A 57,234-nucleotide genomic window follows, 5' to 3' on the forward strand; every position below is an offset into this window, starting at 1 on the left:
TCGAGATCGTGCCCGCGACCGGACGGGTCGAACTACGGGGAGGGCGGGTGCTGGTCGGGCTGCCTGGTCTCGGCTGGCGCGGCGACCTGCGCGCCGACGAACGCGTGGTGCAGAACAGCCGGACCTACGTGCCGGTCATTCCCGAGCAGGAGTGGTACCGCGCGGAGTCCGAGCAGATCGAAGTCTTTGCCCCGCTGGTGCCGGTCGAACGGGTGTGGGTGGAAACCCTGGGAAACCGGCCGAGCGTCCCGCCGGTCGGGGTCTCCAGCGTCAACCTGGTCTCCCTGGACGCGCCGACCCATCGGGCACCGACTCCCGTCTTCGAGGCCGGCGCCGTCACGGGACGCCGGGTCGTGCACGTAGCCGATTCCGGTGAGCAGCGGGACCTCCGCGCGGTGACCGAGACCTACTCGGGGGCCGAGGGGGACATCTGCGTTCGGGTCACGCCGGAACTGGAATGGTATCGCTGGGCCTGGCGAGGCCAGCCGCCCACCACCTTGGAGGTGCCGGTCCATCTCCTCTGGATCGAATGAGTCCTAACCGGCCTTGCGGGCATCACAAACCCGCCAGCCATCCGCTTCGTCGCTGACCTGAAAAGTCCAAGCTTCCCGACGGCTACTACGAGGTTGGCCGTTGGCTGAGCTTGAGATCGTCAGCGTCGTCTCGACCGATTCACCATCAGCCGTCCTCGTGCGGGTCAACGCTCCCCAACTAATCCGCACATCGACATCGAAGCGAGCTTCGCGTTGTTCGATCTCACTGCGGAGCCCTCTAACCATCTCGAGGGTGCTTTGCGAGCAGGTGAACTGGTCGGCCTTGATGTCGTTGCGGTCGACAAGGAACGCACGCAGATAGTTGTCGACCACCACGTCCGGGGCGCTGCGATCCGGTCTGGTCGCGCGGTCGTACAGCACGAAGGCGGTGATGCCGCCGCCGACGAGCAGCAACCCGAGCACCCCGGCCACCACCGTGATGATGGTCCGCACCCGCCCCGGCCGACGTGCCGGCGTCGGTGTCCCCGACGGGGGCACCAACTGCTCCGGCGGGGTCCGCTGCGCCGGTACGCGGGAGACCTGGGAACCGGCGGGGGGCTGCACTGATTCCACCCCTTGAGGCTATCGGCTGGACGCCTCGTACCCAATGCCCAGGATGCAGCGGATCGTGACAGGACGACCCCCAGCGGTGAGAATCCGACCGGTCACGGACATCTCCGGCGCACCCGCCGTGCCGCATCCCTGAGGACCGGCGGGACCTGGGATACCGTCACTGCTCGGGGAGGGGTTCCCAACCTCGGGACGAGGGGGTGGACGCGGTGTTCGGTCCGAGGACACGCACCAACCGCGCCGCTGCCCTGCACCGCAGGGCGGAGGCGACGGCCGCCGCGGCGGCCGCCATCCTCGACGAGATCCGGCCCGCGCCGGCCGACCAGCGCCGGCAGTACGAGTTGGCGGACCGGCTGCGGTCCACGGCGGCTCTGCTCGCACCGGGCTGGGCGGGGGCGTCACTGGAGACGCTCACCGTGGCGGCCCCTTCGGGCGAGGGTCCACCGCCGTTCGTCCGGGTGGGCATGGCGGCGCCGCTGGACGACGCACGCTTCCCCGCCCTCGTGCCGCTGCTCGGCACCGGCCATCTGACGATCGACAGCGACGCCCGGGATCCACGAGTGGCGGGGCTGCTCCGGGCCGTGCTGCTGCGCCTGCTGGCGGCGACGCCCGCCGGTTTCCTGCTGGTCCGCGTCGTCGACGGGACCGGCGCCGCAAGCATCAGCACCACTACCGTCGGCACCGCGACCGGCGCGCGAACGGACACTGTGCCCGGCGCAGGACCGAGCACCGCCACCGCCGCACGCATGGCCACGACCACGAACGCAGGCGCGAGCCCGGCCACGACCACCGACACCAGCTGCACCGGCACCGGACGGGCCGCACCACCGGATGGCACGTTCGCCCCGTTCGCCGGGCTCGCGGACGCCGGCCTGCTGCCCCCGCCGGCCACGGACGTCGCCGGGCTGCGGGCCGTACTCACCGAGGCGGAGCAGTGGGTGTCTCCGGGCAGTGGCCGGCCACGCCGGCACGACCGTACGCTGCTGCTGGTCGTGGCCGGGTGGCCGGAGGCGACGGATCCGGCCGATCTGGATCGGGTCGAGGCGCTGGCGGCGCGGGGTCGGGCTGCCGGCCTGCACCTGATCGTGGCCGGCTGGCCACCGGCCGGCCCGTACGCGACCCGGGCTCCCCTGTCGCAGGCCACCCCGCTGGCCATGCGCAACGCGTACGCGCTGCTGGGCGACCCGCCGGGTGGTTCCCTGGCGGGTCCGGGGGCGGAGCCACCCGGCGGGCTGAACTCCCCCGTCTTCGTCGACGACGATCCGCCGTCGGAGCTGGTCGACGCCGTGTGCCGACGGCTGGCCGCGGAGATCGAGGCCGGTTCCCGGCTCAGCCTGGCCGACCTGCTGCCCGACCCGACCGCGCCACTGTGGGCGGAGGGCTCCGCGGAGGGCGTCTCCACCACGGTCGGCGACGCGGGTGGCCGTCCGGTGACCGTGGGGTTCACCGAGCTGACCCCGCACTGGCTGGTCAGCGGGCGGTCCGGGGCGGATCGCGCCGCGTTCCTCAGCAACGTGCTGCTCGGCCTCTCCGCCCGGTACGGCCCGGACGAGTTGGTCCTGCACCTGGCCGACCTGGGTGACGGCGAGTCGTTCGCGGAGTTCCTGCAGACCGAGCGGGACCGGTCCTGGGTGCCGCAGGTGCGGTCGGCGGGGATGGCCGCCGACCGGGAGTACGTGCTGGACCTCCTCGACGAGCTGACGGCGGAGGCCCGTCGCCGGGAGGAGGCCGGCCAGCGCGCCGGTGGGCAGCGGTTCGCCGGCCTGCGTGAGCATCAGGCCCTGCCCCGGGTGGTCTGCGTGATCGACAATCTTCCGCTCCTGTTGGCCGAGCGGGACCGGCTGGCCACCGACGCGGTCGCCCGGCTGGACGCCCTGGCCCGCTCCGGTCGGGCGTACGGCGTGCACCTGGTCCTGGCCGGGGAGGGTGATCTCGGGATCGCCGGTGGGCGGACGACCCGCGACTCGATGCTCGGGCAGTTCCCGGTGCGGGTGGCGCTGGCCGGCGGCGGTCCAGTGTTGGAGCCGAGCAACGACGCCGCGGCCGGGCTGCCGGTGGGCAGTGCGGTGGTGAACACTGCGGGCGGCCTGGGTGGCCCCCGGGGTGCCACCCGGGGGCACGAGCGGATGGTCCGCTTCCCCGACCCGCACGAGGCTCCGGAGACGATCGGGGAGCTGCGGCGCAGGCTCTGGGCGGCCCGTCCGGAGCGGTCGGCTCCGCCGGTCGTCTTCGCCGGTTGGGCGCGCCCGTCGTTGCGTAACGATCCGCACTACCGGGCGGCCTTCGCGGGGCGGGCGCGTGGGCCTGTAGCCCTGCTGGGCCGGGCGGTGGATCTGTCCCGGTCGACGGTCATGGTGCCGCTGGGTTCGGGTGCCGGCCGCAATCTGGCCGTCCTCGGTCCGGGGGCGGCGGCGGTCGCCCTGTTGGCCACCGCGGCCCGTAGTGTCGCGGCGCACCACCCACCGGGCACGGGACGGTTCGTGGTGGCCGCACTCGCCGCCGAGGCGGCACCGGTGGCGGACGCCCTCGCGGCGGACCTCGCCGGCCAGCACCGGGTGGAGCGTGTCGACCTGCCGGGCCTGCTCGCCGCCGTCGCCGCCGAGGAACCCGGCTACCTGGTGGTCTTCGGGTTGGACAGGGTCGTCTCGCAGGAGCGACCGGCTGACGGGCCTGCCCCGCAGGGGCGGCCGACGGACCGGCGCGCCGCCAACGAGCGGCCGGCGAACGGGCCTGACCCGCGCGATCGGCCGGCCGACCCGGCCGCCGTTCACGAGATGCTGGCGGACCGGCTGCGGGTCCTGCTGCGGGACGGCCCGCCCGCCGGCCGGCATCTGCTCGGCTGGTGGCGCACGGTGCCGCCGTTCACGGCGGTGGCCCGGGCCGAGGACGATCTCGACAAGCTGGCCGCCGTGGTCGCGGTGGATGTGCCGGGAGCCCAGCTCGCGGCGCTGTTCGGGCATCCGGTGCAGTGGCGTCCCCGGCCGGGCCGGGCGATGCTCTGGGACGGCCCGGACGAGCGGGGCGTCCTGCTGGTGCCGTTCGCCGGTCCGGGCGGTGACGCTCCGGCGCCGACGGGCACCCCGACGGCAGCCGACACCACGCCGGGAGGCGGCATCGCGACGAGAACCGACACCGCGACGGGAGACGGCACCACGACGGAAGGCGGCATCGCGACGGGGGCCGCCGGTGCCACGGCAGGGACCGACGACGGGGAGGGCGAGTGAGCCGGGAGTCGATCAGCGTCATCGCCGCGCCGCCGGCTGCGGGGCCGGTCCGACAGCGGACCGGCGTCGACCCGGTGCCCGCCGTCGACGGCGCCGCGGCGTGGACGGAGTACGTCGCCGCCGCCCGCCAGCTCGACGGGGTACGCCGGGGCGCGGCGACCGCCGCGACAGAGCAGGCCCGGGCGGTTCAGGCCGCCCGCGAGGAGCTGACCGGGGTACGCGAGCGGCTGGCGCCGCAGCGGTCTCGGCTGCGCGAGTTGGGCGTACCCCCGATCGTGTTGGCGCCGTCGCCGCCGGAGTTGAGCGAGGCGGCCCGGGAGATGGTCGGCGGGCCGACGGCGGTGTCGACGGCCCTGCGCGCGGCGCGGGAGTGGGCGGACGGGGCGGACGGCCTGTTGGCCGGGCGCGGCCGGACCGGTGCGGGGACGTGGCCGCCACGGCTGCGCAACCTGCTGGTCTACGGGCCGCTCGCGCTGGTCGTTCCGCTGCTCCAGGTGCTGCTGTACGCGACGACGGGTCCCGGTCCGGCGAGCGTGGTGGCCCTGGTGTGCGGGCTCCCGATGCCTGCGGCCGCCTTCGTCGTGGGCTGGATCGGCGTGGGCCGCCTCTTCGGCGAGACCTCGGGGACGGCGGCGGCACACCACGCCGGGCGGAACGCCGGTGGGGCAGCGGCGCACGGTGCGGCCCCGGTGCGCCCGGCGGGCGGCCCGGTCGTGCCGGCCGGCGGTGGTGCCGTGCCCTCCGCGCCGGCCGGGCGGGCCGGTGCCCCGGCCGGCAGCCCGGTGGACCGGACGCCCCGGTGGGGGGTCCTGGTGTGTCTCGTCCCGGCTGTGCTGACCACCGCCGGGCTCGTGCTGGCGATGCTGGCCGGTTGATCAACAGGGCCGTGACCGGCCGCGCGGCCAGGGGCCGGGTACGACGACGCCGGGGCGACCGCGTGGTCGCCCCGGCGTCGGACTGCCCCGCGGTCAGCGGGGGATGATCAGGGCCATCGCCTCGGCGCGGGACTTGGCGTCGTGCTGGAGCACGCCGCGTACCGCGGAGGTGATGGTCTTCGCTCCGGACTTCTGGATGCCGCGCATGGCCATGCACATGTGCTCGCATTCGAGCACGACCACGACGCCGCGCGGGGCGAGGCTGCTCATCAGCAGGTCGGCGATCTGCGAGGTGAGCCGCTCCTGCACCTGGGGACGGCGGGCGAAGACCTCGACGAGCCGGGCGAGCTTGGACAGGCCGGTGATCCGGCCGTCCGGCCCGGGGATGTAGCCGATGTGCGCGCTGCCCCGGAACGGGAGCAGGTGGTGCTCGCAGAGGCTCATCACGTCGATGTCCCGGACGAGCACCAGCTCCTCGTGGTTGGCCTCGAAGGTGGTGCTGAGCACCTGCGCCGGGTCGACCCGCAGGCCGGCGAAGAGCTCGGCGTACGCGCGGGCGACCCGGGCCGGGGTCTTCACGAGACCGTCGCGGTCGGGATCCTCGCCGACGGCGATGAGGATCTCGCGTACGGCTTTCTCGATGCGGGCCAAGTCGACGGACTCCTCGACCGGGCGACCGGTCAACTTGCCGTTGACCAGCCGCGCGGCGAGGTAGTCCAGACCGTCGGTGTCGGGCTCGGTCGACGAGGCACTCGGGATCGGTGCCCCGTGACCGGGCGTCGGGTCGGTGCTCAGTGCGTACCGTCCGAGTTGTTGGAGCCCGGCAGGCCGCCGCCGACGGAGGCACCGTCGGCCTGGGCCTGCGCCTTGAGCGCCTCCTTCTCGGTCGGCGTGAGGACCGGGGGCTCGGTGGAGGGCTGACGCTTGCCGAAGCCGTTGTAGGGGGCCATCGGCGGACGCTTCACCACGCGGGAGCAGATCCGGGCCATGTCGGCGGTGGAGAGGGTCTCCTTCTCGATCAGCTCCAGGACGATGTTGTCCAGGACGTCCCGGTATTCCACCAGGATCTCCCATGCCTCGTCGTGGGCCAGCTCGATCAGCGCCCGCATCTCGTTGTCGATCTCGGCGGCCACCGCGTCGGAGTAGTCCCGCTCGTGGCCCATGTTGCGGCCGAGAAACGGCTCGTCACCGCTGGTGCCGTACTTGATCGCACCGAGCTTGGAGCTCATGCCGTACTGGGTGATCATCGCGCGGGCCAGCCCGGTGGCCTTCTCGATGTCGTTGCCGGCGCCGGTGGTCGGCTCGTGGAAGACCAGCTCCTCGGCGGCCCGGCCGCCCAGCGCGTACGCCAGGGTGTCGACCATCTCGGCGCGGGTCTGGGTGTACTTGTCTTCCGTCGGCAGGACCAGCGTGTGGCCCAGCGAGCGGCCGCGCGACAGGATCGTCACCTTGTGCACCGGTGCGGCGTGCGGCAGCGCCCAGGCGACCAGCGCGTGCCCACCCTCGTGGTACGCGGTGATCTTCTTCTCCTGGTCGCTCATCACCCGGGTGCGGCGCTGCGGGCCGGCGATGACCCGGTCGATCGACTCCTCAAGGGAGTCGTTGGTGATCGCCCGCTGGTCCTTGCGGGCGGTGAGCAGCGCGGCCTCGTTGATCACGTTGGCCAGGTCGGCGCCGCTGAAGCCCGGGGTGCGCCGGGCCACCGAGTCGAGGTCGACGTCGGGGGTGAACGGCTTGCCCTTGGCGTGCACCCGCAGGATGGCCTTGCGGCCCTCCATGTCGGGGGCGTCCACCGGGATCTGCCGGTCGAAGCGGCCGGGGCGCAGCAGCGCCGGGTCGAGGATGTCTGGCCGGTTGGTGGCGGCGATCAGGATGACCCCGCCCTTGGTGTCGAAGCCGTCCATCTCGACGAGGAGCTGGTTGAGGGTCTGCTCGCGTTCGTCGTGGCCGCCGCCCATGCCGGCGCCGCGGTGGCGGCCGACGGCGTCGATCTCGTCGACGAAGACGATCGCCGGGGCGTTGGACTTGGCCTGCTCGAACAGGTCGCGGACCCGGCTCGCGCCGACACCCACGAACATCTCGACGAAGTCGGAGCCGGAGATCGAGTAGAACGGCACCCCCGCCTCGCCGGCGACGGCGCGGGCGAGCAGCGTCTTACCGGTGCCGGGCGGGCCGAAGAGCAGCACGCCCTTCGGGATCTTGGCGCCCAGGGCCTGGTATTTCGCCGGGTTCTGCAGGAAGTCCTTGATCTCGTGCAGCTCCTCGACGGCCTCCTCGGCGCCCGCGACGTCCGCGAAGGTCGTCTTCGGGGTGTCCTTGGTGATCATCTTCGCCTTGGACTTGCCGAAGTTGAGCACCCGGGAGCCGCCGCCCTGCATCTGCGACATGAAGAACAGCAGCAGGAGCACGAGCAGCGCGATGGGGAGCAGGTTGACCAGCAGGCTCACCCAGACGCTGTCGGACGACACCTTGGTGTCGGCCGGGCCGGTGATCCGGTTCGCCGCCTTGGCCGCGAGGACCTCGTTCCAGACCTCGTCACCGACCTCGTACGGGAACTGGGCCTCGATCCGGTCGGTGGTGGTGTCACCGAACTTGGTCTTGCTCTCCAGGTCCAGCTGGAGCGTCTGCTCCTTGTCCTGGAAGACCGCCTTCTTGATCTTGGCGGTGTGCAGCTGGTCGAGCGCAACGGAAGTGTCCACGCGGTGGTAGCTGGGACCAGCGGTGAACAGCTGACTGAGCACAACGGCGCCGAGGATGACCAGGATGATCCAGACCACCGGTCGGCGGAAGAAACGCGTACGTTCCATGCTGTTGTCGAGCGCCGAGACGCCCGCATCCTCCTGATCGACGTCCTGACCGTCTGAATGGCTGTCGCCGCCGCGGCGGCGGCCGGAGCCGCCGTGCGGGCCGGCCTCGACCCCGGGACGCGTCACTGCCGCGTCACGGTCACTCGACGGTACACCGTGTGCGCGACATGTGGCCTTGCGAGGCCAGCAGTTACGCGTAAGGCGAACCGGGTTTCAGCCGGCGTGGCGTGGTTTCCCCGCCCGGCCACCCGACCGCCCGGTCACGCGGGTCGAGGGGTCGGACGTGGAGGGTGCGTCCACACCACCGGCCTCTACCGTAGTCCGATCAGCTGAGAGTGCGCTGAACGTCCGCTTGACGGGCACCGCGCCGCGCCCGCCGGTCAGGCGCGGGCGTAGACCTCGGGCTTGAGCACGCCCACGTAGGGCAGCTCGCGGTAGCGCTCGCCGAAGTCGAGGCCGTAGCCGACGACGAACTCGGTCGGGATGTCGAAACCGACGTACTTCACCGGCACCGGGACCTTGATCGCCTCCGGCTTGCGGAACAGGGCGACGACCTCGACGCTGGCCGCCGACCGCGACTCCAGGTAGCGCAGCAGCCAGGACAGGGTGAGGCCGGAGTCGACGATGTCCTCCACGACCACCACGTGCCGGCCGGCGATGTCCCGGTCCAGGTCCTTGAGGATGCGCACCACGCCGGAGGAGGTGGTGCCCTGGCCGTACGAGGAGATCGCCATGAAGTCCAGCTCGACCGGGGGGCCCTGCCGACCGAGCGCCCGCGCGAAGTCGGCCATGAACATGACCGCGCCCTTGAGCACGCAGACGAGCAGCAGCCCGTCGACGTCGGCGTGATCCGCCGACACCTGCTTGGCCAGCTCTGCGGTCTTCTCGCGGATCTGCGCCTCGGAAATGATCACGTGGTCGATGTCGGCGTCGTACCAGGAGCCGTCAGCCATGGCTCCTAGCCTGCCGTACGCCGGATGTCCGCCGTCGGCGGGGCCGCCTCTTTCGGGGCTGGCCCCGCCTGGCATTTCTCGCGCATACCGACAGCAATCAGGTCAGCAGGTGCGGGACCGCCACCGGCGGCCGCCGTCGGTGGGCTTCCAGTCCGCCGAGTCCCGGGTGTCGGCGGTGAGGCCGGCCGCCGAGGCGGCGGCCAGAAAGAGCAGGAAGAGCAGGAGCAACAGGGATTCCATGGCGGCGCTCGCTTTCGCAGGCTTTGGGATGCTTTCGCCGCCGGTGCGCACCGGACTTGACCCAAGTCTGCGCCCCCGCCGGGCGGCGGGACAGTGGCAGGAATGCCACTGCACCTCGATTTTCTGCCACCCGCGCGGTTACCCTCGTCACATGCTCCGTTCCGTCGCCGTCGTCATGATGGACCAGGTGGTCCCGTTCGAGCTGGGCGTGTTCGCCGAGGTGTTCGGCACCGACCGCACCGACGACGGCTTCCCCGGCTACCGGTTCGACGTCTGCGCCGCCGACGGCGCTCCGGTGCGTACCTCCTCCGGCTTTCTCGTCACCCCGAACGCGGACCTGACGCCGGTCGAGGACGCCGACCTCGTGGCGGTCCCCGGGCACGACGACACGGTCGCGCCGCCCGAGGTGCTGGCGGCGCTGCGCCGGGCGCAGGCGCGCGGCGCGTACGTGCTCAGCGTCTGTACCGGCGCGTTCGTGCTCGGCGCGGCGGGGCTGCTCGACGACCGGGAGTGCACCACGCACTGGCGGTACGTCGACGAACTGCAGCGCCGCCACCCCCGGGCCAGGGTCCGCTGCGACTCGCTCTACGTGGCCGACGGCCGCCTGCTCACCGGCGCCGGCACGGCCGCCGGCATCGACGCCTGCCTGCACCTGGTGCGCCACGAGCACGGCTCGGCCACAGCCACCCGGCTCGCCCGCCGGATGGTCGTCCCGCCGCACCGCGACGGCGGCCAGTCGCAGTACGTCGAGGCGCCCATCCCGAAGGCCCCCGAGGCGCCCACCCTGGAGCCGGTCCTGGCCTGGCTGGTGGGTCACCTCGACCGGCCGGTCACCGTCGACGAGCTCGCCGCCCGCGCCGGGATGACGCCGCGCACCTTCGCCCGCCGGTTCCGCGCCGAGACCGGCACCACCCCACACGACTGGCTGACCAACCAGCGGGTCCTGCTGGCCCGACGGCTGCTGGAGGAGACCCCGCTGAGCGTGGAGAGCGTGGCCGGCCGGTCCGGCTTCGGCGACGCCGCGGCGCTGCGGCACCACTTCGCCCGGCGGGTCGGCACCACCCCGCACGCCTACCGCACCACCTTCCGCGACCGCGTCGCCGCGTCCTGAGCCTGCAGCGTGCTCCGCTCCAGGCCGGCGACCTGGCGGGGTCACCGTGAGCCGGAAGCCCCCACGTCGCCGGCACGGAGTCGATCACCCGAGCCAGCCGGGGCGGCGGAGTGGGCGCAGCCGGCGCGACGTCGCGCCGGGCAGTGCACGAAGGTCAACCCGGCGGGTCAGCCGGCCGGGTCGGGCCCGGTCAACCGGCCCGCGCGGCGGGCCACCCGCAGGCCGCCGGGCAGATGGACCTCACCCTGGCCGTGCCAGGCGGTGACCAGGGCGTCGAGCGCCTCGACGTGCCGGTGCGACAACGCGGCCGGCGACGCGCCCAGCTCCCGGGCCCAGGCGTGCAGCACCCGGGTCCGCACGGCCGGGGCGAGCTCGGCCAGCGCCGCCACCACCAGCCCGCCGCAGGGGGCCCGCACGCCGGCCGGGCCGTCGGCGGCGGACGAGCTGCCGGCCGACGAGGTCACGGGCAGGGCGGCGGCGGCCAGCTCGTCGAGGGCCGCCGCGTCGGCGGCCGCCAGGCGGGCGGTCCGGGCGAGGTTGTCCACCACCCCGGGGCCGAGGGCGCGGACCAGCGCGGGCAGCGCGTCGGCCCGGACCCGGGCCCGGGCGTACGACGGGTCGGCGTTGTGCGGGTCCTCCCACGGGGTGAGGCCGAGCGCGGCGCACGCCTTGCGGGTCTGCTCGCGGCCCACGTCGAGCAGGGGCCGCAGCAGCGGCACCCCGGCCAGGTCCCGCCGGGGCGGCATCCCGGCGAGCCCGCGCGGGCCGGCGCCCCTTGCCAGCGCCAGCAGCACCGTCTCGGCCTGGTCGTCGCGGGTGTGCCCGGTGAGCAGGGCAGCGGCCCCGTGCCGCCGGGCCGCCTCGGCGAGCGCCTGGTAGCGCGCCTCGCGGGCCGCCGCCTCGGGGCCGCCGGGGCGGCCGGCGACGTCGACGCGTACCGCCTCGGCCGGCGCGAAGCCGGCCCCGGCGGCCCAGGCCGCGACGTCGCCGGCCCGCCGGTCGGACCCGGCCTGCAGCGCGTGGTCGACGGTGACGAGGCCGACCGGGCGGCCCAGCCGGGGAGCGACGAACGCGGCGGCGGCGGCCAGGGCCAGCGAGTCGGCCCCGCCCGAGCAGGCGACGAGCACCGGCCCGGCCCCGGGCAGCCCGGTCAGCGCGCGGCGGACCGCGAGCCGGACGGCGGCGACCGCCGGGGCGAGCGCGGGCATCGGCGTACGGTCAGCCGGCGGTCGGGGTGGCGGCCGGCCCGTGCACCCGGGCCACCCACGCGTCGGGGTCGCCCAGCTCGTCGAGCCGGGGCAGGGTCAGCGGGGAACCGAAGATCTTGTTGAAGCCGTCCATGCCGACGCGCTCGACGACGCCGTGGACGAACTTGCGGCCCTCGGCGTACTGGCGCATCTTGACCTCGACGCCGAGCAGCCGGCGGATCGCCTTCTCCAGCGGGTTGCCGGTCTCCCGACGCCGGTTGAACGCGGCCCGGATCGACTCGACGCTGGGGATGACCTGCGGGCCGACGCCGTCCATGACGAACTCGGCGTGCCCCTCCAGCAGGGTCATCAGGGCGGTGAGCCGGTCGAGCACGGCCCGCTGGGCGGGGGTCTGCACGATGTCCAGCACGCTGGCCCGGCTGTCCGGGTCCTTCACCGCGTCGGAGAGGGTGGCGACGCCCCGGCGCAGCCGCTCCAGCAGGTGCTCGCCGCCCTGCGAGGCGTCCACGAACGCCTGCACCTCGCCGAGGAAGTAGGCCCGCATCCAGGGCACGGCCGTGAACTGGGTGCGGTGGGTCACCTCGTGCAGGCAGACCCAGAGCCGGAAGTCGCGCGGGTCGGCCCCGAGCTTCCGCTCCACCTCGACGATGTTCGGCGCGACGAGCAGCAGCTGGCCGGGGTCGCCGGAGAAGACCTCGTACTGGCCGAGGACCCGGCCGGACAGGTACGCCAGCACGGTGCCGGCCTGCACGCCGGTGAGCCGGGAGCCGACCGCCTCGGTGAGCGGGCCCGGCCGCTTGTCGCCGGAGAGCCGGCTGACCAGTGGGGTGATCACCTCCCGCAGCCCGGCGATGTTGGTGGCCGCCCAGTCTCGGCGGTCCACCACCCGCACGGGCGGGTGGACCACCTGGGACCGCAGCCCCGTGTAGTCGGCCACGTGCCCGGCCGCCTCGTCGGTCAGCCGCCGCAGCTCGGAGACCACCTCGGTGGCCTCGGCGTACGACACCCGGGGCCCCGACTTGCCCAGGGCCCCCGCCGTCGCGGCGGCCAGATCCCAGTCCACGAACTGCGCCATGCACCCACCGTACCCGCGCCGGAACACCCCCACCTTTCGGTGATCGGAGGACATACCACCGCGGACCGGTCAGCGGCAGCCGCAGCGGGCCAGGGCGGACGTGACCCGGTCGAGGGCGCGGCGGGTGTCGTCGAGGCTGCCCGCCGGGGCCTTGTCGGCGAGCACGGCGAAGGTGAGCAGCCGCCCGTCGGCCGTGGTGACCAGCCCGGCGATGGCGTGTACCCCGGTCAGCGTGCCGGTCTTGGCGCGGACCACGCCGGCCCCGGCCGTCGTGCCGTCCGACCGGTACCGCCCGTCGAGGGTGCCCGACCAGCCGGCCACCGGCAGGCCGCCGAAGATGCTGCCCAGCTCCGGGTGGGAGCCGTCACCGGCGATGGCGATCAGGTCGGTCAGCAGGGAGGGGCTGATCCGGTCGCTGCGGGACAGCCCGCTGGCGTCGGAGAGGGTGATCTCGTCGGCGGGCAGGCCCAGCTCACCGAGGACGATGTCCATCGCCGCCGCGCCGCCGGCGAAGGACGCCGGCTGGTCCCGGGCCAGCGCCACCTGCCGGGCGAGCGCCTCGGCGATCACGTTGTCACTGTCGGTGATCATCATGTCGACCAGCCGGATCATCGGCGGGGACTCGACCTTGCCCAGCTCGGCGCCGGGGGCCGGGGCCGCACCGGTCGACTCGCCGCCGGAGGCCGGCGCGGTGCCCCGCTTGACCTCGGCGGCGGCGCCGGAGAGCCCCAGCAGCCGGGCGAAGGCGCGGCCGGCGGCGAGGTCCGGCTGAGGGCTGCGCTGCGCCCAGCCGTGACTCGCGTCGAAGTTCTTCTTCGCCGCCACCGGGTCCACCCGCGCGCCGTCGGTCATCAACGCGCTGATCGCCGCGCCGAACCCGCCGGTCGGGATGTCGGCGTCCCAGCCGGGCCCGTAGACCGGGCCGGGGAAGAGCGAGGAGTCGACGGTGACCCGGGTCGGCGCAGTGCCGCCGAGGGCATTCCTGACCTGCTCGGCCAGGTCGTCGAGGCGGGCCGCGCCGGGATAGAAGCCGTCGCCGTCGACCGCGAGGGTCGGGTCGCCGCCGCCGACGAGCACCACCTCGCCCGGTGCCGCGCCGGCCACCGCCCGGGTCGGCACGCGGTGGTCGGGGCCGCGGGCGGCCAGCACGGTCACCGCGGTCGCCAGCTTGGTCACCGAGGCGGGCACCGTGGCGTCGTCGCCGCCCCGCGAGTAGAGCGACCGGCCGGTCGTCACGTCGGACACGGAGACGTTCACCCGGTCGCCCAGCTCCGGGGCGGCCAGCAGCGGCTCGATCGCGGCCTTCACCCCGTCGGCGGTGGGCTCCGGGGCGTGCGCGTCCGGGCCGGCGAGGACCGGCGTCGGATCCGGCTCGACGACCTCGGCGTCGGCCCGGGAGATGTCCTTGCCGTCGCCGAGCCAGCCGGCGACCGGGCCGGGCCGGACCACCACCAGGCCGGCGCCGACCAGGGCGAACAGCAGCAGCACGGCGAGCACGGCCAGCGGGAGGCGGCGTCGGCGGGCGGGCGACGGGTCGTACCCCGGCGGGGGGCCGGCCGGCGGGTCACCGGGACCGCCGGGCGTGGGCGGGGCCGCCGCGGCGGCCGGCTCCGACCCGGCGGGGACGGCCGGCGCGGCGGCGGGGGTCGCGACGAGTTCCGGGGAGCGGTCGGCGTCCGGGGAGCGGTTGGTGTCCGGGGGCCGCCACACCGGCTCGCCGGACCCCACGATCGGGGCGGTGGCCTCCGGATCGAAGTCGTCCCCGGCCGGCTCCTGGGCGCGCGGGACGTGCGCCTCGGGCACCGGCACCCGGCCGGTCGCGCTCCCGGACCCCGGGCGCGGCTTCTTCCGCCCGTCAACCCCCTGCGGGCGGTAGTGTGAATCTTCCCTCCCCACGACCCCCTCCTCCCCGTGTGGAAAACAGCTTGGGTGACACTACTTCGGTCCGAACACTATGCGGCGGCCGGAGCGGGCAGGTGGGCATTCACCTGCTCGGGGGGCGCCGCCACTTGGTTCCGTCAGCCAGCGCGGGCAAACGAGGGAGCGTGGGAAATGGATTTCGACGTCACGGTTGAGATCCCCAAGGGTCACCGCAACAAGTACGAGGTGGACCACGCGACCGGCCGGATCAGGCTGGACCGCACCCTCTTCACGTCCACGCAGTATCCGGCGGACTACGGGTTCATAGAGGGCACCCTGGGCGAGGACGGCGACCCGCTGGACGCGCTGGTGCTGGTCCCCGAGCCGACGTTCCCGGGCTGCCTGATCCGCTGCCGCACCATCGGCATGTTCCGGATGACGGACGAGAAGGGCGGCGACGACAAGGTCCTCTGCGTGCCCTACGAGGACCCGCGTCAGGAGCACCTGCGCGACATCCACCACCTGGGCGAGTTCGACCGGCTGGAGATCCAGCACTTCTTCGAGGTGTACAAGGACCTGGAGCCCGGCAAGTCGGTCGAGGGCGCGACCTGGGTCGGTCGCGTCGAGGCGGAGGCCGAGATCCACGCGTCGTACCGGCGGGCCAAGGAGGCCGAGGAGCGCGGCGAGACCATCCACTGACCCCACCCACGCCGACGGGCCCGGGAGCCGCTCAACCGAGCAGCCCCCGGGCCCGCTCGTACAGGTCGAGCACCGCGCAGGCCACCGGCACCACGGACACCACCAGCGCCGTGTCGACCAGGTCGGCCGCCCGGCCCAGATACGGGGAGGCGGGCCGCCGCGCGTACGTGGTGCCGGCCGCCACGGCGAGCAGGGCGACGGCAAGCCCGCCGACGGCCAGCGCCAGCCGGCCCGCCGGCCCGGAGCCCACGGCGAGCACCCCGCCGAGCAGGACGGCCCCCGCCAGCCCGGCGACGACCGGCGGCACCCGGTGGCGGACCGCCACGAACAGCCGCGTGCGCAGCAGCAGCACCGCGCAGACCACGGCGACCAGCAGCCGCCCGGCCACGCCGCCCGCCGTCACCAGCACCACCGCCGCCCCGGCCACCAGCACGGCATGCCCGAGCAGCATCCCGGTGAGCATCTCCTCGGTGCGGGCCACCGCCGCGTGCACCCGGGCCCGGTCCGGCAGGTCCCGGGCGGCGTCCGCGCCGGGGCCGCCGTCGCCCGGCAGGGTGATCGGCGGCAGCGGCATCTTGCCCAGCCGGATGGCCAGCAGCGGCAGCGCGCCGAGCGCGAAGACCAGGGCGCAGAGCAGCACCGCCGCGGCGCCCCCGGCGGTCAGCGTCAGCCCGCCGACGGCGGCGAGCGCACCGCCCGCGCCGACGGTCGCGCCGGCCACGAAGACCCGCACCCGACTGGCCACCCCGAGCAGGCCGAGCACCGCCACCAGCAGCAGCGCCACCGCTCCGGCCAGCAGCTCGGGGGCGCCCAGCCAGGGCAGCGGCGCGACCGGGCCGACCGGGTCGCCGGAGCTGACCGCGAGGGCGCCGGCGGCGAACGCGTACGGCAGGGCGTAGCCGCCGAGGGTCGCGCCGGTGGCCCCGTCGCCGTACGCGCGGGAGGCGACCGCCCCGGCGAGGGTGAGCAGCAGCGCCACCGCGACCGCGACGGGCCAGCCGGCCCCGGGCCCTGGGCCGGCGGCGAGGGCGGCGAGCAGCCCCACGCCGAGCGGCACGGCCGCCCCGGCCAGGGCGGCGCACCGGGTGGCGGCCGGCGACCAGGCGGCACCCCGGCGGCGGGCCCCGTCGACGATCGCCTCGACAACGTCGTCGTACTCCAGCTCGGGCCACTGCGCGCGGGCCGGCACCAGGTGCAGCACCTCGCCGTCGCGGACGCCCTGCGGCAGCAGCGCCTGGGCGGTGGCCAGGACCGCCCCGTCGGTGCGGCGCAGCACCCAGCCGCCGTGCCGTTCGCCGTCGTCGGCCAGCCCCTCGCCGGCGTGCCGGAGCACCTCGGGCAGCAGCTCGGCCAGGGGGACCTGCTCGGGCAGGGCGACGTCGACCCGGCGCTGGGGGGCGCTGATCGTGACCCGGGCCAACCCGACTGTCATCGGCGCATCTCCATATCGAGGGGGGACGGCGGCTGCGCGGACGACAGGACTTTACCTACGATGAGCCAGGCTCGGGTTACCGAGCGCTGTGGGGAGGCCGAGTGTCCACCGTCGTCATCAAGCGACCACCCCGGCGGCCGGCACCGGAGATCCCGGTCGGCGAGCTGCCCGTCGAGGCCCCGCCGGAGATCCCCGCCGTCACCGGCGGCCGCTGGCAGCAGGCGCTGATGGTGTTGCCCATGCTGGGCGGGTCGGTCGCGATGGCGATGATGTTCGGCCGGGGCGGCGGGGCGTACTCGTACGTGGTCGGCGGGATGTTCGGGCTCTCCTCCCTGGCCATGCTGGTCACCTCGTGGGGCAGCGCCTCCGGCACCCCGAAGAAGTCGGAGATGATGGCCGCCCGCCGGGAATACCTGCGGCACCTGGGCACGCTGCGTCGCCGGGTCCGGCAGACCGCCGAGCGGCAGCGGGCCGGGCTGCACTACCGCCACCCCGACCCGGGCCGGCTGTGGTCCACCGTCGACAGCCACCGCGTCTGGGAGCGTCGGCCCGGTGACCCGGACTTCGCCGTGGTGCGGGTGGGCGTCGGCCCGCAGACCCTGGCCACCCCGCTGGTCGGCCCGGTCACCCGCCCGCTGGAGGAGCTGGAGCCGATGACCGCCGGGGCGCTGCGGCGGTTCCTCGACGCGTACGCGGTGGTGCCCGACCTGCCGGTGGCCCTGTCGCTGCGCAGCTTCGCCCGGGTCTTCGTGCGCGGCGGGGCGTCCCGGGAGAGCGCGGAGGCGGGCATCCGCCCCGGCACCGGGTCGCCCGACGCGCAGGCGCTGGCCCGGGCGCTGCTCACCCAGCTCGCGGTGTTCCACGCCCCCGACGAGCTGCTGATCGCCGTCTGCGCCGGCCCCGAGCGGCGGGCGCTGTGGGAGTGGGTGAAGTGGCTGCCGCACGCGCACCATCCCACCCGCACCGACGCCGTCGGCCCCGTCCGGCTGGTCACCAGCTCCGCCGTCGAGCTGGAACGGCTCCTCGACGAGGTGCTGGCCAGCCGGTCCCGGTTCAGCCCGTCCGGCCCTGCGACCGACGGGCCGCACGTCGTGGTGGTGCTCGACGGCGGCGACCTCACCGGCGCGACCGACCTCGTCGGCGACGGCGGCATCGACGCAGTCACCGTCGTCGACCTGGACACCCCGCCGCCCCGGCTGCTCGACCGGTACGCCCTCCTGCTCGACCTGCGCGGCGGCCGGCTGCACTCGCACTCGGCCGACGGGCACGCCGAGGTGGGCACCCCCGACCGGCTGGCGTCCGCCGACGCCGAGGCGGTCGCCCGCCGGCTCGCCCCGCTGCGGCTCGCCACCGCCGTACGCGGGCCGGACGCCCCGGTCAACGCCGAGCTGGGCCTGCCCGAGCTGCTCGGCATCGGCGACCCGGAGGGCTTCACGGCCGAGCAGGGCTGGGCGCCCCGGTCGGCGCGCGACCGGCTGCGGGTGCCGATCGGGGTGGGCGCCGACGGCGGCGCGATCGAGCTGGACCTCAAGGAGTCCGCGCAGGACGGGATGGGCCCGCACGGGCTGCTGATCGGGGCCACCGGCTCCGGCAAGTCCGAGCTGCTGCGCACCCTGGTCCTCGGGTTGGCCGCCACGCACAGCTCCGAGCAGCTCAACTTCGTCCTGGTCGACTTCAAGGGCGGGGCCACGTTCGCCTCCTTCGACCGGCTCCCGCACACCGCCGCGGTAATCACCAACCTGGCCGACGCGCTGCCGCTGGTCGACCGGATGGTCGACGCGATCAACGGGGAGCTGATGCGCCGCCAGGAGCTGCTGCGCCGGGCCGGCAACTACGCCAGCCTGCGCGACTACGAGCGGGCGCGGGCGGCGGGCACGCCGCTGGCCCCGCTGCCGTCGCTGCTGCTGGTCTGCGACGAGTTCTCCGAGCTGCTGTCGGCCAAGCCCGACTTCATCGACCTGTTCGTGCAGATCGGCCGGCTGGGGCGGTCGCTGGGGGTGCACCTGCTGCTGGCCAGCCAGCGGCTGGAGGAGGGGCGGCTGCGCGGGCTGGACACCCACCTGTCGTACCGGATCGGTTTGCGGACCTTCTCGGCCCTGGAGTCCCGGACGGTGCTCGGGGTGCCGGACGCGCACGAGCTGCCCCGCTCGCCGGGCCACGGCTACCTGCGTTTCGGCACCGAGCCGCTGATGCGCTTCAAGGCCGCGTACGTCTCGGGGCCGCTGCGGCGGCGGGCCGGCGTGGCGGGGTCGGGCGGGCCCGGCGCGCCCCGCCTGCTGACCTTCACCACCCACGTGGTGCCGGTGCCGGAGCCGCCCACCCCGGCGCTGACGGCGACCGCCGAGGACGACGCCGGGCGGACCAGCCTGCTCGACGTGCTGGTGGGGCGGCTGGCCGGGCAGGGCCCGCCCGCGCACCAGGTGTGGCTGCCGCCGCTGGACGCCGCGCCCACCCTCGACGAGCTGCTCGGCCCGGTCGGCGTCGACCCGACGCGCGGGCTGACCTTCGCCAACCCGGAGCTGCACGGCGCGCTCCAGGTGCCGGTGGCCGTCGTCGACAAGCCGTTCGAGCAGCGGCGGGACCTGCTCTGGCTCACCCTCGGCGGGTCGGCGGGGCACGTCGGCGTCGTCGGGGGCCCGCAGAGCGGCAGGTCGGGCCTGCTGCGCACCCTGGTGTGCGCGCTGGCGTTGACCCACACGCCCGTCGAGGCGCAGGTCTACTGCCTGGACTTCGGCGGTGGCGGGCTGGCCGCGCTGCGCGACCTGCCGCACGTGGGCGGGGTGTCCGGCCGCACCGACCAGACCGCGGTGCGGCGCACCGTCGGGGAGCTGGTCACCGTGCTGGTCGACCGGGAGCGCCGCTTCGCGGAGCTGGGGGTGGAGTCGATGGCCGCGTACCGGCAGCGACGGGCCGCCCTCGCCGCCGCCGGGCAGCCCGTCACCGACCCGTTCGGCGACGTGTTCCTGGTGGTGGACGGCTGGAACACGCTGCGCAGCGAGTACGACGACCTGGAGCCGCTGGTCACCGAGCTGGCCACCCGGGGCCTGTCGTACGGCGTGCACGTGGTGGCCACCGCGCTCCGCTGGACGGACTACCGGCCGGCGATCCGGGACCTGTTCGGCTCCCGCGTGGAGCTGCGTCTCGGCGACCCGTCGGACTCGCTGCTGGTGCGCCGCGCGGCGGCGGCGACCGTGCCCGACAAGACGCCCGGGCGGGGCATGACCGGCGAGAGCCTGCACTTCCTCACCGCCCTGCCCCGACTGGCCGACGGCGACACGGCGACGCTGGTCAAGGCGGTCGCCGGGGCGTGGGACGGGCCGGCGGCGCCCCCGGTCCGGCTGCTCCCGCCCGTGCTGCCGTACGCGGAGCTGGACCTGGGCGCGACGGCCGGGCTGGCGCTGCCGGTGGGGATCGCCGAGGCGGACCTGCGCCCGGTGGTGCTCGACTTCGCCACCGAGCCACACCTGCTGGTCTTCGGCGACGCCGAGTGCGGCAAGTCGTCGTTCCTGCGGGCCCTCGCGGCGACCATCGTCAGCCGGTTCACCCCGCAGCAGGCGCGGGTGATCCTGGTCGACTACCGGCGCAGCCTGCTCGGCGCGATCGAGACCGAACACCGGATCGGCTACGGCACGGCCGCCGCCCGCACCACGGAGCTGGTGGAGTCCGCCGCCGGTTACATGCAGCTGCGGCTGCCCGGCCCGGACGTCACCCCGGCGCAGCTGCGCCAGCGGTCGTGGTGGTCGGGGCCGGAACTGTTCGTGCTGGTCGACGACTACGACCTGGTGGCCAGCGGGCCGGTCAACCCGCTGCGGGCCCTGGAGGAATACCTCCCCCAGGCGCGGGACATCGGCCTGCACCTGGTGCTGGCGCGCCGGGCCGGCGGCACCGGCCGGGGCTACGACCTGTTCCTCCAGCGGCTCAAGGAGTTGTCGACCCCGGGGCTGGTGATGGCCGGCAGCCCCGACGAGGGGCCGATCGTCGGGCAGGTCCGGCCCGGGCCGCTCCCGCCGGGGCGGGCCCGGCTGGTGACCCGGCGCGAGGGCGTACGCCTGGTGCAGCTGGCCCATCTTCCCCCGCCGTAGGGGTCCGCCCCGCCGACGACCCGGTGATCCGACCCCGGAATGGCGCGTGGCGGGGGTGGGAACCGGTAATCTCCGAGCAGCATGTGTCCGCCGCGATGAATGGCTGGGAATGTGACTGGGGTTCGGCACGGCAGGCCCGCGACGGCGCGACGGTTCACCGGCCGCGCGCTGGTGGGCACCGCCGCGCTCGCGGTGTCGCTCGTCGGCCCGGTTCCGCCGGCGGCCCTCGCCGCACCGCCCCCCACCGCGCTGCCCGGGTTCGCCCCGCTCGCCGCCCCGGTTTCCGGGTTCGCCCCGCTCGCCGCGCCGGTGTCGGCGGGTCCGTCCTGGCGGGTGTCCCCCGTCGACACGCCGGCCCGGGCCGACCAGGTCCGCGACGAGCAGTGGCAGCTCGACGAGCTGCGGGCGTCGACGGCCTGGCGCACCTCGACCGGGCGCGGGGTCGTCGTCGCCGTGATCGACTCCGGGGTGGACGGTTCCCACCCGGACCTGGCCGGCCAGGTGCTGCCGGGCATCGACCTGGTCGACGACGGCGACACCGACGGGCCGGACCCGGTCGGGCACGGCACGACGGTGGCGGGCCTGATCGCCGGCCGCAACGACGACCGGCGGGGGGCGGTGGGCCTCGCCCCCGACGCAAAGATCCTCCCGGTGCGGGTCCTCGACGACGAGAACCGCTACGACGACGCGCTGATCGTCGCCAGGGGCGTCCGGTGGGCCGTCGACAACGGCGCCCGGGTGATCAACCTGTCGCTCGGCGGCAGCGGCGACAGCCCGGCCCTGGCTGCGGCGCTGGACTACGCGTTCGCCCGCGACGTGGTGGTGGTCGCCTGCACCGGCAACGTCGCCGCCTCCTCCGACACCAACGTCTGGTATCCGGCGCGGGAGCCGGGCGTGATCGCCGTCGCGGGCCTGGAACGGGCCAGCGACAACCTGTGGTCCGGGTCGATCACCGGCCGCGCCACGGTCCTCACCGCCCCGGCGACCGGCCTGGTCGGGGCCCGGCCCGGCAGCGGCTACTGGCGGGTGCAGGGCACCAGCTTCGCGTCGCCGCTGGTGGCCGCGGCCGCCGCGCTGATCCGGGCCCGCTGGCCGCAGATGTCCGCCGGTGAGGTGGTCAACCGGTTGATCAGCACCGCCCGGGACATCGGGCCCACCGGCCGGGACGACCGCTTCGGGTACGGCCTGGTCGACCCGGTCGCCGCGCTCACCGCCGACGTGCCCCCGGTGGGGCGCAACCCGCTCGACGACCAGTCCTCCCCCGGCGTGGTGGGCTTCGGCCCGGCGCCCGGTGCCGAGCAGGACGCCCCGGTCGCGGGCGCCGGCGGGGACCCGCTCGGCTTCACCGCGCCCCGCCAGCACACCCGCTGGACGGCCCAGCCGGCCGGCGGCCGCGACGACACCGACCCGCACCGGCTCTGGGCCGGCGGGGCCCTCCTCGCCGCCCTGGTCGCCGGGGCCGCGCTGGTGGCCCGCCGCCTGCGCCAGCGCAGCCGTTGACCGCATCCCGGCGGGGCGGCCCGGTTCCGTGCCCGGCCCACCCGATTCCCGGCCCGGCCGGTCTGATCCGGCGTTCCGCTGGGTAGGGATGCCGGGCATGAGCACGTCCGGTCAGCGCACCCGTATCCCCGCGTCGCCGTCGTGGCGGGCCCGCCGGCTCGACCCCGACCGTTCGCTGGGGCTGCGGCTCACCCTCGCCGCCACCGCCGTCTTCCTGGTCCTGGTGCCGTTCGCCCTGCTCGCCCTGCTGGTGCTGGGCTCCTGGCCGCCGCTGCACCGGCTGGACGCCGCGGTCGCGCACGACCTGCACGGCTACGCCGTCGGCCACCCGGGCTGGGTGTGGTTCATGACCGTCTGGACCAACGTGTTCGGTCCCGGGCCGCTGCGGGTCGCCGTACTCGCCGTGGTGGTCTGGTTGTTCGCCCGGCGCGCGCCGCGACTGGCCTGGTGGGCGGTCACCACGATGGCGGTGGGCGGCCTGCTCGGCGCGCTGCTCAAGCTGCTGGTGGGCCGGGACCGGCCCGACCTGCTGGACCCGGTCGCCCAGGCCGCCGGCTACTCGTTCCCCTCCGGGCACGCGCTGAACGCGGCCCTCGCCGCCGGGGTGCTGCTGCTGGTCTTCCTCCCGTACGCCCGGCGGCGGCCCGCCCTGCGGTGGGCGCTCTGGGCCGCCGCCGTCGTGGTGACGGTGCTGACCGGGGTGAGCCGGCTGGCGCTCGGCGTGCACTACACGAGCGACGTGGTCGCCGGCTGGCTGCTGGGCGTGGCGACGGTGGCCGCCACCACCGCCGCCTTCCGCACCTGGCGCGCCCGGACCGGTCACCGGCCTGCGCGGCCCGCCACCACGGAAGGCGTCGAGCCGGAACTGGCCGACGGGGCGGAGCGGCCCCGCCCGGCCCGGGGGCAGGCGTAGCGGGCGGCCCGCGCGGGTACTGGGCGGGCCATGTCCGAACTGGTGGGTCAGGCAGTCAAGCGGGTGCTGCTGCCGGTGGCCCTGCTGCTCCCCGTCATGGTGCTGCTCGGCGTCCTCGTCACCCGGGTCTTCGCGCACACCTGGCCGCTCACGGTGGAGGACGCGGTCAACCGCGAGCTGGCCGCCGACCGGACCGCCGGCTGGAACAACGTGTCGCTGGTATTCAGCACGCTGGCCAGCACCCAGCTGATCGTGCTGGTCACCGCGATCGTGGCGGTGGTCCTGCGGCTGGTGCTGCACCGCTGGCGGGAGCCGCTGTTCCTGTGCGCGGCGGTCACCGCCCAGGCGCTGGTGTTCCTGCTGACCACGATGGCCATCGACCGCCGCCGCCCGGCGGTCGAGCACATGGACGTCTCCCCGCCGACGTCCAGCTTCCCGTCCGGGCACACGTCGGCCGCCGTGGCGCTCTACGTCGGCATCGCGGTGCTGCTGGCGCTGCGGGCGCGGAGCACCCCGGCGAAGATCGCCTGGTGGGCGCTGCTCGTCCTGGTGCCGGCCGGTGTCGCCCTGACCCGGATGTACCGGGGCATGCACCACCCGAGCGACGTGCTGGCGTCGTTCCTCAACGGCGGCACGTGCGTGGTGATCATGGCGCGGGCGGTGCTGGACCGGGGGGTGCGGTGGGGCCGGGAGAAGCTGCCCACGGCCGGACGGCCGGCCCGGGTCCCGACGGCCTGAGCCGGCCGGCCGGCCCGGGTCCCGACCGCCGGAGCCGGAGGGCCGGAACGGCGGCCGGGGGCGGCAGCGTTCCTGCGGCTCAGGTGCACTCGCCGGTGCCGACCGGGCGGGTCCGCTCGGCACCGGCCAGGGCGACCGGGCGGGCCTCGGCCGCCGTCACCGCGAAGCCGGTGTTCGGGTCGTCCGCCGCCGCCGCGAAGATCACCCCGAGCACCAGGCCGTTCGAGGAGAGCAGCGGCCCGCCCGAGTTGCCGCTGCGCACCAGCGCCCGGATCGTGTAGATCTCCCGGGTCACGTCGCCGGAGGAGTAGATGTCCGGGCCGGTGATCCGATCGACGTCCCGGATCCGCGCCGACTGGGCGTTGTACGGCCCGTCGAGCGGGAAGCCCAGCACGATCGCGTCCGCCCCGCTGCCCGCGTTGCCGGCGGCGAACCGCAGGGACGGGCCGGGCAGCCCCGGCACCCGCAGCACGGCCAGGTCCCGGTCCGGGTCGTAGACGACGACCTCCCCGTCGTACCGGTCGCCGTTCAGCTCGACCGCCACCGACCGGGTGCCGGCCACCACGTGCGCGTTGGTCATCACCCGGTCGTCGGCGTACACGAAGCCGGAGCCCTCGATGCGGCGCGCGCAGCTCGGCGCGGAGCCCAGCACCTTGACCACCGCACGCCGGCCGTCGGCCACCACCTGGGAGCCGGCGAGCGCCGGGTCGGGCGGCTCGACCTGCCGGGCCCGGGTGGGCGCGAGATCGCCGAAGACGTCCGGGAAGCCGTTGGTGTCGACGGTGTCCCGCAGCGCGGTGGACAGCTCCTGCGCCTGGTCCGGCAGGACCCGGTCGACGACGGTGAGCAGCGCGCTGTTGCGCACCGAGGAGGCCAGCCAGGGCAGCGAGGACGAGCCCAGCGGCACGGCCACCAGCCAGGCGACCAGCATCACGGCGAAGAGCGAGACGACCGCCCCGCCGATGTCGTCGGCCCGCTTGGCGATGTCGCTGGTGATGGTCTGGCGCAGGTGCGAGCCGAGCCAACCGGCCAGCGCCTGCCCCACCACGGCCAGCCCGAACACGGCGACGAGGGAGATCAGCACCCGGGTGCCGCTGTCGGTGAACTGGCGGGCCAGCAACGGGCCGACCTGTAGACCGATGAGCGCGCCCAGGAAGAACCCGGAGAACGACAGCACCCCGATGACGAAGCCCTGACGGTATCCGCTGATCGCGAACACGAGCATGAGCAGGAGCAGAACGAGATCCACGGCGGACACGCCCCAAGGGTACGGGCAGCGGGCCCGCCGGGTGCCCACCGCTCGCGGAACGTGACGGTCCGGTCAGCGTCCCGCCGCCGCGCCAGCGGTCAGGCGAGCGGTCCGGCCATCTCGTCGGCGGCGTCGGTGCCGGCGGAGGGTGCCGGGGCGGCCCCGGCCGGCGGCAGGTCGACGACCCGGTCGTCCGGCCAGGGGCGGGTCCACCCGCCCATCTCCAGCAGGGCGGCGAGCACCCCGGCCGTGAACCCCCAGACCAGCATGCCGCGCACCGAGAAGGCCGGGCCGACCCAGCCGCTCGGGTGGCGGACCCGCAGCCGGTTCTCGGGGGCGACCAGCTCGGCGACCGGCAGCCGGGCGACGTGCGCGACCTCGGCCGGCTCCCGGGGGTGCACCGGGTGCGGCCGGTGCCACCAGCCGAGCACGGGGGTCACCACGAAGTCGCTGACCGGGATCCACAGCCTCGGCAGCTCGGCGAGGACGGTGACGCTGGCCGGGTCGAGGTCGACCTCCTCGTTGGCCTCGCGCAGGGCGGTGGCGGCGGAGTCGGCGTCGCCCGGGTCGGCCGCCCCGCCGGGGAACGCCGGCTGCCCGGCGTGGTTGCGCAGGGTGGCGGCGCGTTGCAGGACCAGCACGTCCGGGCCCGCCCCGGGCTCCTCGCCGAGCAGCACGAGCACGGCGCTCTCCCGCCCGCCGCTGGCCGGGGTGGCGATCCGGGTGAAGTCCTCGGCGCGGGCGGAGCCGAGCCGGGACAGCAGGGGCTGCATCCAGGGCGGCGGCGTACGGCTCACGCCGGCACCACCACGCCGAGGTGTTCGCGGACCAGCGCGGCGAGCCGGGCGTCGTCCAGCGCGCCGGAGGTGTCGACGTGCCGGATGCGGCCGTCCGCGCCGACGAGAACGGTCAGCGGGACCGCGTTGCGGTTGAGTGCCCGGCGCAGGCTCTCGCCCTGGTCGAACAGGACGGGGAAGCGCACGCCGAAGTCCTCGCCGATCGACTGGGCGGCGTCCCGGCTGTCGCGGGTGTTCACCCCGATCACCTGGAGCCTGCCGTCCGCGCGCTCACTGAGCCGCTGGAACGCGGGCAGTTCCTTGCGGCAGGGCGGGCACCAGGACGCCCACAGGTTGACCACGGCCGGCCCGCGCACGTCCCGCAGGGCGACGAGGTCGCCGCCGGTGAAGCAGGGCAGGGTCAGCTCGGGCAGCTCCGGCCCGCCGGACCCGGCGGGGGTGGGCGCGGCCGAGGGGGGCGGCACGGTCAGGGTCGCGCAGGCGGCGAACGGCGACGGCCGGTTGTTCCGCCGGGGCTCGGCCGTCTTCTCCTCGGCCGGGGTCGCCGTGCAGGCGGCGGCGAGCAGCGCGAACGGCAGGAGCAGGGCGACCAGCGAACGCCGGGCGGTGGAGCGGTGCGTCACGGCGCCTCCGCGGCGACCGCCTGCTGCGGCACCAGCTCCGGGTCGACGCCCGCCGCGACGGCCAGGTCCCGCGCCCGGGGGCCCTTGAGCAGCTTCGCGGCCGGCGCGGGCTCCGTCGGCCCCGTCCCGTACGACGGGCAGAGCTTCACCAGCGTGCACGCGCCGCAGGCCGGCTTCTTGGCGTGGCAGACCCGCCGGCCGTGGAAGATGATCCGGTGCGACAGCATCGTCCAGTCGCGCTTCGGGAACATCGCGCCGATCGCGTGCTCGATCTTCACCGGGTCGGTCTCGGCGGTCAACCGCCAGCGGTGCACCAGCCGCTGGAAGTGCGTGTCGACGGTGATGCCGGGGACGCCGAAGGCGTTGCCGAGGATGACGTTGGCGGTCTTGCGGCCCATCCCGGGCAGCGTCACCAGGTCGTCGAGCTTGCCGGGGACCTGCCCGTCGTACCGCTCGACGAGGGCCTGACCCAGCCGGATCAGCGAGTTGGTCTTGTTGCGGTAGAAGCCGGTGGGCCGGATCAGCTCCTCCAGCTCGGCCCGGTCCGCCCCGGCGTAGTCGGCGGCCGTCGGGTAGCGGGTGAACAGCTTCGGGGTGACCTCGTTGACCTTCTTGTCCGTGCACTGGGCGGACAGGATGGTGGCGACGGCCAGCTCCAGCGGATTGGTGTGGTCCAGCTCGCAGTGGGCGTCGGGGTGCGTCTGGGTGAGCACCCGGTGGATCTTCCGGGCGCGACGCGTGCGGCCGAGGTCGGTCTCGCTGGCTGCGGGGGGACTGGTGGTCACGACGGAAAGACTACGTCGACCCGGTGACGGCCCGCCGCGCCACGCGGCCCGGCCGCGCCCGGCGACCGGTGGCCGGCCGCCGGCTCACGGCTCGGTGATCCGGCCCTCGTCGTCGAGGCGGGCGCCGCTCTTCGGGAAGTCCAGCCGGCTCAGCTCCCGGACCAGGCCGAGGCCCCGGTCGTCCGGGTCCATGGTCGGCTTGCCGATCGAGTTCATGTACGTCGAGGTGAACGAGCCGCCGGCGAAGCTGCCGTCCGGCTTCAGCGACACCTTGAGCACGCCGCCCCAGCCGAGCCGGCCGTTGTTGCTCAGCGAGTTGCCGCCGCCGGCGAAGTTGCCGAGGCTGTAGGCGATCAGCCGGCCCTCGTAGAACTCCATGCCGCGCAGCAAGTGCGGGCCGTGGCCGACGACCAGGTCCGCCCCCGCGTCGACCATGGCGTGGGAGAACTTGATCGGGTCGCCCCGGTTCTCGCCGAGGAACATCTCGGTGCCCGGGCGCACCCGGGTCTTGTCCGCGCCCTCGCCGCCCATGTGCACCTGCACGACGACGAGGTCGGCCATGGTGGCCGCCTTCTTGATCACCGCGCTGGCGGCGTCGATGTCGACCAGGCTGTTGGACCAGACGTACGACGAGAAGCCCGCGACGGCGATCTTGACGCCCTCGACCTCGACCACGGTGATCTGGTCGGGCGCCCCGGTGTGCGCCAGGTCGTACTTCTCCAGCGCGGCCTGGGTGTTGCGGTAGCCCTTGGGGCCGTAGTCGTAGCCGTGGTTGTTCGCCTGGTTGAGCAGCTCGAACCCGCCGTCGCGCAGGTGCGCGGCGTACTCCGGCGGGGCGCGGAACTGGAAGCAGCGGGTCGAGTTGGCCCCGCACTTGCCGGTGCCGGTGTCGACGGTGAGCGGCTCCTCCAGGTTGCCCATCACCAGGTCGGCCGCGAGCGCCTTCTGCACCGAGTCGAAGAAACCCTTGCCGCCGTTCGGCGGGAGCCGGTTCGGCGCGTTGCCCATGATGATGTCGCCGGTGGCCGAGAGCGACACGCTCTCGACCTTGCCCTCAGGGGTGTCGCCGGAGGGGGCCGGGGAGGCGGTGCCGGTCGCGCCGGCCCGGGTGCCGGGCTGCCAGGTGGGCGCGTCGGTCGTCTCGGCGCAGCCGGCGGCGAGCAGCGTGCCGAGCAGCACGCCGAGGGCGAGCGCGGCGCGGCGGCGCGGGCGGGCGGCACCGGCGCGGGGCAGGCGGGGACGGGGGCCGGGGCGGGCGGGAGAATACATCGCCCGCGACGCTACCGGGCGGGATACGCGGTGACGATGGCCGATCGGCCGAAAAATCAGGCCGTGCGCCGTTCGGACCAGGGGACCACGGTCCCGGCCCCGCCGACGAGCACGGCGGCGTGCACCGCGCGGGCCAGCGGGGCGCCCCACGCGGATCGGGGCCCGCCGTAGGCGGACGGCTCCCCGTCGGCCGGGCAGAGCACGGTGACGGCGTCGGTGGGGGTGCCGGTGGCCACGAGCCCCAGCTCCCGGATCGCCTGCGCCTTCGCCTCGGTCGCGGTCGCCACCGCGTTGACCAGGGCCGCGTCGCCGAGCCGGGCGGGCACCTCGACCACGATGTTGACCGTGCCGACCCGGTGGGCGGGCGCGGCGCACCGGGCCGGGGCGGGCGCGGGCGTGGCGACGGCGGGGTCGGGCGCGGCGGCCTGGACGGGGGTGCCCAGCCCGACGGTCGCCCAGACCCGCACCCCGGAGTCGGCGCGGGCGACCACCTCGGCGACGTCGACACCGGTCAGCAGGCCGACGCCGGGCCCGTCGAGGCCGAGCTGGTCGGCCAGTTCGGCCAGGTGGTCGGCCGGGTCGTCCCGGTGGTACGACATGGGCACGGTCGCGTTGACCACCCAGTGCCGTACGCCGATCCCGCCGCCGAGTGGCGCGGAGCTGACGGTCAGTAACGGCCGGTCGGCGCGCCACACGAGCAGCGGGACGTCCCGGCCGTCCTCGTGGCGGCTGGTCAGGGTCGGCTCGGTCAGCACGCCGCCGACCCTACGTCCCGGGCGCGGCGAGGGGGACCAGGGGTTTCCCAGGGGTGCGGCTCTGATTACCGCTCACGTGCGCCTAGACTGGCCTCGCGCGAGGGATCAGCGGACGGCGGCCCGGCCGAGAAGACGGCACGCGCAGGCGGAGGTGCGCGATGGACGAGGTACTGGCTCGCAGCGGGATCTTCCAGGGAGTCGACCCGGAGGCTGCCGAGGCGCTCGCCAAGGAGATGGAGACGATCGAGGTCCGCAAGGGCGAGGTCGTGTTCAACGAGGGCGAGCCCGGCGACAGTCTCTACATCCTGCTGTCCGGCAAGATCAAGGTCGGTCGCCGGGCGGCGGACGGCCGGCAGAACCTGATCGCCGTGATGGGCCCGTCGGACATGGTCGGCGAGCTGTCGCTGTTCGACCCCGGCCCCCGCACGGCGACGGCCACCGCGGTGACCGACACCCGCCTCGTGCGCCTGCGCAAGCAGGCCCTGCGCCCGTGGCTCAACAACCGGCCCGAGATCGCCGAGCAGCTGCTGCGGGTGCTGGCCCGCAGGCTGCGCCGGACGAACGACTCGCTGGCCGACCTGATCTTCACCGACGTGCCGGGGCGGGTCGCGAAGAACCTGCTGCAGATGGCCGGGCGGTTCGGCACCCGCGACGGCGGCGTGCTGCGGGTGACCCACGACCTGACCCAGGAGGAGATCGCCCAGCTCGTCGGCGCCTCCCGGGAGACCGTCAACAAGGCGCTCGCCGACTTCGCCTCGCGCGGCTGGCTGCGGCTCGACGGCAAGAGCATCATCATCCTCGACCCGGAGCGCCTGGCCCGCCGCGCCCGCGTCTGAGTCATCCGCCGTCCGCCCCGGCGGGCGTTCTGCCCGGCGGAGAATCCCTGGACGGGCCGGCGGGCCGGGGCGCACCGTGACGGGATGCTGGAACGGGTCGCTGTCCTCTCCGACGTCCACGGCGCGCTGCCCCCGCTGGAGGCGGTCCTGGCCGAGCCGGACGTGGCCGCCGCCGACCTGATCGTGCTCACCGGCGACATCGCCGCCGGCCCGCAGCCCGTCGAGGTGCTGGACCTGCTTGCCGGGCTCGGCGACCGGGTCCGCTGGGTGGGCGGCAACGCCGACCGGGAACTGGTCGAGGCGCGGGCCGGGCGGCCGTCCCCGATCGAGGTGTCGAACTGGGCCGCGGGGCAGCTCCGCGACGACCAGGTCGCCCGGCTGGCGGCGCTTCCGACGGCGGTGACCCTGCCGGTCGCGGGGCTGGGCGAGGTGCTGTTCTGCCACGCCACGCCCCGCGACGACGAGGAGGTCGTCCTCGTGGACTCCCGGCTGTCCCGCTGGGCCGAGGTCCTCGCCGACGTGCCGGCCGAGGTCCGGACCGTGGTCTGCGGGCACACCCACATGCCGTTCGCCCGGCTGGTCGACCGGCGCCTGGTGGTCAACGCGGGCAGCGTCGGCATGCCGTACGGCGGGCCGGGGGCGGACTGGGCGCTGCTCGGGCCGGGGGTGCAGCTGCGGCGCACCGCGTTCGACGTCGACGCGGCGTGCGCGCGGGTGGCGGCGGAGTCCGGCTTCCCCGACGCGGCCGGCTGGGCCGAGGAGTACCTGCGTTCCCGGCACAGCGACGCCGAGGCGCTGGCCGTCTTCGGCCCCCGCGACGGCCGCTGACCCGACCCCGCGGCTGTCGCTGACGCCCTGTGGCTGTCGCTGGCCAGCCCCTGTGGCTGTCGCTGACCCGACCCCGCGACGGCACCTCACTGGTCCCGCCCGGGACGGCATCCGCGCGGCACACTAGGGAGCTGAGTCGTCTACGACATCGCCCGGTGCCCGATCGGTGAGTCGTCTACGACATCAGCTCCCTAGCGGGCACGGACGACATCAGCCCCCCAGCGGCGCGGACCACATCAGCCCTCTTGCGGGCGCGGACGACATCAGCCCCCTGGCGCGTGGACGACACCCGCCACGCGCACCCCCGACCAGCGGGCCCCATCCCGACGCACAAAAAAGTCAGGCTTGACTGTTTGTTTTGGCGGCGGCACGCTGACCGGGTGACCGCCACACCGACCCGCGTCCCGCAGCAGGAGCGCAGCCGCGCCACCCGGGCCCGGCTGCTGGAGGCGACCGTCGAGTGCCTCGTCGAGCACGGCTGGTCCGGCACGACCACCACGGTCGTCGCGACCCGGGCCGGGGTGTCCCGGGGTGCGCAGCTGCACCACTACCCCACGAAGGCCGCCCTGGTCACCGCCGCCGTCGCGCACCTGGCCCAGCGCCGGGCCGACGAGCTGCGCACCGAGGCCGAGGCGCTGCCCGCCGGGCCGCAACGGCTCGACCGGGTGATCGACCTGCTCGGCGCGGCGTTCACCGGCCCGCTCTTCGTGGCCGCTCTCGAACTCTGGGTCGCCGCCCGCACCGACGCCGAGCTGCGCACCGCCCTGGTCCCCCTCGAACGGCAGGTCGGCCGGGAGATGCACCGGCTGACCGTGGCCCTGCTCGGCGTCGACGAGCGTCGCCCCGGCGTCCGCGAGGCCGTGCAGGCCACCCTCGACCTGCTGCGCGGGCTCGGGGTGGCCAACCTGCTCAACGACGACTCGGCCCGCCGCGCCGCCCTGCTCACCACCTGGAAGCGCCAGCTCGCCACCCTGCTCACCCCCTGACCGGCCCGCCCGACCGGCCCCCTGGAGGCACGATGGTCGACCGCACGGAACTGCGCACGGACCTGGCCGACGAGTCCGCGCAGCTGGACGCCCTGGTCGCCGCCCTGCCCCTGGGCGACTGGGCGCGGCCCACCCCCGCCCCCGGCTGGACGGTCGCCCACCAGATCGCGCACCTGGCCTGGACCGACCACGTCGCCCTGCTCGCGGCCACCGACCCCGGCGCGTTCGTCGCCTCGGTGACCTCCGCCCCCGACCCGGCCCGCCTGGTCGACGCCGGCGCGGAGGAGTTCCTGGCCCCGCCGGCCGAGCTGCTGGCGCGCTGGCGGGCGGGCCGATCCGCGCTCGCCGACGCGCTCGCCGCCGTCCCGACCGGTGAGCAACTGCCCTGGTACGCCACCCGCATGTCGGCCGCCTCCATGACCACCGCCCGGCTCATGGAGACCTGGGCGCACGGCGAGGACGTGGCCGATGCGCTGGGCGTCACCCGCGCCCCGACCGCCCGGCTCCGGCACGTCGTACACCTCGGCTTCCGTACCCTCGGGCACGGGTTCGCGGCCCACGGCCGCGCGGTCCCGACGGCGCCGGTGCGGGTGGAGGTCACCGCGCCCGGCGGCGGCGTCTGGGCCCACGGCCCGGCGGACGCCGCCGACCGGGTCACCGGCCCGGCCCTGGACCTCTGCCTGCTGGTCACCCAGCGCCGGCACCGCGCCGACCTCGACCTGGTGGCCACCGGCCCGGTCGCCGACGCGTGGCTCGACGTGGCGCAGGCGTTCGCCGGCCCGCCCGGGCCCGGCCGCGGGCCGGCGGGCGCCCGGACCGGGGCGGCACGGCCCGGAACGACCGGCCCGGGGGCGGCCCGACGCGGGGTGGCCGCGTGAGCGCGCCGCTGCGGGTCGGCAACGCGTCCGGCTTCTACGGCGACCGGGCCACCGCGTGGCGGGAGATGCTCGACGGTGGCGAGCTGGACGTGCTGACCGGCGACTACCTGGCCGAGCTGACCATGCTGATCCTCGGCCGGGACCGGCTGCGCGACCCCGCCCTGGGCTATGCGAAGACGTTCCTGCGTCAGCTCGAGGGGTGCCTCGGCACGGCGCTGGAGCGCGGGGTGCGGATCGTGACCAACGCCGGCGGGTTGAATCCGGCCGGGTTGGCCGCCGCGATCGGGTCGCTCGCCGACCGGCTCGGCCTCACCGCCCGCATCGGGTACGTCGAGGGCGACGCCCTGCCCCGCCCCGACGCGCTGACCGCGAACGCGTACCTGGGCGCCTTCGGGATCGCCGCGTGCCTCGACGCCGGGGCGGACGTCGTGGTGACCGGCCGGGTCACCGACGCCTCCCTGGCGGTCGGGCCGGCCATCGCCCGGTACGGCTGGGGGCGCGGCGACCTCGACGCGCTGGCCGGGGCGACCGTGGCCGGGCACCTCATCGAGTGCGGGGCGCAGGTCACCGGCGGCAACTTCAGCTTCTTCACCGAGCTGCCCGACGGCGGGCACCGCCCCGGCTTCCCGATCGTCGAGATCCACCCGGACGGCTCCTCGGTCGTCACGAAGCACCCGGGCACGGGCGGCGCGGTCACCCCCGAGACGGTCACCGCCCAGCTGTTGTACGAGGTGGGCGGCCCCGACTACCTGGGCCCGGACGTGGTGACCCGGCTGGACACGGTCGAGCTGACCGCCGACGGGCCGGACCGGGTGCGCGTCACCGGGGTCCGGGGCACGCCCCCGCCGCCCACCCTCAAGGTCGGGGTGAACAACCTCGGCGGGTTCCGCAACTCGATGACGTTCGTCCTGTGCGGGCTGGACATCCCGGCGAAGGCGGCCCTGGTCCGGGGCCAACTGGAGGCGGCGGTCGGCCCGGCGGGGCTGGAGTTCGTGCTGGCCCGCACCGACCACCCGGACGCGAGCGACACGGAGGCGGCGAGCGCGCTGCTGCACGTACACCTGCGGGACGGCGACAAGGCGCGGGCCGGGCGGGCGTTCTCGGCCGCCGCCGTGGAGCTGGCGCTGGCCTCCTACCCGGGCTGCACGCTGACCACGCTGCCCGGCGACGCCACCGGATACGGGGTGTTCACCGCCGACGCCGTGCCGCAGGACGCGGTGGAGCACGTGGCCGTCCTGCCGTCGGGCGAGCGGGTGCCGATCGTTCCCCCGCCGGTGACGTGTTTGCAGGGGCCCCCTGTACAACAGAATGCGTTAACAGGGGGCCCTTCCTTGCACCCGCCGCGCGCGGCGCAGCCGCAGCGCACGCGGCGGGGGGCGCTGGGCGAGGTGGTGGGGGCGCGCTCCGGCGACAAGGGCGGCGACGCGAACCTGGGCGTCTGGGCGCGTACCGACGCTACCTGGGCGTGGCTGCGCGGCTGGCTGACGGTCGAGCGGCTGGCCGAGCTGCTGCCGGAGACCGCCCCGCTGACCGTCGAGCGGCACGAGCTGCCGAACCTGCGCGCGGTGAACTTCGTGATCCGGGGGCTGCTCGGGCAGGGCGTGGCCGCGTCGACCCGGTTCGACCCGCAGGCGAAGGCGCTGGGCGAGCTGCTGCGCTCCCGTGTCGTCGACCTGCCGACGGAGGAGACGGGGCTGTGACCACACTGGACAGTTCGCTCGACCCGGCCGCGCCGGCCTTCCGGGCCAACCGGGAGGCCCTGCTGGAGCGGCTCGCCGAGCTGGACGCGGCCCTCGATCAGGCTCGCGCGGGCGGCGGGGCGAAGTACGTGGCCCGGCACCACCAGCGCGGCAAGCTGCTGCCCCGGGAGCGGATCGAGCTGCTGCTCGACCCGGACAGCCCGTTCCTGGAGCTGTCGCCGGTCGCCGCGTACGGGACGGACTTTCCCGTGGGGGCCAGCGTGGTCACCGGGATCGGCGTCGTCGAGGGCGTGGAGTGCCTGGTCGTCGCCAACGACCCGACGGTACGCAGCGGCGCGGTCAACCCGTGGTCGCTGGCGAAGACCCGGCGGGCCGGGGAGATCGCCCTGGCCAACCGGCTGCCGATGGTCAACCTGGTGGAGAGCGCCGGGGCGGACCTGCCCACCCAGGCGGAGATCTTCATCCCGGGCGGGCGGGTGTTCCGCGACCTGACCCGGCTCTCGGCCGAGGGCATCCCCACGGTCAGCGTGGTGTTCGGCAACGCCACGGCCGGCGGCGCGTACGTGCCCGGGATGTCCGACCACGTGATCATGATCCGGGACCGGTCGCAGGTCTACCTGGCCGGGCCGCCGCTGGTGAAGATGGCGACGGGCGAGGTCACCGACGACGAGTCCCTCGGCGGCGCGGCCATGCACGCCACCAGGTCGGGCCTGGCCGACTTCCTCGCGTCCGACGAGCGGGACGGCATCCGGCTGGCCCGGCAGTGCGTCCGCCGGCTCAACCGGCGCAAGCAGGGCCCGCCGCCGCGCACCGCGTTCCCCGCCCCGCCGAAGTACGACCCGGAGGAGCTGCTCGGCGTCGTCAGCGCCGACCTGAAGGTGCCGTTCGACCCACGCGAGGTCCTGGCCCGGGTGCTCGACGGCAGCGAGTTCGACGAGTTCAAACCCGCGTACGGGACGGCGCTGGTCACGGGGTGGGGCGAGCTGCACGGCTACCCGATCGGGGTGCTCGCCAACGCCCGGGGCGTGCTGTTCAGCGAGGAGGCGCAGAAGGCGGCCCAGTTCATCCAGCTCGCCAACGCGGCCGACACCCCGCTGGTCTTCCTGCAGAACACCACCGGCTACATGGTCGGCACGGAGTACGAGCAGCGGGGCATCATCAAGCACGGCGCGCTGATGATCAACGCCGTGTCGAACTCGAAGGTGCCGCACCTGACGGTCAACCTGGGCGCGTCGTACGGGGCCGGCAACTACGGCATGTGCGGGCGGGCGTACGAGCCCCGGTTCCTGTTCACCTGGCCGAACGCGAAGTCGGCGGTGATGGGGCCGGCGCAGTTGGCCGGCGTGCTGTCGATCGTGGCCCGGCAGGCCGCCGCCGCCCGGGGGCAGGAGTTCGACGAGGACTCCGACACCGCCATGCGGATGATGGTCGAGCAGCAGATCGAGTCCCAGTCGGGGGCGCTGTTCCTCTCGGGCCGGCTCTACGACGACGGGGTGATCGACCCCCGGGACACGCGTACCGTCCTCGGGCTCTGCCTGTCGGCGATCCACAGTGGACCGGTCAAGGGTGCCGACGGCTTCGGCGTCTTCCGGATGTAGGGGGCTGCTTTCATGATCACCCGTCTGCTGGTCGCGAACCGGGGCGAGATCGCCCGGCGCGTCATCGCCACCTGCCGGGCGCTCGGCGTCGCCACGGTCGCCGTGCACTCCGACGCCGACGCCGACGCGCCGTTCGTCGCCGAGGCCGACCTGGCCGTACGCCTGCCGGGGAACGCGCCCGCCGAGACGTACCTGCGGGTCGACCTCATCCTGGACGCGGCCCGCCGCACCGGCGCGGACGCCGTGCACCCCGGCTACGGCTTCCTCGCCGAGAACGCCGACTTCGCGGCGGCGGTGACCGACGCGGGCCTGACCTGGGTGGGCCCGCCCGCGAAGGCGATCGCCGCGATGGGCGACAAGGTCGCGGCGAAGGCGCTGCTGGCCGACGCGGGCGTGCCGATGCTGCCCACCTGGACCGATCCCGACGAGATCACCGACTTCCCGGTGCTGGTCAAGGCGTCCGCCGGGGGCGGAGGGCGCGGCATGCGCATCGTCGCCGACCCGGCCGGGCTCGCCGAGGCCGTCGCTTCGGCGCGGCGGGAGGCGGCGGCGGCGTTCGGCGACGGCACGGTCTTCGTCGAGCGGTACGTCGAGCGGGGCCGGCACGTCGAGGTGCAGGTCTTCGGCGACACCCACGGGACGGTCGTGGCGCTGGGCGAGCGGGACTGCTCGATCCAGCGCCGGCACCAGAAGATCGTCGAGGAGGCCCCGGCGGTCGTGCCGGACGGGGTGCGGCAGCGGCTGTACGCCGCGGCCGTCGCCGCCGCCCGCGCGGTCGGGTACGTCGGCGCGGGCACGGTCGAGTTCCTGCTCGCCCCGGACGGGCGGTTCTTCTTCCTGGAGATGAACACCCGCCTCCAGGTGGAGCACCCGGTCACCGAGGCCGTCACCGGGCTGGACCTGGTGCGCCTGCAACTGCTGGTCGCCGAGGGCGGGCCGCTGCCGCTGGCGGCGGCCCCGCCGCCCGACGGCCACGCCATCGAGGTACGCCTGTGCGCCGAGGACCCGGCGCACGACTACCGGCCGGCGACGGGCGTCCTGCACCGGTTCGCGGTGCCGCAGGTGGCGGGCGAGTTCGCCCCGACGAAGGGGCTGCGCCTCGACTCGGGGGTGGCGGACGGCTCGACGGTCGGCGTGCACTACGACTCGATGCTGGCGAAGCTGGTCGCCTGGGCGCCGACCCGGGCGGAGGCGACCCGGCTGCTGGCCGGCGCGCTGGCCCGCGCCGAGCTGCACGGGGTGACCACCAACCGGGACCTGCTGGTCCGGGTGCTGCGCAGCCCCGCGTTCGCCGCGGCCGAGGTGGACACGGGTTTCCTCGACCGGCACCCCGACGTGTTCGCCCCGCTGCTGCCGGCCGACGAGCTGCCGCTGGCCGCCCTCGCCGCCGCGCTCGCCTCGGCCGCCGCTCGCCGGGCAACTGCGACGGTGCTCGCCGGGCTCCCCTCCGGCTGGCGAAACGTGCCATCGTTCCCGCAGGTGACCCGGTACGCGGGGCCGGACGGCGACGGGGTCGAGGTCCGCTACCGACTGGACCGCACCGGCGCGCTCGCCGACTGCACGGTGTCGGCCGGCGACTCGGCTCCGCCCGTCGAGGGCTCAGGGCCGCCCGCCGCCCGCCCTCTCCCGCCCAGCGTGGTGCTGGTCGCCGCCGCCCCGGACCGGGTGGTCCTCGACGTCGACGGCGTGCGGCGCGCGTACTCCGTACACCGGGTGGGGTCACAGGTCTTCGTGGACGGCCCGGACGGGGCGGCGAGCCTCACGGAGCTGCCGCGCTTCCCGCTGCCCACGGCGGAGCTGGCGGCCGGGTCGCTGCTCGCGCCGCTGCCCGGCGCGGTGGCCCGGGTGCACGTCGAGGTCGGTCAGCGGGTCGCCGCCGGTGACCTGCTGCTGACCCTGGAGGCGATGAAGCTCGAACACCCCGTGCTCGCCCCCGCCGACGGCGTGGTCGCCGAGCTGCCGGTGCCGGCCGGCGGCCAGGTCGACACCGGCGCCGTGCTGGCCGTCGTCACCACCCCCGAGGAGACAGCGTCATGAACTTCGACCTCACCGACGAGCAGGAGCAGCTCCGCGACGCCGTCCGGGCGTTGGGCCGAAAATATGGCCACGGCTACTTCGTGGAGAAGGCGAAGTCCGGCGGGCACACCACCGAGCTGTGGGAGGAGGCCGCCCGGCTCGGCTACCTCGGCGTCAACATCCCCACGGAGTACGGCGGCGGGGGCGGCGGCATCACCGAGCTGGCCATCGTCTGCGAGGAGCTGGCCGCCGCCGGCTGCCCGCTGCTGCTGCTCGTGGTCTCTCCCGCCATCGTCGCCACGATCGTGACGAGGCACGGCACCGAGGAGCAGCGCCAACGGTTCCTGCCCGCCATGGCCGACGGCACGCTGAAGGTGGTCTTCGCGATCACCGAGCCGGAGGCCGGGTCCAACTTCCACCGGCTCGGCACGGTGGCCCGCCGCGACGGCGACGACTGGCTGCTGACCGGCCGCAAGTGCTACATCTCGGGCGTCGACGAGGCAGGCTACGTGCTGGTGGTGGCCCGCACCGAGGACGCGGCGACCGGCAAGCTCAAGCCGGCCCTGTTCCTGGTGCCGACCGACGCCCCCGGGCTGACCCGGTCCAAGCTGGACATGGAGATCGTCTCCCCGGAGAACCAATTCATGCTCTACCTCGACGACGTACGGCTGCCCGCCGACGCCCTGGTCGGCGGGTCCCTCGACGCCGGCCTGCCCGCCCTGTTCGCCGGCCTCAACCCGGAGCGCATCACGGTCGCCGCGATGGGCGCCGGCACCGGCCGGTACGCGATCGAGCGCGCCAGCGAGTACGCGGCCACCCGCAAGGTGTGGGGCGGCCGGAGCATCGGCACCCACCAGGGCGTGTCGCACCCGCTCGCGCACGCGGCCGTGCAGGTGGAACTGGCCCGCCTCATGATCTACAAGGCGGCCACCCTGTACGACGCGGGGCGCGACCTGGAGGCCGGCGTCTCCGGCAACATGGCCAAGTACGCCTCCGGCGAGGCCGCCGCGCTCGCGGTCGACACGGCGGTGCAGGCGCTGGGCGGCGCGGGCATGACCACGGAGTACGGCGTGGCGACGCTGCTGGGCGCGGTGCGGGCGGGCCGGATCGCCCCGGTGAGCCGGGAGATGATCCTCAACTTCGTGGCGCAGCACGTCCTGGGCCAGGACAAGTCGTACTGAGATGGCCTGTGTCGGAGCGCGGGGGAGCTAGGACGAAGATCGTGCTCGGTCCTGGAAAGAGTGGCCTCCGGCGGCGGGTATCACCACTCTTTCCCTGATCGAGCGTGATCTTGTCCGCCCGCCTCGCGGTGCCCCTCCACCCAGCGGTCAGGCGGCTCAGGCCGTGAACGCGCCCGCCTTGATGGTCTTGAGGAAGGTGGCCCAGGGGGTGGGTGCGAAGTGCAGCACCGGGCCCTGCTGGTCCTTGCTGTCGCGCACCATGACGGCCTGGGAAGGCGTGGCGACCTCGACGCAGTTGCCGCCTCCGTTGCTTCGCGTGCTCTTCTTCCAGGTGACCATGCTCATGCGTGTTCCTCCCCAATCGATGCGATGAGCTTGCGAGAAGCCGCCTCGGTCAGCGCCGAGCGCTCCATGCCGACCCACACCTCCCCGTACGTCGCAACCTCGGCAGGCTTGTCGAGGTAGAGCGCGCCCGTGAGGCTGTCGGAGTAGATCAGCGAGGGCTCCTTCCCGCCTTCGAAGTCAAGGATCGTGAACGCGCCGCTGGTCATGTTGCCGCGATGCAGGCCCGCCGAGGCGGGCACCACCCGCACCGACACGTTGGGCTGCCGGCTGACCGTCACCAGGTGCTGTAGCTGGTCCGCGTCGACGCCGCGCCGCAGGACGGCTTCGTCAAGCAGCACGTCGAACTGCGGAGCGCGGGGCGTGGTGCGGGTCAGAAGGGCCTGCCGACCGCGCCGCACAGCCACGCCACGCTGGATCTCTTCCCTGCTCATCTCCGGGCGGGCCACCTCGTAGACGCGGGTGGCGTACGCCTCGGTCTGCAACAGGCCGGGGACCAACTGGGATTCGAAGGTGCGCAGCCGGGTCGCAGCCGCCTCCAGTCCTACGTACAGCTCGAACCATTCCGGGATGGCGTCGCCGTAGGAGTGCCACCAGCCGCGCGCCTTCGTCTCTTTCGCGAGGCCCATCAGTGCCTCGGTGATTTCCGGTGACGCTCCGTAGAGGCGGCACATGGCCTCCACGTCCAGCGACCGCATCGACGTCGCGCCGGTCTCGATGCGCCACATCTTCGGCGTCGACCACTCCAGCGCGTCGGCCGCAGCCTTGACCGTCATACGCGCTTCCTCGCGAAGCTGCCGCAGGTAACGCCCGAGCTGTCGCCTCGGGACCGTCGAGCCGGTATCCGTCGTCACTGGCTCTCCCTCTCCGCGACTACATACCGGGCGACGCCTGCGCTCGACATGTAATCACCTCTCGACCACGGTGAGCAACGGAGCCTATCAGAATGAAAGCACTGACATCGTTCATCCGAAACGTAATGTTGCCAATCGAGCCCTCATCCCTGAACCATGAGCACAGGATGTGGCGGTCGGATGACCGTGCGTGGCCCGGCCGCCACGTCCCCCGCACCCGGAGGAGGCAGGGATGCGCAGACGCATCAGCTACGGCCAGTACCTCGCCGCCGTCGCGGCCACCCTCGCCCGCCGGCACCGGCCGATCTGGTCCTGGATCCGGTGGCGGTATGTCTGCAAATGCGGCGACGAGTTGCCCTGCCGGCAACGGCACAAGGTCCCCATCGGTCGCCGCCACTGGCCGGGTGAACGCGAGTGACCACGCCCGGCCCCACTCCCCATACGGCCGGCGTGACCGAGTTCCGGGCGGGCATGGTCCTCCACGTGACCCGGGCGGCGAGCCCGCAGTTCGTCCAGCCGATCCTCTTCCGGCTGATCAAGGTCCGCGAGGACTGGATCACCTACCACGGCTGGATCTGGCTGCACGGCTACCAGCTCGACGCCAGGGGCGAGGCCGTGGCGCAGCGCTCCATCTTCGTACAACCTGCGGGGTTGATCGTGCGGGCGACGCCCGTGCCGGCGGCTCGGCCCTCGCGCCCGGCGCGCCGCCCGCCGCCGCCCCGACCGGTCGCCCGCGCACGACAGGGCAGGAAATCGATAGATCGACAGGTATAGCATCCGTGGACATCGCCGGTCCGCCGCCGCCCACCGGTTGCCGGGCCGGCCCTGCCCCGCCTCACCAGGAGACCCCGGAGGAACGATGCACCTCAGGTTCGCCCGTACGGCAGCAGCCGTCGTCCTCGCGCTCGGTGCCGCTGTCGCGCCGGCCACCGCCGCCAGCGCCCACCCCGACGGCGACTGGGTCAGCGTCTACCCGCCGATCCAGGGCTCCTCGACCTGGGACCGCTTCGGGGAATCCGGCCCCGCCTCCCACCACATCGTCTTCGGCAACTGGGGCTATACCAACGACTGGGCGGTGGACATCTACCGCAACCCAGGCGGCACCATCGTCTCCCCCTTCGGCTCCAAGACCGCGTCCGGCCACCCGGTCGCCGTCACGGTCGTCACCGTCCGGCCGGGCTGCGCCACCGGCAACCTCGCCGACGGCGGCTACCGCATCGGGCTGGAGGCGCGGGACACCACCACCGGTCAGGTCCTCGCCCGCGCGGACGTCATGCACGTGAACAACAAGCCCGGCGGCATCGCCGTGGGCGCGACGGTGGGGCCGTGGACCAAGCTCGGCGAGACCGGCCGGTTCCGCTACTCCAGTTGCTACCAGGTCAACGGCGACAGCGGTGCCCACGTGCACCTTGAGGTGATCAACCAGCACCGGTACTCGTGCTACATCGCGCGCGGCGCGAACACCGGCCTGGGCGACGAGACCGTGATCGGCAGGGCCGGCGTCCACTACACGGGCCAGCGCCAGGCCTGCTGACCCCGAATCCCGCTGGCAATCTTGGTACGAAATGGCCCCTCTGGGGGCGCTTTCGTACCAAGATCCGCCGGACCTGCCGAGGAGAGCCGGGCGGGACAAGTCGAAGTTCTCATGTTTGTCCTCCAGGGGTGTTTGTCGACTCGGCAAACACCCCTGAAACCCATGCATGTTTGCTGGAACCGCGAGTTTGACAACGTGACAAACTCGGCCGTATGGCAAACTCGCAGGGTGGAGATGACCTGGCCAGAGCTACTCAAAGCCGCGCGAGACCACCTGGCCTCGCTGCTCCCGGGGCACTTCGAGCTGACCGACGCCACGATCGACGGGCAGGCGGCAGCGCCATGCTCGGGTGACGCGCTGTGGCAGTTGAAGGAGCAGCGCAGCGGCGACACGCTGATTGTTGTCGAGGCGAAGACGTCGTTCGCCCCCCGGGACGTGGCGAAGACCGAGCAACGCATACCGCACATGGTCCGGCGGGCGATGGGCAACCCGGTGGTCTTGGTGGTTGCGCCCTGGCTGAGCCCGCGATCCCGAGCCCTGCTGGAGGAGCGAGGCTATTCGTACGTTGACCTGACCGGGAACGTTCACCTGCGCGCCGACCGACCAGCGGTGTTCGTCAAGGTGCAGGGGGCAGACCGCGATCCTCGCCCCTCCCAGCGTGGTCCAGTTCGGCTCCACGGTCCCAAGGCACGACGCCTTGCTCGCCTACTGACGGATGTCGCCCCTCCGCTGCGGCTGACCGATCTGGCGCTGGCGGGCGGCCTGAACCGGGGCTACGTATCCAGCCTTCTGAAATCGCTGGACGAGCAGGCGCTGATTGATCGCGACCGGAAGGGAGCCGTTGTCGAGGTAGATTGGCCGGCGCTCCTGCTGGCCGCCTCCGAGCCCTACGACCTGCTCAAGAGCAATTCCAGCGCCCTGTTCGTCGCGCCAGCAGGAGCCGGCGAGTTGTTCACACGACTCGGGAAGGACGACGCTCCACCAGCGGTGGTCACGGGGTCCTTTGCCGCGTCGGCGGTTGCGCCGGTTGCTGCGGCTGCCCAGTTGGTGCTCTACACCAGCGACCCCGCCGCGATGCGCAGCTTCGGGCGACTGCTGCCGTCCGACCGGGGCGCGGATGTGGTGCTGTTGCGGCCGGAGGACGAGGCCCAGCTTGCCCGCTCGCGCCAAGTCTCGGGCCGAACCCATGTCGGTCTGAGTCAGTTGGCGCTCGACTGCCTCGGCGGGAACGGGCGGCTGCCCGAGGAGGGACATGCGCTGATCGACTGGATGAGGAAACACGAATCGCAGTGGCGGTTACGGGATGTCGCGAACTCCAATGCATAGAGTCGCTCTCCATGACGTCACCCTCACCGTTGTATGTGGCAGCGCGTCGCGTCCTTCTGGATGCCCTGGACGCGCTCGCCGAGCACCGCAAGGCGGTGATCCTGGCCGGCGCGCAGGCGATCTACGTACGCACCGGTCAGGCCGAACTCGACGTCAGCGTCGCGCCCTACACGACGGACGCCGACCTTGCCCTTGACCCTCGGGTGCTCGGTGCCAGCCCGGCACTCACGCAGGCTATGGAGTCCGCAGGCTTCTCCCTCACCATCGAACCAGGAATCTGGGAACGGTCTGTGCTCGTGGCCGGCCGGGAGGTCGTGGTGCCGGTGGACCTGTTGGTGCCGGAGGCCCTGGCAGCCGGAAGCGGACGCAGGTCCGCGCGCCTGCCTGAGCACGGCAGAAACGCTGCGCGGCGTACTCCCGGGCTGGAGGCGGCGGTAGCAGACCACTCCGACGTCATGATCTCCAGCCTGGAGCCCGAGGCCGACCCCCGTGCCGTGCTGGTGCCGGTGGCCGGCAGCGCCGCGCTGTTCGTGTCCAAGGCGCACAAGCTGCATGAGAGGTTCCGCGACGTGCAAGCACGACCTTCTCGGCTGAAGCCGAAGGACGCCAGCGACGTCATCCGCCTCATGCAGGCACACCCGCCGGAGCAGGTCGGCCGGCGGCTGCGTGAGATCAGCGCTGATGACGTCGCTGGCGACAGCGTGCGTCAGGGAGTGCAGCACCTCCGCGATCTGTTCGGACGACGCCGGTCACCTGGGGTGAACCTGGCGGCTGATGCCTTGAACGGCGCCATGCCTGAGGCCGCCGTTCGAGCCCTCGCCCCCGCGTACACCGCAGCTCTGTTGGAGGCTTACGGCGTCGACCGGAGCTGACGTCACCAGCCGCGGATGCGCCACTCCTCCAGCGACGGCCGCTCCGCGCCCAGCGTAATGTCCCGCCCATGACCCGGGTAGACCCACGTCTCGTCCGACAGCCGGTCGAAGAGTGGGTGTTGCGGATAGGGGTGCAGAGCAAAGGAGACGGGAGGCGTCCAGCGAGGTCGAAGGACCGTGACGAAGAGTCAGATCAACCGCGCAGCGGACCCGGGCCGCACAACCATCACTCCCCGTGACCGGCGCTCGGCGCGTCCAGGGGTCCGCAGTGGCGTCGCCCCGGCCGGCATACTGGGGGCGTGCGGGACGACGGCGAGTTCGCGCAGGCGGTGGAACGGCTGTACGCCGCCTTCGCCCACCGCCCGCTGCCGCCCGACATGACCGCCTGCGAGCACTGTGTCGACCCGGCCGACGTGGCGCTCTTCGCGCGTACGCCCCTGCGGGAGCTGACGCCGGACCAACTCGGCACGTACCTGATGAACCCGGGCACCTGGGGGGATGGGACGGAGCTACCGCACCTGGTGCCCCGCCTGCTGGAGGCGTACGCCACCGGGGCGATGGAGCACTGGCTCTGGCCGGACGCCGTGACGCGCCGGGTCGGCGGGCAGTGGCTGGCCTGGCCGGCCGAGGAGCGGGACGCCGTCGAGCACTTCGCCCGCGTCTGGTGGCGGCTGACCCTCGCCATGTTCCCGTCCGTCACGCCCGCCTGGGACCTGCTGACGGCGGTCGACGTGCTGTGGACAGCCGTGGGCACCTCGGCCAGCCCGGAGGTCGTCGCCGAACTGACCGACGCCGCCGAGCACGCCCACCTGCTCCGGGGAAGCCAGGTCAGCCGGTGACCCGGCAGGCGGCGTCGATGCGGTGCACCGGGCGGACCCGCCGCCCCAGCGCCTCCAGCAGCGAGTCCTCCACGTGGAAGTCGCGCACCCGCAGCCGGTGCCGGGGCAGTTCCCCCTCGCTCGGGCAGAGCACCTGCGCCTTCACCTGGTCGGTCGGCACGTACCGGACGCCGCCGTGCTCCTGGAGCAACACCATGCTCACGTCGTCCACGACGACGACGTGTCCGCGCACGTCCTCCGTCGTGTCGGGCGCGGTCTGCACGGTGGTGACGGTCAGCGGCAGCACCGGCGTGCTGATCACCGGCAGCGCCGCCCAGACCAGCATGGCCAGCACGGCGGCCTGGGTGATCGAGGCCAGCGGCCGGATCACCGCGCCGGGCAGCGGGCCGGCGATGGCGAGCGCGAGCACCGGCGGCACGACGAAGAGCGCCACGACCAGCGGTTCGCCCTGCTGCCAGGCGTCGAGCAGGGTCGGTGCGAGCAGGAACAGCCAGCCGCCGAGCAGGGCCGCGACGATCAGCACCCGCGCCGCGGCCAGCTCGTGCAGGCGCTCGGGGCGGAGCTGGAACGCGGCGGCGAACGCGGGCAGCAGCAGCGGCAGGTAGAGGATCTGCCAGGTGGTCAGGGCGAGCAGGAAGCTGGTCAACACGAACCAGGTCGGGGTGAGTTCCGCCCAGCGGGCGAAGAGCGGGCGGCGGTGGCCGGGCAGCCGGTCGACGCTGACGCCGAGCACCGCGCCGAGGGCGAACACTGCGACCAGCCCGGTGGCGAGCAGCCGGGCGGCCGTGGTGAGGAACCCGGCGAGCAGGTTGACCGGCCCGACGTTGGCGACCAGCAGCAGGGTGGTCTGGAGTTCGCCGCCGGCCTCCACGCCGAGCCGCAGCACCGAGAAGACGGCGGGCACGGCCACCACGACCGCCCAGAACGACTGGCTGGCGCGGGCCCGGCGCTCGGCCGCGCCGGAGCCCGGTGCGTGCACGTCGTCACCTCCGGTGGCCACCGGCGCGGTCATGACGGGCGGACCTTGTCGTCGAAGTCGACCAGCTCCGGGACGTCCAGCGTCGGCGGCTGGGTCTTCGGCTGCCGCAGCCACGGCCCGAGGGTCCGGTGGTACGCGGTCAGCCAGGGACTGCTCTGCCCGCTGCGCCCCTGCTGGTAGCTCTTGTCGAGGAAGAACGCGACGAGGTCGCGCAGCGCCGGGTCGCTGATCGGCACCCCGACGCCGATCTGCTCGCTGGTGCCGAAGGGCATGTCGACGACCGTGAAGTCCTTCGGGTGCCGGGAGAGGAACCCGGCGAGGATGGTCTCGTCGGAGCTGACCGCGTCGTACCGCCCCGCGAGGATGCCCTCGACGCAGTCACCGACCTCCTTGACCACGAACACCCGGATCTGGTGCCTGCCCAGCTCGGCCTCGGTGGTCGAGCCGCCGCTGGTGCAGACCTTGTAGCGGGGGTCGCGCAGGTCCTCGATGGTGCGGATGCTGTCCCGGAGCCGGTTGGGGACCATCGCCTCCTGGGTCGTCACCAGGTACGGGCCGGCGAAGCTGACCAGCTTCGCGCGCTCCTCGGTCATCGAGAAGGTGGAGACCACCAGGTCGACCGACCCGCCCTGGAGGGCGGGGATGCGGTCCTCGGTGGACACCGGCACCCACTCGATCCGGTGGTCGCCCGCGTAGCCGAGCTGGGCGGCGATGTACCGGGCGATCTCGATGTCGAAGCCGGCGTAGGTGCCGTCGCGCAGCTCGCCCATCAGCGGGCCGACCGTGGAGACGCCGATCCTGATCGTCGGCTGGCCGTAGATGTGCGTCTCGCGCAGCTTGTCGTTGACGGACGGGATCCGGGGCTCCTGCCGGCTGTCGCAGCCGGCGGCGGCCGCGAGCAGCAGGGTCAGCGCGACTGCCAGGGTGGTGGCGACGGAGCGGACCCGGGACCGGGTGAGGAACTGGTTCATCGGCGACCTCGCTGACCCGTGCAACTGCGGGACACCGACAGTAGCCAAAGGGATCCATTACCGTGGTCACCCATCCGACGGGCCCGGGGGCACGGCGGGCGCCCGATCGCCCGCCGTGCCCCCGGGTGTCCTCAGCGGACGGTCAGCGTGCCGACCGCCGGCAGCGGGGCGACCACCGGGGGCAGCCGCTTCGGCTCGCCCCGGGCCGGCGCGGCCCGCCGGGCCAGGTCGTCCTTGGTCACGGTGACCCGGTCGCCGGCCGCACCGGCGGCCGGCTCGGCGAAGGGCTGGACGTCGCCGACGCAGACCTTGCCCTTGGCCGGCAGCGTCCCCTTGATCAGGTACGCCTCGATGGCGCCGGTCGCGCACGCCGAGGTGCCGTAGGCGGTGTGGCCCCAGTTGTCGCTGCTGAGCAGGCGGCTGTTCGGCAGGAGCGCCGCCGAGGTGACCGCGCCCTGGTAGTTGGTCGCCGGGTCCCAGTAGTTGCCGACCACCAGCACCGGTGCGCTGGTGCGCTTGTCGAACGACCCGGTGTAGGCGTCGGAGTCGCGCACCGTCCAGGTGTTGCGGGCGCACGGCGAGGTGGCCCAGGCCCAGAGCCGGCCGAAGTAGGGCGCCCGCGCGTCCTCCTTCGCGGCCAGCGCCGGCCACGAGCCGGCGTCCTTCGGGTGGTACGCGTCGGTGCAGTCGACCCCGAGGAAGGTCTCCAGGCTGTTGTTGTACGGGAAGTCGTACCCGCGGCGGGCCTGCTGGGTCGCGGCGGTGGCGGCGCGGTGGGCGAGCGCCGTGCGGGCCTGGGCGCGGCGGGCCGCCGTGGCCGCCGCCGGGTCGGTGAGCACCAGCAGGTCGGCGGTGATGCCGACGATGTCCGAGTAGCCGTACGGCGAGTAGAGCCCGCTGAGCATCGCGCCGACGTAGTCGGCGTAGCTGACCGGGTACGTCTCCCCGGTGTCCGGGTCCTCGATCACCAGCGGCTTCTTGCGCAGCCGCTTCGCCACGGTCTCGACGGCGGCGACGGGGTCACCGGCGGCGAGCGGGCATGCCTGCGGGCCGGCGGAGGCGCAGCGCTTCAGGATCTCCCGCAGCGCCGCGTACGCGCCGTCGGCGCTGGCCAGCCGGGTCTCCTGGAGCTGGTTGCGGGCCTTGCCCTGCCCCACCCACGCGTTCGGGTTGAGCACGCCGTCGACGACGACGGCCCGGACCCGGTCGGGGAACATGTTGGCGTAGTACTGCCCGAGGGCGGTGCCGTAGCTGAAGCCGAGGTAGCTCAGCTTCTGGTCGCCGACGGCCCGGCGCAGCACCTCCATGTCCCGGGCGACCTCGGCCGTCGACATGGCACCGGTGAGCGGCTTGCCGGTGCTGGAGCACGCCTTGCCGATCGCCTTCGACGAGGCGACGTACGCCTGCTCCTCGGCCTTCGTCCACGGGAAGGCCACGTTCAGCCCGGCGTACGCCTTGGTCTGCTCCTTGACCGACGGGAAGCACTTGACGTTCTCGCTGGCGGCGACGCCGCGCGGGTCGACGCCGACGATGTCGAACCGGTCGAGCAGGTCGTCGCCGAGGAAGTACGGCGCGGCGAGCGCCAGGTCGGTGCCGGAGCCGCCGGGGCCGCCCGGGTTGACGAAGAGGCTGCCGATCCGGTTCTTCTGGTCGCGCGCCTTGACCCGCAGCACGGCCACCTCGGTGGTGGCGCCCTTCGGCTTGTCGTAGTCGAGCGGGAGCTGCACGGTGGCGCACTCGGCGGTGCCGTAGCAGGCGTACCAGTCGAGCTTCGGCGTCGGCACGCTGTCGACGCGCCTGGCCTCGACGGGGTCGGTCCGGTCCGAGGTGGCCGGACGACCGAAGCCGGCGGTGGTCGGTGCCGCGCCGGCCGGCGCGACGGCCGTTCCGGCGAGGACGATCCCCGCGATTCCTGCTGCGGCGAGAGACCGGGTTGTGCGTGGCATTCGGCTGCCTTCCGGTGGGGAACGGGACGTGTCGGGGCATCCCCGACCCCCGTCACTCTAGGGACCGAGGCCAACGAACACCGCCCGCAAAATGCCTAGTAAAGGGTCATTTCCCCGACTGATGTAACGAATTTCGCCACTTCGACCTTCCCCTCATCCGTCCATTGGGGAGCGAGCGCCGTCGGGACGGGTGGGCGTCGGCAGCTCGGACGGGCCAGCGGGGCGGGCAGCCCCCGCAGGGCCGGTGACCGGGGGGCGGCGGTTGACAGGACGGCCGGCTCCGCCATCCTTGACGGGTGACCCGAATCCCTCGGCCCGACGTGCCCGTCGTGGCGGTGGCCGCGTCGCTGGCGGCGGTCGCCCTGCTGGTGGCGCTGGTCTGGTGGCAGCCGCGCAGCATCGTGGCGGTGGTGCTCGCCCTGCTCTGCGTCCTGCTCGTGATGATCGCCGGGGTGTCGGTGACGGAGGGGCGGCACCGCCGCGAGGAGGCCCGCGAACGCGGGGGCGACGAACCGGCGCAGTGGTCGGGGCAGCCCGTGGCCCGGCTCAGCGACGTCGACGCCGACACCCTGGAGGCGCTGGACAGCCGCGACCTGCGGGCCATGCGGGAACGCCGCCAGGGCGCGAGCGGGTTCAGCGACCGGTGAGGGTCGGCTCGTACAACCCGTCGACGCCGCGCCCGGCCAGGCACCGGAACGTCCGGTCCGCGCCGTCCGCCGCCGGCGGCAGCACCTCCAGCCGCCAACCGCTGGTGTACGCGATCCCGCTGGTCAGCCGGAACGTCACGGGGCTGCACACCTGGCGCACCTGCGGGTCGGCGGCCACCTCGTCGTGCGCGGCGTCGACCAGGGCGGCGGGCAGCTCGCCCTCGGCGTAGGCCTCCCACGTGTGCCGGCCGTCGCAGGGCAGCCGGGGCGCGTCCGCCCGGGTGCCGCGCACCCGCATCGGCCCGTAGCACTGCAACTCGGCGACGCACCGCGCGCCCGCCGGCAGCTCGGCCGGGCCCGCCGACCCGGAGCCGCAGCCCGGCAGGGCCCCCCACCTGCTGGCGGTCGTCGTGCCGCCCACCGTGACGACGGGGGTGGGCGTCGGTGTGGCCGGCGCGCTGCCGGCGACCCAGGCCCCGGCGCTCGCCGAGGCGGCCAGCGCGAGGGCCCCGGCACCGCCGAGGAACCAGCGCCGCCGCCACCGACGGCCGGACGTCACCGGCTCGGTGGGATGGTCGTGCCCCACCGAAGGACGCGGGGCGGCGCGGCCCGGCTGGCCGGTGCCGTAGAGGCCGCCGGAGGTGGACGGGCCGCCGGTGACGCCGGGCTGGCTGGTGCCGTAGAGGCCCCCGGACGTCGACGGGCTGCCGGTGGTGGTGCCCGTCGGGCCGCCGGACGTGGGGCCCCCGGAGACCGGGGCGCCGCTGACGGGCGCGCTGACCGGGTCCAGCGGCAGGGCGGCGAGCAGGCCGCGCAGCTCCACGGCGGAGGGGCGGGCCCCCGGGTCGTTGGACATGCCGGCCCGCAGCACGTCGATCAGCTCCTCGGGCACCCCGGGCAGCCCGGGGATCGGCTGGTGGAACATCTCCAGCACGGTGACGAGGCTGGGGCTGCGCTCGGACTGCCAGCGGGGCGGCCGGCCGAACATGACGGCGTAGAGGGTGGCGCAGAGCGAGTAGACGTCGACGGCCGGCGACGGCGGGCTGTGGTTGAACATCTCCGGCGGCGCGTAGGCCGGGGTGAGCACCTCCAGGGTCACCGTCGGGTCGCGCACCTCGGCCAGCACCGCGAGCCCGAAGTCGGCCAGCACCGCCGGGTTGAAGTGGGAGTGCAGGATGTTCGCCGGCTTGACGTCGCGGTGCAGGACGCCGTTGGCGTGCGAGTGGGCCAGCGCGTCGGCGATCTTGACGCCGAGGTCGCGGGTCTCCGCCGGGCCCAGGGGCGAGGTGCGCATCCGTTCGGCGTACGACCCGTCGCACAGCTCCATGATCAGGTAGGGGTGCCGGTCGATGGTGACGCCGACGTCGAAGAGGTCCACCACGTGTGGGTGGGACGACATCCTCCCGGCGGCCCGCGCCTCGCGCAGGAACCGGGCCTGGTCCCGCTCGTTGTCCAGGGTGCGGTTCTCGACCTTGACCGCGACCTCCCGCCCGACGGAGATCTGGGTGGCCCGGTAGACGGTGGCGTACCCTCCCCGGGCAAATACCTCCAGATCGGTCAGACCAGGCACGATGGGCAGCCGCAGGGCGCCGGGCGGGGTGTCGGTCACTGCTCGAAAATACCTAACCGGTCCGGTGACTCAGCGGTCCGCGCCCGCAGACCGGGAGGCGCCGTCCGCCGACGCGGCTGTCGGACGCCCGCTGTCCGCCGCCGCCGGCACCTGCCGCCCGGGCTCCGCCGCGTCCGATACGCCCGACTCGGCACCGGCCTCGGCGCCCGCCGACCCGCCCGACTCGGTAGCCGCCGCACGGCGGGCGTCCCGGTGCAGCGCCACGGCGGTGGCGACCGCGCCCAGGCCCTCCCAGAGCGCCACCATGAAGAACCGCCCCGGCGCGACGTCGGCGAGCACCACGATGGTGAAGACGGTGAACGTGACCAGCCGGAAGACGACCGTGAACCGGTAGAAGGCCCGCCACTCGGTGGCCGTGGCCAGCAGGTAGTAGACCCCCATGTTGAACGACGCCATCGCCGACGCCGTCAGGAACGTGCCGGTGTAGTCCCCGGCGGCCCGGCTCTGCGGCACCTCGAAGCCGAGCATGCGCAGCTGCGCCTCCGGCCAGAGCAACCCGAGCGCGCCCATCAGCAGCGCCAGGACGCCGAAGACCGCGATCGTCCAGCCGGCACTGGAGCGGGGCAGCCTCATCACGCCTCCCGGGGACGGGCACGGCGGCCCCACAGTGGACCGCTTCATGGGATGCCACCGTAGTCGCTACCGCCGACACCCGCATCGGCGGAACCGACAGAGTCGCCCCACCACGCCCCGCCGCTCGCCCGTGAGAAGGGGGCCCTTCTCTACCGTATGCGTTAACAAGGGGCCCCTCCTTACCCCTGCAGGCGCACGCGCAGCGCGTCCGCCGCGAGCCGCTCGCTGCGCTGCTCCGTCGCGTACGCCAGGCGCACCGCCTCCTCGGCCCTGGCCAGCGCCTCGGCGGGACGCCCGCAGGCGGCCAGCGCCTCGGCCAGCACGCTCACGGCGATCACCTGGCTGCGCACGTCCTCGGCGGGGACGGCCATGGCCCGGTGCGCCCAGTCCAGCGCCTGGTCGAGCTGGCCGTGGGCGAGCAGCGCGGAAGCGTACCGGGCCATGGTCTGCTGGCGGGAGAACAGCAGCGAGGGCGCGTTCGCGGCGGCGGTGGCCACCGGGGCGAGCAGCCCCACGGCGGTTGCCGGGTCACCGGCGGCGAGCCGGGCGGTCGCCAGCAGCACCCGGGGGCCCACCTGCGCGGGGGCCTGCGGGTTGTGCGGCTCGACGGCGGTCAGCACGGCCCGCGCCGACCGTTCGGCGGTCTCGCAGTCGCCCAGGTCCAGCGCCACGAAGCCGCGCAGCGTGCCGGCCATCCCGGTGAGCAGCGGGTGCGAGGTCCGCTCGGCGTACGACATGGCGTCGGCGAGCAGGTCGGCGGCGTGCTCCGGCTCGCCCAGCCCTCGGGCGACCACCCCCCGCGCCACCAGGGCGAAGCCCCGCCCCCAGTCGTCGGAGACCTCGGCGAAGTCCCGGTACGCCCGGCGGGCCGCCCCGTCGGCCTCGCTCAGCTCGCCCAGCTCCGCCCCGGCGAACGCCTCGACGGCGCGCAGCGTGCCGACGGCCCACGCCTCGCCGACCCGCTCCCCGAACGGCAGGAAGACCCGCGCCAGCCGGCGTGCCTCGCGCAGCCGGCCGGCGAGCAGCCGGGCGAACGCGGTGGTGCCGCGCAGCCACGCCCGCCCGTACGGGTCCTTCAGCTCGGCGAAGAGGCGGGCGGCCCGGCTCAGCACCGCGTCGGTGCCGGCGAAGTCGCCGCGGGTGGTGGTGACCCAGGCCAGGTTCTGCAACGACCACGCCTGCCCCCGCCGGTCCTGCGCGGTGAGGCTGACCTGGTACGACGCGGCGAGCCGGCTGCTGGCCTGGCCGAGCCGGCCGGCGATGAAGTCGGCCATGCCGAGCCGGCGCATCGCCGAGGCGCGCAGGTTGGGCAGCCCGCCGACGCCGGCCACCTGCAACGCCTCCTGCCAGCAGGCCACGGCCCGGCCCTGGTCGCCGAGGGTCTGGTGGGCCTGCCCGGCGAGCAGCAGGGCGCTGGCCCGGGTGCCCGCGTCGTCCCCGGCGTTGGCGGCGATCTTCTCCGCGTAGGCGAGCGCGTCACCGGGCCGGCCGACCTGGAGCAGCGCGCGGGCGTGCACCACCCGGTCGGCGGCGGGCAGCCCGTCGCGGGCCAGCTCGGCGGCGCGTTCGGCGTACTCGACGGCGGCGGCCGGCTCCCCGGCCTGCAGGGACCGGCGGGCGGCCCGGCCCAGCGCGGCCACGCCCAGCGGCGCGACGGTGCGGGCCGGCGCGTCCGGGCGCAGCTTGACGGCGTCGGCGAGCGTGGCGGCCCGCTCGACGTGCTCGGCGACGAACGCGTCCCGGGCGGTGTCGGTGAACCCGCCCGGCGCGGCCGACCCGTCGGGGGCGGCCCACCGGGCCAGCGCCGCGTGCCGCTCGGCCAGCTCGGCCTTGCTCACCCCGGAGTACGCGGCCTCCCGCATCAGCGGGGTGGCGAACGCGTACCCGGTGCGGGTGCGGTGCAGCATCCGGCGTTGCAGCAGTTCCTCGACGGCCCGGTCCAGTTCGACGGCGACCACGGCGGCCGGTCGGCCGTCCCGCCCGGCGCGCTGTTCGCGCAGCGCCTCCAGCGCGCCGTCGGGCACGGTGTCACCGACGACGGCGGCGTCGCGCAGCACCGACCGGGCGTCCGGCGGCAGCGCGTCGATACGCGCGGCGAGCACGGCGGCGAGGTCGCGGGAGAGCAGCCGGCTGCCCAGCGAGCCGGGGGCGAGCCGCCAGCCGGAGTTGGCCGGGGCGGACCGGTCGGCCACGGCGGTCAGCGCGCCCCGCTCCATGAGCAGGGTGACCAGCTCGGCGAGGTAGAACGGGTTGCCCTGGGCGGTGGCGAGCAGCCGGTCGGCGTCGGGCTGCGGCAGCTTCCCGCCGCCGAGATAGCTGGTGAGCAGCCGGGCCGCGTCGGCGCCGCGCAGCGGGGGCAGGGCGTGCACCTCGGCGTCGGCGACCCGGGTCAGCGCGCCGGCGGTGCGGACCAGCTCGGGGCGGCCGAGCAGCAGCACCAGCACCGGGCCGGCGATGCGGGACAGGGCGACCCCGAGGGCGCGGATCGTCTCGGTGGTGGCGTCGTGCAGGTCGTCGACGAGCACCACCAACGGCGCCTCGGCGGCCAGGGCGCTGAGCAGGTCGGCGACCGCGTTGGGCACGGCGTCGACGTCGGCGGGCTGCTGCGCGCCGCCGCCCCACTCGCCCTGGTCGGCCGGGCTGCCGGCGGGCAGGTCGGCGTACCCGAGCAGGGCCAGCAGCTGGTCGGCGGCGACCGGCGGGGCGTCGTCGCCGAGCCGGCCGATGCGCTGGTTGAGCCGGCGCAGCCGCTCCTCGACGGCGGGCCGGGTCAGCGCGGTGGCCGCGTCGTTGGGCAGGCCGACGGCGGCGCGGACCAGGTCGGCGAGGGGCGCGAGCCGGCGGCGTTCACCGAACGCGGCGCAGCGCACGGAGAGCACCCGGGCGCCGGTGTGCGCGGCGTACCGGCCGGCGCCGACGTCGTAGCCGGCGGCGAGGCGTTCGACCTCGGCGGCGAACCGGGACTTGCCGATGCCGGCCTCGGCGGTCATCAGCAGCACCCGGGGCTCACCCCGGTCGATGACCTCGGCGAGCCGGCCGGCGACCCGGCCGATCTCGGTCTCCCGGCCGACGAACGGCGCCTCGTCGCCGAGGCCGGAGCGGGTGCCGGGGGCGTCGAGGAGGCCGAGCAGCTCGTACGCCTCGACGGGTTCCCGCTTGCCCTTGAGCCGCAGCGGGCGCAGTGCCCGCCAGGACGCCACGTGCCGGGTGGCGGCGGAGGTGCGCGCCCCGGCGTAGACGGCGCCGACGGCGGCGGCGTCGGCGAGCCGGGCGGCGGTGTTCACGGTGTCGCCGATGACGGTGTATTCGATGGCCGCCTGGATGCCGGCGATCACGTCGCCGGTGTTGAGGCCGACGCGCAGGCCGAGCGGCGCGCCGCCGCCCCGCTCGTCGTCGAGCACCCGGCGCACGGCCCGCTGCATGGACAGGGCGGCGCGGACGGCCCGCTCGGCGTCGTCCTCGTGGGCGACGGGCGCGCCGAAGACGGCCATGATCCCGTCGCCGGTGAGCTTGTCGACGTGCCCGCCGAACGTCTTGACGGCCCCGGCGAGGGCGGCGAGCACCCGGTCGGTGACCGCGCCGACGCGTTCCGGGTCGAGGTCCTCCGACCAGGAGGTGAAGTCGGACAGGTCGCCGAAGAGCACGGTGACGACTCGCCGTTCGGCGGCGGGCAGCGTGGCGGCGGCCGGCAGCGCGGCTCCGCAGTTGTGGCAGAACCGGGCCCCCGGTACGGCGACCGTCCCGCAGACGGGGCAGGTCACGGCCGGTCCGCCGGTTCGGGGGGCACCCCCAGGTAGTCCAGCTGCGCGCGGACCGACCACTCGGCCGCCCACCACAGCGACCGGTCGACGTCCGCGTACACCCGGGCCACCACCTCGGGCGCGGTCCGCGCGCCCTCGGCGACCACCTGCCGCACCTGGTCGAGCCGGGCGCGGCGGTGGGCGAGGTAGAACTCGGCGGCGACGCCGCAGTCGGCCAGCGCCGGGCCGTGGCCGGGCAGCGCCGGGATCCCCCGGTACGTCGAGAGCAGCTCCAGGCTGTCGAGGTATGCCCCGAGCTGCCCGTCGGGGTGGGCGACGACGGTGGTGCCCCGCCCGAGGATGGTGTCGCCGGTGAGCACGACCCGCTCGTCGCCGCGCTCGACGAGGAAGCAGACGGAGTCGGCGGTGTGCCCGGGGGCGGGCAGCGCCCGCACGGTGAGGCCGGCGGCGTGCAGGACGGCGTCGGCGGTCAGCGGCGGACCGCCGTGGCTGTGTGCCGGGTCGACGGCCCGCACGGGCGCTCCGCCGAGCAGCTCGCGCAGCCGGGGCGAGCCCTCGGTGTGGTCGGGGTGCCCGTGGGTGATCAGCACCGTGGCGACCGGGGCGTGGGCGGCGATCGCCGCCAGGTGCCCGTCGTCGGCGGGCCCCGGGTCGACCACCAGCGCGGGTTCGCCGGGCCCGGCCCGCAGCACCCAGGTGTTGGTGCCGTCGAGGGTCATCGGCCCCGGGTTCGGTGCCCGCAGCAGGGTCACCCATCCCGGCAGCTCGTCAGCCAGCGCGGCCACGGCCGCCGTGATGTGCCCGGTCATGCCAGCGATCGTACGACTCCCCCCGCCACTCCCCGCGATCTTGCACTTGCGGCCCGGGTTTCGTGCCTCTACGCGGCTTTCGCCCGGGCCCGAAGTGCAAGATCGCGGGGGTGGGGGTGCGGGTCAGGCGACCTCGACGATCAGCTCGACCTCTACCGGGGCGTCCAGCGGGAGTTCCGAGACGCCCACCGCGGAACGGGCGTGCCGGCCCGCCTCGCCGAAGACCGCGCCGAACAGGTCGGACGCGCCGTTGATCACGCCGGGCTGGCCGGTGAAGCCGGGGGCGCTCGCCACGAAGCCGGTCACCTTGACGACCTTGACCACGTTCTCCAGGCCGACCAGCGCGTCGACGGCGGCGAGGCCGTTCAGCGCGCACCGCTGCGCCAGGTCCTTGGCCTGCTCGGCGGAGACCCCCGCGCCGACCTTGCCGGTGGCCAGCAGCTTGCCGTCGGCCATCGGGAGCTGACCGGAGACAAAGACGTGCTGCCCGGACTGCACGGCCGGCACGTAGCTGGCCACCGGGGGCACCACCTCGGGCAGCGTCAGCCCGAGCTCGGCGAGCTTCGCGTGCGGCCCGTTGCCCACGCCGCTCACGCCTTCGGCCGCTTGAGGTACGCGACGAGCTGCTCCGGGTTGGGACCGGGGACCACGGAGACGAGTTCCCAGCCGTCCTCACCCCAGTTGTCGAGGATCTGCTTGGTCGCGTGGACCAGCAGCGGGACGGTCGAGTATTCCCACTTCTGCATCGGTGCGGGGCTCCCTAGGAGGCGGCGACTGTTTCGGCCCCAGCCTACGATCCGGCGGGACCGCCCGGCGCGGGACGCTGCCCC

The 57,234-nt window shown here is 74.6% G+C and carries 50 protein-coding genes and 1 pseudogene (2 of these 51 cut by a window edge); 24 read left to right on the plus strand and 27 right to left on the minus strand.

All coding sequences use genetic code 11. From position 1 onward, the window contains the following. Positions 1-533: the 3' portion of a hypothetical protein gene (locus tag GA0070558_RS10465; protein WP_091278048.1), read on the plus strand. It extends 67 nt beyond the left edge of the window; the window shows 533 of its 600 coding nt (coding positions 68-600); its start codon lies beyond the left edge, outside the window; its stop codon occupies positions 531-533. A gap of 3 nt (positions 534-536) precedes the next feature. On the opposite strand, the gene GA0070558_RS10470 is transcribed toward GA0070558_RS10465, so the two are convergent. After that, positions 537-1,097 (minus strand): hypothetical protein, encoded by a 561-nt coding sequence (locus GA0070558_RS10470; protein ID WP_091278050.1) that lies wholly within the window; start codon positions 1,095-1,097, stop codon positions 537-539. A gap of 206 nt (positions 1,098-1,303) precedes the next feature. On the opposite strand from GA0070558_RS10470, the gene GA0070558_RS10475 reads away from it, so the two are divergent. Both GA0070558_RS10475 and GA0070558_RS10480 read left to right on the plus strand, forming a co-directional pair. After that, positions 1,304-4,327, plus strand: coding sequence for an FtsK/SpoIIIE domain-containing protein (locus tag GA0070558_RS10475; protein WP_256091859.1), 3,024 nt, complete (start codon positions 1,304-1,306; stop codon positions 4,325-4,327). Continuing rightward, a complete protein-coding gene (locus GA0070558_RS10480; protein ID WP_091278052.1) occupies positions 4,324-5,202 on the plus strand; it encodes a hypothetical protein in 879 nt (292 codons plus the stop codon). The genes GA0070558_RS10475 and GA0070558_RS10480 overlap by 4 nt, the downstream gene beginning before the upstream one ends. 93 nt (positions 5,203-5,295) lie before the next feature. Here GA0070558_RS10480 and folE read toward each other — a convergent pair whose 3' ends face one another. The 4 genes from folE to GA0070558_RS33335 form a co-directional block, all read right to left on the minus strand. Then, positions 5,296-5,961 (minus strand): GTP cyclohydrolase I FolE, encoded by a 666-nt coding sequence (gene folE, locus GA0070558_RS10485; RefSeq protein WP_043964986.1) that lies wholly within the window; start codon positions 5,959-5,961, stop codon positions 5,296-5,298. 32 nt (positions 5,962-5,993) lie between these two features. Further along, complete coding sequence (gene ftsH, locus GA0070558_RS10490; RefSeq protein ID WP_077938020.1) at positions 5,994-8,009, minus strand: ATP-dependent zinc metalloprotease FtsH; 2,016 nt, start codon at positions 8,007-8,009, stop codon at positions 5,994-5,996. A 380-nt stretch (positions 8,010-8,389) separates the two neighbouring features. Then, positions 8,390-8,962 carry a hypoxanthine phosphoribosyltransferase gene (gene hpt, locus GA0070558_RS10495; RefSeq protein WP_043964985.1) on the minus strand — a complete coding sequence of 191 codons (573 nt, stop codon included), beginning with the start codon at positions 8,960-8,962 and terminating at the stop codon, positions 8,390-8,392. Positions 8,963-9,064: 102 nt separating this feature from the next. Continuing rightward, on the minus strand, positions 9,065-9,202 hold the full coding sequence (locus GA0070558_RS33335; protein WP_176734168.1) for a hypothetical protein: 138 nt from the start codon (positions 9,200-9,202) through the stop codon (positions 9,065-9,067). Between the two features lie 151 nt (positions 9,203-9,353). Here GA0070558_RS33335 and GA0070558_RS10500 point away from each other — a divergent pair, with 151 nt between their 5' ends. Next, on the plus strand, positions 9,354-10,313 hold the full coding sequence (locus GA0070558_RS10500; RefSeq protein ID WP_091278054.1) for a GlxA family transcriptional regulator: 960 nt from the start codon (positions 9,354-9,356) through the stop codon (positions 10,311-10,313). A gap of 167 nt (positions 10,314-10,480) precedes the next feature. On the opposite strand, the gene tilS is transcribed toward GA0070558_RS10500, so the two are convergent. The 3 genes from tilS to dacB form a co-directional block, all read right to left on the minus strand. Then, positions 10,481-11,521 (minus strand): tRNA lysidine(34) synthetase TilS, encoded by a 1,041-nt coding sequence (tilS, locus tag GA0070558_RS10505; RefSeq protein WP_091278056.1) that lies wholly within the window; start codon positions 11,519-11,521, stop codon positions 10,481-10,483. Positions 11,522-11,531: 10 nt separating this feature from the next. Continuing rightward, positions 11,532-12,596: a zinc-dependent metalloprotease gene (locus tag GA0070558_RS10510; RefSeq protein ID WP_077938010.1), complete on the minus strand. Its 1,065-nt coding sequence runs from the start codon at positions 12,594-12,596 to the stop codon at positions 11,532-11,534. Between the two features lie 69 nt (positions 12,597-12,665). Then, on the minus strand, positions 12,666-14,093 hold the full coding sequence (gene dacB / locus GA0070558_RS10515) for a D-alanyl-D-alanine carboxypeptidase/D-alanyl-D-alanine endopeptidase (RefSeq protein ID WP_256091865.1): 1,428 nt from the start codon (positions 14,091-14,093) through the stop codon (positions 12,666-12,668). A 555-nt stretch (positions 14,094-14,648) separates the two neighbouring features. Here dacB and GA0070558_RS10520 point away from each other — a divergent pair. Then, complete coding sequence (locus GA0070558_RS10520; RefSeq protein ID WP_077938009.1) at positions 14,649-15,155, plus strand: inorganic diphosphatase; 507 nt, start codon at positions 14,649-14,651, stop codon at positions 15,153-15,155. A 31-nt stretch (positions 15,156-15,186) separates the two neighbouring features. Here the strand turns inward: GA0070558_RS10520 and eccD are convergent, their stop codons facing one another. Further along, the gene (gene eccD, locus GA0070558_RS10525) at positions 15,187-16,587 is read right to left on the minus strand and encodes a type VII secretion integral membrane protein EccD (RefSeq protein ID WP_091278064.1); all 1,401 of its coding nucleotides are present in this window, start codon (positions 16,585-16,587) and stop codon (positions 15,187-15,189) included. 101 nt (positions 16,588-16,688) lie between these two features. Between eccD and eccCa the strand changes: the two genes are divergently transcribed. The 4 genes from eccCa (at position 16,689) to GA0070558_RS10545 (ending at position 23,820) form a co-directional block, all read left to right on the plus strand. Then, the gene (gene eccCa / locus GA0070558_RS10530; RefSeq protein ID WP_091278066.1) at positions 16,689-20,669 is read left to right on the plus strand and encodes a type VII secretion protein EccCa; all 3,981 of its coding nucleotides are present in this window, start codon (positions 16,689-16,691) and stop codon (positions 20,667-20,669) included. A gap of 99 nt (positions 20,670-20,768) precedes the next feature. After that, positions 20,769-22,169, plus strand: coding sequence for a type VII secretion-associated serine protease mycosin (gene mycP / locus GA0070558_RS10535; protein ID WP_091278068.1), 1,401 nt, complete (start codon positions 20,769-20,771; stop codon positions 22,167-22,169). 97 nt (positions 22,170-22,266) lie between these two features. Beyond that, a complete protein-coding gene (locus GA0070558_RS10540; protein WP_091278070.1) occupies positions 22,267-23,082 on the plus strand; it encodes a phosphatase PAP2 family protein in 816 nt (271 codons plus the stop codon). Between the two features lie 30 nt (positions 23,083-23,112). Next, complete coding sequence (locus tag GA0070558_RS10545) at positions 23,113-23,820, plus strand: phosphatase PAP2 family protein (RefSeq protein ID WP_091278073.1); 708 nt, start codon at positions 23,113-23,115, stop codon at positions 23,818-23,820. 79 nt (positions 23,821-23,899) lie between these two features. Here the strand turns inward: GA0070558_RS10545 and GA0070558_RS10550 are convergent, their stop codons facing one another. The 6 genes from GA0070558_RS10550 to GA0070558_RS10575 all read right to left on the minus strand — a co-directional run bounded on the left by GA0070558_RS10550 (position 23,900) and on the right by GA0070558_RS10575 (position 29,298). Then, positions 23,900-25,078 (minus strand): MarP family serine protease, encoded by a 1,179-nt coding sequence (locus tag GA0070558_RS10550; protein WP_043964968.1) that lies wholly within the window; start codon positions 25,076-25,078, stop codon positions 23,900-23,902. Positions 25,079-25,167: 89 nt separating this feature from the next. After that, a complete protein-coding gene (locus GA0070558_RS10555) occupies positions 25,168-25,866 on the minus strand; it encodes an NUDIX hydrolase (protein ID WP_043964966.1) in 699 nt (232 codons plus the stop codon). Beyond that, positions 25,863-26,489 (minus strand): TlpA family protein disulfide reductase, encoded by a 627-nt coding sequence (locus GA0070558_RS10560; protein ID WP_176734169.1) that lies wholly within the window; start codon positions 26,487-26,489, stop codon positions 25,863-25,865. The genes GA0070558_RS10555 and GA0070558_RS10560 overlap by 4 nt, the downstream gene beginning before the upstream one ends. Further along, on the minus strand, positions 26,486-27,274 hold the full coding sequence (gene nth, locus GA0070558_RS10565; RefSeq protein ID WP_091278075.1) for an endonuclease III: 789 nt from the start codon (positions 27,272-27,274) through the stop codon (positions 26,486-26,488). The genes GA0070558_RS10560 and nth overlap by 4 nt, the downstream gene beginning before the upstream one ends. Before the next feature lie 84 nt (positions 27,275-27,358). Next, positions 27,359-28,543 carry a CapA family protein gene (locus GA0070558_RS10570; RefSeq protein ID WP_091278076.1) on the minus strand — a complete coding sequence of 395 codons (1,185 nt, stop codon included), beginning with the start codon at positions 28,541-28,543 and terminating at the stop codon, positions 27,359-27,361. Positions 28,544-28,599: 56 nt separating this feature from the next. Further along, positions 28,600-29,298, minus strand: a complete 699-nt coding sequence (locus tag GA0070558_RS10575) for an adenosylcobinamide amidohydrolase (RefSeq protein WP_091278082.1) — start codon at positions 29,296-29,298, stop codon at positions 28,600-28,602. A 158-nt stretch (positions 29,299-29,456) separates the two neighbouring features. On the opposite strand from GA0070558_RS10575, the gene GA0070558_RS10580 reads away from it, so the two are divergent. From GA0070558_RS10580 to GA0070558_RS10615, 8 genes are all read left to right on the plus strand, one after another. Continuing rightward, positions 29,457-30,134, plus strand: a complete 678-nt coding sequence (locus GA0070558_RS10580; protein WP_007073398.1) for a Crp/Fnr family transcriptional regulator — start codon at positions 29,457-29,459, stop codon at positions 30,132-30,134. An 84-nt stretch (positions 30,135-30,218) separates the two neighbouring features. Then, positions 30,219-30,962 carry a metallophosphoesterase family protein gene (locus tag GA0070558_RS10585; RefSeq protein ID WP_091278084.1) on the plus strand — a complete coding sequence of 248 codons (744 nt, stop codon included), beginning with the start codon at positions 30,219-30,221 and terminating at the stop codon, positions 30,960-30,962. A gap of 380 nt (positions 30,963-31,342) precedes the next feature. Further along, complete coding sequence (locus GA0070558_RS10590; protein WP_077938001.1) at positions 31,343-31,948, plus strand: TetR/AcrR family transcriptional regulator; 606 nt, start codon at positions 31,343-31,345, stop codon at positions 31,946-31,948. Positions 31,949-31,980: 32 nt separating this feature from the next. Further along, on the plus strand, positions 31,981-32,826 hold the full coding sequence (locus GA0070558_RS10595) for a TIGR03084 family metal-binding protein (RefSeq protein WP_091278086.1): 846 nt from the start codon (positions 31,981-31,983) through the stop codon (positions 32,824-32,826). Next, on the plus strand, positions 32,823-34,526 hold the full coding sequence (locus GA0070558_RS10600; RefSeq protein ID WP_091278171.1) for an acyclic terpene utilization AtuA family protein: 1,704 nt from the start codon (positions 32,823-32,825) through the stop codon (positions 34,524-34,526). The genes GA0070558_RS10595 and GA0070558_RS10600 overlap by 4 nt, the downstream gene beginning before the upstream one ends. Further along, entirely contained in the window at positions 34,523-36,124 is a 1,602-nt protein-coding gene (locus tag GA0070558_RS10605; RefSeq protein WP_091278088.1) for an acyl-CoA carboxylase subunit beta, read from the plus strand. Before GA0070558_RS10600 ends, GA0070558_RS10605 begins: the two co-directional genes overlap by 4 nt. A 12-nt stretch (positions 36,125-36,136) precedes the next feature. Next, complete coding sequence (locus GA0070558_RS10610; RefSeq protein WP_091278090.1) at positions 36,137-38,161, plus strand: ATP-binding protein; 2,025 nt, start codon at positions 36,137-36,139, stop codon at positions 38,159-38,161. Beyond that, a complete protein-coding gene (locus tag GA0070558_RS10615) occupies positions 38,158-39,321 on the plus strand; it encodes an acyl-CoA dehydrogenase family protein (protein ID WP_091278092.1) in 1,164 nt (387 codons plus the stop codon). The genes GA0070558_RS10610 and GA0070558_RS10615 overlap by 4 nt, the downstream gene beginning before the upstream one ends. A 156-nt stretch (positions 39,322-39,477) precedes the next feature. Here GA0070558_RS10615 and GA0070558_RS10620 read toward each other — a convergent pair whose 3' ends face one another. Beyond that, positions 39,478-39,666, minus strand: a complete 189-nt coding sequence (locus GA0070558_RS10620; protein WP_091278094.1) for a DUF397 domain-containing protein — start codon at positions 39,664-39,666, stop codon at positions 39,478-39,480. Continuing rightward, positions 39,663-40,517, minus strand: coding sequence for a helix-turn-helix domain-containing protein (locus tag GA0070558_RS10625; RefSeq protein ID WP_091278096.1), 855 nt, complete (start codon positions 40,515-40,517; stop codon positions 39,663-39,665). The genes GA0070558_RS10620 and GA0070558_RS10625 overlap by 4 nt, the downstream gene beginning before the upstream one ends. Positions 40,518-40,749: 232 nt before the next feature. Here GA0070558_RS10625 and GA0070558_RS10630 point away from each other — a divergent pair, with 232 nt between their 5' ends. The 6 genes from GA0070558_RS10630 (at position 40,750) to GA0070558_RS10655 (ending at position 45,088) form a co-directional block, all read left to right on the plus strand. After that, positions 40,750-40,935, plus strand: coding sequence for a hypothetical protein (locus GA0070558_RS10630; RefSeq protein ID WP_091278098.1), 186 nt, complete (start codon positions 40,750-40,752; stop codon positions 40,933-40,935). Between the two features lie 53 nt (positions 40,936-40,988). After that, positions 40,989-41,291 (plus strand): hypothetical protein, encoded by a 303-nt coding sequence (locus GA0070558_RS10635; RefSeq protein ID WP_256091866.1) that lies wholly within the window; start codon positions 40,989-40,991, stop codon positions 41,289-41,291. An 85-nt stretch (positions 41,292-41,376) separates the two neighbouring features. Then, the gene (locus tag GA0070558_RS10640) at positions 41,377-42,051 is read left to right on the plus strand and encodes a hypothetical protein (protein ID WP_218106980.1); all 675 of its coding nucleotides are present in this window, start codon (positions 41,377-41,379) and stop codon (positions 42,049-42,051) included. A gap of 228 nt (positions 42,052-42,279) precedes the next feature. Further along, positions 42,280-43,377, plus strand: coding sequence for a hypothetical protein (locus GA0070558_RS10645; protein ID WP_091278099.1), 1,098 nt, complete (start codon positions 42,280-42,282; stop codon positions 43,375-43,377). An 11-nt stretch (positions 43,378-43,388) separates the two neighbouring features. Beyond that, the gene (locus GA0070558_RS10650) at positions 43,389-44,249 is read left to right on the plus strand and encodes a hypothetical protein (RefSeq protein WP_141722194.1); all 861 of its coding nucleotides are present in this window, start codon (positions 43,389-43,391) and stop codon (positions 44,247-44,249) included. Positions 44,250-44,548: 299 nt separating this feature from the next. Next, the gene (locus tag GA0070558_RS10655; RefSeq protein WP_091278103.1) at positions 44,549-45,088 is read left to right on the plus strand and encodes a hypothetical protein; all 540 of its coding nucleotides are present in this window, start codon (positions 44,549-44,551) and stop codon (positions 45,086-45,088) included. On the opposite strand, the gene GA0070558_RS10660 is transcribed toward GA0070558_RS10655, so the two are convergent. The 3 genes from GA0070558_RS10660 to GA0070558_RS10670 all read right to left on the minus strand — a co-directional run bounded on the left by GA0070558_RS10660 (position 45,078) and on the right by GA0070558_RS10670 (position 48,984). Beyond that, positions 45,078-46,100, minus strand: a complete 1,023-nt coding sequence (locus GA0070558_RS10660; protein WP_091278105.1) for a hypothetical protein — start codon at positions 46,098-46,100, stop codon at positions 45,078-45,080. The two genes, GA0070558_RS10655 and GA0070558_RS10660, sit on opposite strands and share 11 nt — an antisense overlap. Next, positions 46,097-47,038: a transporter substrate-binding domain-containing protein gene (locus GA0070558_RS10665; protein ID WP_043964943.1), complete on the minus strand. Its 942-nt coding sequence runs from the start codon at positions 47,036-47,038 to the stop codon at positions 46,097-46,099. The genes GA0070558_RS10660 and GA0070558_RS10665 overlap by 4 nt, the downstream gene beginning before the upstream one ends. A gap of 131 nt (positions 47,039-47,169) precedes the next feature. After that, entirely contained in the window at positions 47,170-48,984 is a 1,815-nt protein-coding gene (locus tag GA0070558_RS10670) for an alpha/beta hydrolase (RefSeq protein ID WP_091278107.1), read from the minus strand. 296 nt (positions 48,985-49,280) lie between these two features. On the opposite strand from GA0070558_RS10670, the gene GA0070558_RS10675 reads away from it, so the two are divergent. Beyond that, positions 49,281-49,631, plus strand: coding sequence for a hypothetical protein (locus tag GA0070558_RS10675; RefSeq protein ID WP_141722195.1), 351 nt, complete (start codon positions 49,281-49,283; stop codon positions 49,629-49,631). Here the strand turns inward: GA0070558_RS10675 and GA0070558_RS10680 are convergent. From GA0070558_RS10680 to GA0070558_RS10710, 7 genes and pseudogenes are all read right to left on the minus strand, one after another. Further along, the gene (locus GA0070558_RS10680; protein WP_091278109.1) at positions 49,618-51,240 is read right to left on the minus strand and encodes a serine/threonine-protein kinase; all 1,623 of its coding nucleotides are present in this window, start codon (positions 51,238-51,240) and stop codon (positions 49,618-49,620) included. The two genes, GA0070558_RS10675 and GA0070558_RS10680, sit on opposite strands and share 14 nt — an antisense overlap. A gap of 138 nt (positions 51,241-51,378) precedes the next feature. Then, positions 51,379-51,834: pseudogene (locus tag GA0070558_RS10685) on the minus strand (hypothetical protein); the annotation flags it as partial. Positions 51,835-52,013: 179 nt separating this feature from the next. Beyond that, a complete protein-coding gene (locus GA0070558_RS10690; protein WP_077937988.1) occupies positions 52,014-55,595 on the minus strand; it encodes an adenylate/guanylate cyclase domain-containing protein in 3,582 nt (1,193 codons plus the stop codon). Continuing rightward, positions 55,592-56,404, minus strand: coding sequence for an MBL fold metallo-hydrolase (locus GA0070558_RS10695; RefSeq protein ID WP_091278113.1), 813 nt, complete (start codon positions 56,402-56,404; stop codon positions 55,592-55,594). The genes GA0070558_RS10690 and GA0070558_RS10695 overlap by 4 nt, the downstream gene beginning before the upstream one ends. A gap of 123 nt (positions 56,405-56,527) precedes the next feature. Then, positions 56,528-56,989 carry a RidA family protein gene (locus GA0070558_RS10700; protein ID WP_043966380.1) on the minus strand — a complete coding sequence of 154 codons (462 nt, stop codon included), beginning with the start codon at positions 56,987-56,989 and terminating at the stop codon, positions 56,528-56,530. Between the two features lie 5 nt (positions 56,990-56,994). Next, a complete protein-coding gene (sp36, locus tag GA0070558_RS10705) occupies positions 56,995-57,150 on the minus strand; it encodes a Sp36 family protein (RefSeq protein WP_018222171.1) in 156 nt (51 codons plus the stop codon). A 44-nt stretch (positions 57,151-57,194) separates the two neighbouring features. After that, a protein-coding gene (locus GA0070558_RS10710) for a hypothetical protein (protein ID WP_091278115.1) crosses the window boundary here: on the minus strand, positions 57,195-57,234 show its final stretch. It continues 449 nt past the right edge of the window; 40 of the gene's 489 nt are visible here — the last part of the coding sequence; its start codon lies beyond the right edge, outside the window; it ends in the stop codon at positions 57,195-57,197.

It is taken from the genome of Micromonospora haikouensis, assembly GCF_900091595.1.
Classification (GTDB): domain Bacteria; phylum Actinomycetota; class Actinomycetes; order Mycobacteriales; family Micromonosporaceae; genus Micromonospora; species Micromonospora haikouensis.

Excerpts from the sequence above, each read along its gene's own strand:
- mycP (WP_091278068.1), top strand. The coding sequence starts at position 20,769 with ATGGCTGGGAATGTGACTGGGGTTCGGCACGGCAGGCCCGCGACGGCG.
- GA0070558_RS10510 (WP_077938010.1), bottom strand. The coding sequence starts at position 12,596 with ATGGCGCAGTTCGTGGACTGGGATCTGGCCGCCGCGACGGCGGGGGCC.
- GA0070558_RS10615 (WP_091278092.1), top strand. The coding sequence starts at position 38,158 with ATGAACTTCGACCTCACCGACGAGCAGGAGCAGCTCCGCGACGCCGTC.
- GA0070558_RS10665 (WP_043964943.1), bottom strand. The coding sequence starts at position 47,038 with ATGAACCAGTTCCTCACCCGGTCCCGGGTCCGCTCCGTCGCCACCACC.
- GA0070558_RS10585 (WP_091278084.1), top strand. The coding sequence starts at position 30,219 with ATGCTGGAACGGGTCGCTGTCCTCTCCGACGTCCACGGCGCGCTGCCC.
- GA0070558_RS10610 (WP_091278090.1), top strand. The coding sequence starts at position 36,137 with ATGATCACCCGTCTGCTGGTCGCGAACCGGGGCGAGATCGCCCGGCGC.
- tilS (WP_091278056.1), bottom strand. The coding sequence starts at position 11,521 with ATGCCCGCGCTCGCCCCGGCGGTCGCCGCCGTCCGGCTCGCGGTCCGC.
- GA0070558_RS10640 (WP_218106980.1), top strand. The coding sequence starts at position 41,377 with ATGCACCTCAGGTTCGCCCGTACGGCAGCAGCCGTCGTCCTCGCGCTC.
- GA0070558_RS10580 (WP_007073398.1), top strand. The coding sequence starts at position 29,457 with ATGGACGAGGTACTGGCTCGCAGCGGGATCTTCCAGGGAGTCGACCCG.
- hpt (WP_043964985.1), bottom strand. The coding sequence starts at position 8,962 with ATGGCTGACGGCTCCTGGTACGACGCCGACATCGACCACGTGATCATT.
- GA0070558_RS10670 (WP_091278107.1), bottom strand. The coding sequence starts at position 48,984 with ATGCCACGCACAACCCGGTCTCTCGCCGCAGCAGGAATCGCGGGGATC.
- GA0070558_RS10595 (WP_091278086.1), top strand. The coding sequence starts at position 31,981 with ATGGTCGACCGCACGGAACTGCGCACGGACCTGGCCGACGAGTCCGCG.
- GA0070558_RS33335 (WP_176734168.1), bottom strand. The coding sequence starts at position 9,202 with ATGGAATCCCTGTTGCTCCTGCTCTTCCTGCTCTTTCTGGCCGCCGCC.
- eccD (WP_091278064.1), bottom strand. The coding sequence starts at position 16,587 with ATGACAGTCGGGTTGGCCCGGGTCACGATCAGCGCCCCCCAGCGCCGG.
- GA0070558_RS10540 (WP_091278070.1), top strand. The coding sequence starts at position 22,267 with ATGAGCACGTCCGGTCAGCGCACCCGTATCCCCGCGTCGCCGTCGTGG.
- GA0070558_RS10620 (WP_091278094.1), bottom strand. The coding sequence starts at position 39,666 with ATGAGCATGGTCACCTGGAAGAAGAGCACGCGAAGCAACGGAGGCGGC.
- GA0070558_RS10660 (WP_091278105.1), bottom strand. The coding sequence starts at position 46,100 with ATGACCGCGCCGGTGGCCACCGGAGGTGACGACGTGCACGCACCGGGC.
- GA0070558_RS10570 (WP_091278076.1), bottom strand. The coding sequence starts at position 28,543 with ATGTATTCTCCCGCCCGCCCCGGCCCCCGTCCCCGCCTGCCCCGCGCC.
- GA0070558_RS10695 (WP_091278113.1), bottom strand. The coding sequence starts at position 56,404 with ATGACCGGGCACATCACGGCGGCCGTGGCCGCGCTGGCTGACGAGCTG.
- GA0070558_RS10520 (WP_077938009.1), top strand. The coding sequence starts at position 14,649 with ATGGATTTCGACGTCACGGTTGAGATCCCCAAGGGTCACCGCAACAAG.
- GA0070558_RS10650 (WP_141722194.1), top strand. The coding sequence starts at position 43,389 with ATGACGTCACCCTCACCGTTGTATGTGGCAGCGCGTCGCGTCCTTCTG.
- GA0070558_RS10635 (WP_256091866.1), top strand. The coding sequence starts at position 40,989 with ATGGTCCTCCACGTGACCCGGGCGGCGAGCCCGCAGTTCGTCCAGCCG.
- ftsH (WP_077938020.1), bottom strand. The coding sequence starts at position 8,009 with ATGGAACGTACGCGTTTCTTCCGCCGACCGGTGGTCTGGATCATCCTG.
- sp36 (WP_018222171.1), bottom strand. The coding sequence starts at position 57,150 with ATGCAGAAGTGGGAATACTCGACCGTCCCGCTGCTGGTCCACGCGACC.
- GA0070558_RS10545 (WP_091278073.1), top strand. The coding sequence starts at position 23,113 with ATGTCCGAACTGGTGGGTCAGGCAGTCAAGCGGGTGCTGCTGCCGGTG.
- GA0070558_RS10500 (WP_091278054.1), top strand. The coding sequence starts at position 9,354 with ATGCTCCGTTCCGTCGCCGTCGTCATGATGGACCAGGTGGTCCCGTTC.
- GA0070558_RS10630 (WP_091278098.1), top strand. The coding sequence starts at position 40,750 with ATGCGCAGACGCATCAGCTACGGCCAGTACCTCGCCGCCGTCGCGGCC.